Origin of the sequence: Sphaerisporangium dianthi, from assembly GCF_042654065.1 — a bacterium.
GTDB classification, from domain to species: Bacteria; Actinomycetota; Actinomycetes; order Streptosporangiales; family Streptosporangiaceae; genus Sphaerisporangium; species Sphaerisporangium dianthi.
This window is the reverse complement of the sequence record NZ_JBHSFP010000024.1, coordinates 1-57,671: the sequence shown is the minus strand read 5'-3', so window position 1 is coordinate 57,671 and position 57,671 is coordinate 1. Positions and strand designations below refer to the sequence as shown.

Annotated in this window: 48 protein-coding genes and 2 pseudogenes (1 of these 50 running past the window's edge); 28 read left to right on the top strand and 22 right to left on the bottom strand. The window is 67.7% G+C overall.

What is annotated here, in order from left to right:
- Positions 1-925: the 3' portion of a hypothetical protein gene (locus ACFO60_RS28115; RefSeq protein WP_380845687.1), read on the top strand. Its footprint begins 395 nt before the window's first position; only the last 925 of its 1,320 coding nucleotides appear in the window; its start codon lies off the left edge, out of view; it ends in the stop codon at positions 923-925.
- Between the two features lie 168 nt (positions 926-1,093).
- Positions 1,094-1,534: a cupin domain-containing protein gene (locus tag ACFO60_RS28110; RefSeq protein WP_380845684.1), complete on the top strand. Its 441-nt coding sequence runs from the start codon at positions 1,094-1,096 to the stop codon at positions 1,532-1,534.
- Positions 1,535-1,729: 195 nt separating this feature from the next.
- Here the strand turns inward: ACFO60_RS28110 and ACFO60_RS28105 are convergent, their stop codons facing one another.
- The 4 genes from ACFO60_RS28105 to ACFO60_RS28090 form a co-directional block, all read right to left on the bottom strand.
- The gene (locus tag ACFO60_RS28105) at positions 1,730-2,485 is read right to left on the bottom strand and encodes an SDR family oxidoreductase (RefSeq protein ID WP_380845681.1); all 756 of its coding nucleotides are present in this window, start codon (positions 2,483-2,485) and stop codon (positions 1,730-1,732) included.
- Positions 2,486-2,619: 134 nt separating this feature from the next.
- Positions 2,620-3,363 carry an SDR family oxidoreductase gene (locus ACFO60_RS28100; protein ID WP_380845678.1) on the bottom strand — a complete coding sequence of 248 codons (744 nt, stop codon included), beginning with the start codon at positions 3,361-3,363 and terminating at the stop codon, positions 2,620-2,622.
- Positions 3,364-3,557: 194 nt separating this feature from the next.
- A complete protein-coding gene (locus tag ACFO60_RS28095) occupies positions 3,558-4,406 on the bottom strand; it encodes an aldo/keto reductase (RefSeq protein WP_380845676.1) in 849 nt (282 codons plus the stop codon).
- Positions 4,407-4,650: 244 nt separating this feature from the next.
- Positions 4,651-5,136, bottom strand: a complete 486-nt coding sequence (locus tag ACFO60_RS28090) for a MarR family winged helix-turn-helix transcriptional regulator (protein ID WP_380845673.1) — start codon at positions 5,134-5,136, stop codon at positions 4,651-4,653.
- 568 nt (positions 5,137-5,704) lie between these two features.
- On the opposite strand from ACFO60_RS28090, the gene ACFO60_RS28085 reads away from it, so the two are divergent.
- From ACFO60_RS28085 to ACFO60_RS28070, 4 genes are all read left to right on the top strand, one after another.
- On the top strand, positions 5,705-6,583 hold the full coding sequence (locus ACFO60_RS28085; RefSeq protein WP_380845670.1) for a patatin-like phospholipase family protein: 879 nt from the start codon (positions 5,705-5,707) through the stop codon (positions 6,581-6,583).
- Positions 6,580-7,803, top strand: a complete 1,224-nt coding sequence (locus tag ACFO60_RS28080; protein WP_380845667.1) for a macrolide family glycosyltransferase — start codon at positions 6,580-6,582, stop codon at positions 7,801-7,803. Before ACFO60_RS28085 ends, ACFO60_RS28080 begins: the two co-directional genes overlap by 4 nt.
- Positions 7,804-7,806: 3 nt before the next feature.
- Positions 7,807-8,331: a hypothetical protein gene (locus ACFO60_RS28075; RefSeq protein ID WP_380845664.1), complete on the top strand. Its 525-nt coding sequence runs from the start codon at positions 7,807-7,809 to the stop codon at positions 8,329-8,331.
- A 280-nt stretch (positions 8,332-8,611) separates the two neighbouring features.
- Complete coding sequence (locus ACFO60_RS28070) at positions 8,612-9,595, top strand: hypothetical protein (RefSeq protein WP_380845661.1); 984 nt, start codon at positions 8,612-8,614, stop codon at positions 9,593-9,595.
- A gap of 186 nt (positions 9,596-9,781) precedes the next feature.
- On the opposite strand, the gene ACFO60_RS28065 is transcribed toward ACFO60_RS28070, so the two are convergent.
- Entirely contained in the window at positions 9,782-10,714 is a 933-nt protein-coding gene (locus tag ACFO60_RS28065) for a DUF2332 domain-containing protein (protein ID WP_380845658.1), read from the bottom strand.
- 151 nt (positions 10,715-10,865) lie between these two features.
- A complete protein-coding gene (locus tag ACFO60_RS28060; protein ID WP_380845655.1) occupies positions 10,866-11,744 on the bottom strand; it encodes an aldo/keto reductase in 879 nt (292 codons plus the stop codon).
- 95 nt (positions 11,745-11,839) lie between these two features.
- On the opposite strand from ACFO60_RS28060, the gene ACFO60_RS28055 reads away from it, so the two are divergent.
- Positions 11,840-12,451, top strand: coding sequence for a TetR/AcrR family transcriptional regulator (locus tag ACFO60_RS28055; RefSeq protein ID WP_380845652.1), 612 nt, complete (start codon positions 11,840-11,842; stop codon positions 12,449-12,451).
- Between the two features lie 146 nt (positions 12,452-12,597).
- Here the strand turns inward: ACFO60_RS28055 and ACFO60_RS28050 are convergent, their stop codons facing one another.
- Positions 12,598-13,812: an HNH endonuclease gene (locus ACFO60_RS28050; protein WP_380845649.1), complete on the bottom strand. Its 1,215-nt coding sequence runs from the start codon at positions 13,810-13,812 to the stop codon at positions 12,598-12,600.
- A gap of 530 nt (positions 13,813-14,342) precedes the next feature.
- Here ACFO60_RS28050 and ACFO60_RS28045 point away from each other — a divergent pair.
- Positions 14,343-14,771 carry an MEKHLA domain-containing protein gene (locus ACFO60_RS28045; protein ID WP_380845646.1) on the top strand — a complete coding sequence of 143 codons (429 nt, stop codon included), beginning with the start codon at positions 14,343-14,345 and terminating at the stop codon, positions 14,769-14,771.
- Positions 14,772-14,835: 64 nt separating this feature from the next.
- Here ACFO60_RS28045 and ACFO60_RS28040 read toward each other — a convergent pair whose 3' ends face one another.
- Positions 14,836-16,017, bottom strand: coding sequence for a hypothetical protein (locus ACFO60_RS28040; RefSeq protein WP_380845643.1), 1,182 nt, complete (start codon positions 16,015-16,017; stop codon positions 14,836-14,838).
- 3 nt (positions 16,018-16,020) lie between these two features.
- Positions 16,021-16,332, bottom strand: coding sequence for a calcium-binding protein (locus tag ACFO60_RS28035; RefSeq protein ID WP_380845640.1), 312 nt, complete (start codon positions 16,330-16,332; stop codon positions 16,021-16,023).
- Positions 16,333-16,747: 415 nt separating this feature from the next.
- Between ACFO60_RS28035 and ACFO60_RS28030 the strand changes: the two genes are divergently transcribed.
- The 3 genes from ACFO60_RS28030 to ACFO60_RS28020 all read left to right on the top strand — a co-directional run bounded on the left by ACFO60_RS28030 (position 16,748) and on the right by ACFO60_RS28020 (position 20,654).
- A complete protein-coding gene (locus ACFO60_RS28030) occupies positions 16,748-17,446 on the top strand; it encodes an NUDIX hydrolase (protein ID WP_380845637.1) in 699 nt (232 codons plus the stop codon).
- A gap of 62 nt (positions 17,447-17,508) precedes the next feature.
- On the top strand, positions 17,509-18,657 hold the full coding sequence (locus ACFO60_RS28025) for a 5'-methylthioadenosine/S-adenosylhomocysteine nucleosidase family protein (RefSeq protein WP_380845634.1): 1,149 nt from the start codon (positions 17,509-17,511) through the stop codon (positions 18,655-18,657).
- The gene (locus ACFO60_RS28020; protein WP_380845631.1) at positions 18,654-20,654 is read left to right on the top strand and encodes a hypothetical protein; all 2,001 of its coding nucleotides are present in this window, start codon (positions 18,654-18,656) and stop codon (positions 20,652-20,654) included. The genes ACFO60_RS28025 and ACFO60_RS28020 overlap by 4 nt, the downstream gene beginning before the upstream one ends.
- A 1,602-nt stretch (positions 20,655-22,256) precedes the next feature.
- Here the strand turns inward: ACFO60_RS28020 and ACFO60_RS28015 are convergent.
- Positions 22,257-22,676, bottom strand: a complete 420-nt coding sequence (locus tag ACFO60_RS28015) for a restriction system modified-DNA reader domain-containing protein (RefSeq protein WP_380845628.1) — start codon at positions 22,674-22,676, stop codon at positions 22,257-22,259.
- Between the two features lie 123 nt (positions 22,677-22,799).
- Between ACFO60_RS28015 and ACFO60_RS28010 the strand changes: the two genes are divergently transcribed.
- Together ACFO60_RS28010 and ACFO60_RS28005 are read left to right on the top strand one after the other, a co-directional pair.
- Positions 22,800-24,128 (top strand): SWIM zinc finger family protein, encoded by a 1,329-nt coding sequence (locus tag ACFO60_RS28010; RefSeq protein ID WP_380845625.1) that lies wholly within the window; start codon positions 22,800-22,802, stop codon positions 24,126-24,128.
- Positions 24,125-26,986 (top strand): hypothetical protein, encoded by a 2,862-nt coding sequence (locus tag ACFO60_RS28005; RefSeq protein ID WP_380845622.1) that lies wholly within the window; start codon positions 24,125-24,127, stop codon positions 26,984-26,986. Before ACFO60_RS28010 ends, ACFO60_RS28005 begins: the two co-directional genes overlap by 4 nt.
- 353 nt (positions 26,987-27,339) lie before the next feature.
- Here the strand turns inward: ACFO60_RS28005 and ACFO60_RS28000 are convergent, their stop codons facing one another.
- Together ACFO60_RS28000 and ACFO60_RS27995 are read right to left on the bottom strand one after the other, a co-directional pair.
- The gene (locus ACFO60_RS28000) at positions 27,340-27,765 is read right to left on the bottom strand and encodes a methyltransferase family protein (RefSeq protein WP_380845619.1); all 426 of its coding nucleotides are present in this window, start codon (positions 27,763-27,765) and stop codon (positions 27,340-27,342) included.
- A gap of 224 nt (positions 27,766-27,989) precedes the next feature.
- Positions 27,990-28,145, bottom strand: a complete 156-nt coding sequence (locus ACFO60_RS27995) for a hypothetical protein (RefSeq protein WP_380845616.1) — start codon at positions 28,143-28,145, stop codon at positions 27,990-27,992.
- A gap of 291 nt (positions 28,146-28,436) precedes the next feature.
- On the opposite strand from ACFO60_RS27995, the gene ACFO60_RS27990 reads away from it, so the two are divergent.
- From ACFO60_RS27990 to ACFO60_RS27965, 6 genes are all read left to right on the top strand, one after another.
- Positions 28,437-28,943 (top strand): hypothetical protein, encoded by a 507-nt coding sequence (locus tag ACFO60_RS27990; protein ID WP_380845614.1) that lies wholly within the window; start codon positions 28,437-28,439, stop codon positions 28,941-28,943.
- Positions 28,943-29,845 carry a DUF4097 family beta strand repeat-containing protein gene (locus ACFO60_RS27985; protein ID WP_380845611.1) on the top strand — a complete coding sequence of 301 codons (903 nt, stop codon included), beginning with the start codon at positions 28,943-28,945 and terminating at the stop codon, positions 29,843-29,845. Before ACFO60_RS27990 ends, ACFO60_RS27985 begins: the two co-directional genes overlap by 1 nt.
- An 18-nt stretch (positions 29,846-29,863) precedes the next feature.
- Positions 29,864-30,829 carry an ATP-binding cassette domain-containing protein gene (locus ACFO60_RS27980; protein ID WP_380845608.1) on the top strand — a complete coding sequence of 322 codons (966 nt, stop codon included), beginning with the start codon at positions 29,864-29,866 and terminating at the stop codon, positions 30,827-30,829.
- Positions 30,826-31,629 (top strand): ABC transporter permease, encoded by an 804-nt coding sequence (locus tag ACFO60_RS27975; RefSeq protein ID WP_380845605.1) that lies wholly within the window; start codon positions 30,826-30,828, stop codon positions 31,627-31,629. The genes ACFO60_RS27980 and ACFO60_RS27975 overlap by 4 nt, the downstream gene beginning before the upstream one ends.
- Positions 31,626-32,132: a DUF1707 SHOCT-like domain-containing protein gene (locus tag ACFO60_RS27970; RefSeq protein WP_380845602.1), complete on the top strand. Its 507-nt coding sequence runs from the start codon at positions 31,626-31,628 to the stop codon at positions 32,130-32,132. The genes ACFO60_RS27975 and ACFO60_RS27970 overlap by 4 nt, the downstream gene beginning before the upstream one ends.
- A 250-nt stretch (positions 32,133-32,382) precedes the next feature.
- On the top strand, positions 32,383-32,520 hold the full coding sequence (locus ACFO60_RS27965; protein ID WP_380845599.1) for a hypothetical protein: 138 nt from the start codon (positions 32,383-32,385) through the stop codon (positions 32,518-32,520).
- Between the two features lie 256 nt (positions 32,521-32,776).
- Here ACFO60_RS27965 and ACFO60_RS27960 read toward each other — a convergent pair whose 3' ends face one another.
- On the bottom strand, positions 32,777-35,575 hold the full coding sequence (locus ACFO60_RS27960; RefSeq protein WP_380845596.1) for an ATP-binding protein: 2,799 nt from the start codon (positions 35,573-35,575) through the stop codon (positions 32,777-32,779).
- Between the two features lie 183 nt (positions 35,576-35,758).
- Between ACFO60_RS27960 and ACFO60_RS27955 the strand changes: the two genes are divergently transcribed.
- Complete coding sequence (locus ACFO60_RS27955) at positions 35,759-36,115, top strand: VOC family protein (RefSeq protein ID WP_380845594.1); 357 nt, start codon at positions 35,759-35,761, stop codon at positions 36,113-36,115.
- A gap of 179 nt (positions 36,116-36,294) precedes the next feature.
- Positions 36,295-36,930 carry a VOC family protein gene (locus ACFO60_RS27950; protein WP_380845591.1) on the top strand — a complete coding sequence of 212 codons (636 nt, stop codon included), beginning with the start codon at positions 36,295-36,297 and terminating at the stop codon, positions 36,928-36,930.
- 222 nt (positions 36,931-37,152) lie between these two features.
- On the opposite strand, the gene ACFO60_RS27945 is transcribed toward ACFO60_RS27950, so the two are convergent.
- Positions 37,153-37,911 (bottom strand): ricin-type beta-trefoil lectin domain protein, encoded by a 759-nt coding sequence (locus ACFO60_RS27945; RefSeq protein WP_380845588.1) that lies wholly within the window; start codon positions 37,909-37,911, stop codon positions 37,153-37,155.
- 225 nt (positions 37,912-38,136) lie between these two features.
- Positions 38,137-38,691, bottom strand: coding sequence for a hypothetical protein (locus ACFO60_RS27940; RefSeq protein ID WP_380845585.1), 555 nt, complete (start codon positions 38,689-38,691; stop codon positions 38,137-38,139).
- Positions 38,692-39,274: 583 nt separating this feature from the next.
- Here ACFO60_RS27940 and ACFO60_RS27935 point away from each other — a divergent pair.
- Positions 39,275-42,298: an AfsR/SARP family transcriptional regulator gene (locus tag ACFO60_RS27935; RefSeq protein WP_380845582.1), complete on the top strand. Its 3,024-nt coding sequence runs from the start codon at positions 39,275-39,277 to the stop codon at positions 42,296-42,298.
- Positions 42,299-43,527: 1,229 nt separating this feature from the next.
- On the opposite strand, the gene ACFO60_RS27930 is transcribed toward ACFO60_RS27935, so the two are convergent.
- Positions 43,528-43,770 (bottom strand): DUF7662 domain-containing protein, encoded by a 243-nt coding sequence (locus tag ACFO60_RS27930; protein WP_380845579.1) that lies wholly within the window; start codon positions 43,768-43,770, stop codon positions 43,528-43,530.
- A 797-nt stretch (positions 43,771-44,567) separates the two neighbouring features.
- On the opposite strand from ACFO60_RS27930, the gene ACFO60_RS27925 reads away from it, so the two are divergent.
- From ACFO60_RS27925 to ACFO60_RS27910, 4 genes are all read left to right on the top strand, one after another.
- Positions 44,568-45,128, top strand: coding sequence for a DUF4365 domain-containing protein (locus ACFO60_RS27925; RefSeq protein WP_380845576.1), 561 nt, complete (start codon positions 44,568-44,570; stop codon positions 45,126-45,128).
- Positions 45,125-46,318 (top strand): hypothetical protein, encoded by a 1,194-nt coding sequence (locus ACFO60_RS27920; protein ID WP_380845573.1) that lies wholly within the window; start codon positions 45,125-45,127, stop codon positions 46,316-46,318. The genes ACFO60_RS27925 and ACFO60_RS27920 overlap by 4 nt, the downstream gene beginning before the upstream one ends.
- Positions 46,319-46,717: 399 nt before the next feature.
- Positions 46,718-48,220, top strand: coding sequence for an ATP-binding protein (locus tag ACFO60_RS27915; protein ID WP_380845570.1), 1,503 nt, complete (start codon positions 46,718-46,720; stop codon positions 48,218-48,220).
- Positions 48,221-48,431: 211 nt separating this feature from the next.
- Positions 48,432-48,623, top strand: coding sequence for a hypothetical protein (locus ACFO60_RS27910; protein ID WP_380845567.1), 192 nt, complete (start codon positions 48,432-48,434; stop codon positions 48,621-48,623).
- 153 nt (positions 48,624-48,776) lie between these two features.
- Here ACFO60_RS27910 and ACFO60_RS27905 read toward each other — a convergent pair.
- Positions 48,777-49,998: pseudogene (locus tag ACFO60_RS27905) on the bottom strand (IS256 family transposase).
- A gap of 61 nt (positions 49,999-50,059) precedes the next feature.
- Entirely contained in the window at positions 50,060-50,263 is a 204-nt protein-coding gene (locus ACFO60_RS27900) for a hypothetical protein (protein ID WP_465269890.1), read from the bottom strand.
- Positions 50,264-50,359: 96 nt separating this feature from the next.
- On the opposite strand from ACFO60_RS27900, the gene ACFO60_RS27895 reads away from it, so the two are divergent.
- Positions 50,360-51,736, top strand: coding sequence for an IS30 family transposase (locus ACFO60_RS27895; protein WP_380845564.1), 1,377 nt, complete (start codon positions 50,360-50,362; stop codon positions 51,734-51,736).
- Here ACFO60_RS27895 and ACFO60_RS27890 read toward each other — a convergent pair.
- Together ACFO60_RS27890 and ACFO60_RS27885 are read right to left on the bottom strand one after the other, a co-directional pair.
- Entirely contained in the window at positions 51,708-52,337 is a 630-nt protein-coding gene (locus ACFO60_RS27890) for an IS3 family transposase (protein ID WP_380845561.1), read from the bottom strand. The two genes, ACFO60_RS27895 and ACFO60_RS27890, sit on opposite strands and share 29 nt — an antisense overlap.
- A complete protein-coding gene (locus tag ACFO60_RS27885; RefSeq protein ID WP_380845875.1) occupies positions 52,334-52,624 on the bottom strand; it encodes a transposase in 291 nt (96 codons plus the stop codon). The genes ACFO60_RS27890 and ACFO60_RS27885 overlap by 4 nt, the downstream gene beginning before the upstream one ends.
- A 301-nt stretch (positions 52,625-52,925) precedes the next feature.
- Between ACFO60_RS27885 and ACFO60_RS27880 the strand changes: the two genes are divergently transcribed.
- Positions 52,926-55,769: a Z1 domain-containing protein gene (locus ACFO60_RS27880; RefSeq protein WP_380845558.1), complete on the top strand. Its 2,844-nt coding sequence runs from the start codon at positions 52,926-52,928 to the stop codon at positions 55,767-55,769.
- A 413-nt stretch (positions 55,770-56,182) separates the two neighbouring features.
- Here the strand turns inward: ACFO60_RS27880 and ACFO60_RS27875 are convergent.
- Positions 56,183-57,115, bottom strand: a pseudogene (locus ACFO60_RS27875) (IS3 family transposase); the annotation flags it as partial.
- A 22-nt stretch (positions 57,116-57,137) separates the two neighbouring features.
- Positions 57,138-57,374, bottom strand: a complete 237-nt coding sequence (locus ACFO60_RS27870; protein WP_380845555.1) for a hypothetical protein — start codon at positions 57,372-57,374, stop codon at positions 57,138-57,140.
- Between the last annotated feature and the right edge of the window lie 297 nt (positions 57,375-57,671).

Below are 57,671 nucleotides of genomic sequence, written 5' to 3'. Positions count from 1 at the left end.
GCTGGCCTGCGCCGCGCTCCGCCGTGACCCCCTTCGCGGGGTGCGGCCGCTGCCGGAAGGTCTGGGGTACTGGCCCGCCGCCGCCGGGCTGTTCGCGTTCACCTGGCTGGAACTGGTCGCCCCCGGACGCGCCACGCTGCCCGTCATCGGCGCCTGGCTCGCGGTGTACGCCGTGGCCATGCTGGCGGGGGCGGGGGTCTTCGGCTCCGGATGGTTCGACAAGGGCGACACGTTCGAGGCGTACAGCGGTCTCATGGGCAGGCTCGCCCCGGTGGGCCGGAATCCCGACGGCACCCTCACCTGGCGCAACCCGCTGCACGGCATGGCCGGGCAGGAGCCCGCCCCCGGCCTGGTGGCCCTGGTGATCGTGCTGCTGGGGTCCACCATGTACGACAGCGTCTCCAACGCCCCGTTCTGGGTGCGATACGTCCAGGAAAGTTCCGTGCCCGCCCCGGTGCTGGGCACGGCCGCCCTGGCCGCCGTGATCGCGGTGGTCCTCGCGGCCTACCTTGCGGCGACCGCGCTGGCCGGCGGCTGGGGCGGAGCCGCGCGCGGGACGATGGCGGGCGAGCTGGCACACTCGATCGTGCCGATCGCCGTGGGCTACCTGGTGGCCCACTACTTCACGCTGCTGCTCCTGGAAGGCCAGCGGACCATCGCCCTGCTGTCGGACCCGCTCGTCACCGGCGCCGACTGGCTCGGCACGGCCGGCTGGAAGGTCGGCGCCGCCGGCACCAGTCCCGCCGGAATCGCCATGCTCCAGGTGACGGTCATCGTCGTCGGCCACATCATGGGCACCGTCCTGGCCCACGACCGCGCCCTGACCCTCTTCCCCCACCGCACGGCCGTCCGGGGCCAGATCCCTCTGCTGGCCCTGATGGTCGTGTACACCGTCACCGGCCTGATACTCCTGTTCGCGGCCTAGCCAAGACGGCGCGCCCGGCCCCCACCGCGACGATGACCGTCGCAACCGCGCGGACGGGGACTCCGGCGGGCGCGCGGTCCGTGGCGTTGTCACAGATCAGAGCGTTGCCCGGTCTGAGCTGGTGCACGGCCGGATCGAGCCGGCCACCCGTTTCGCGAAGGAGGCCTGATGAGCACCGATCACGCCAGCGCTCACCACATCGACAACCCCGGCAAGAGCGGGCCGCCGCCGAGAATCGACACGGTCGCCACCGTGCCGGGGGCGCCGCCCGCGCCGGAGGGGGCCGAGGCCATGACGATCCTGGTGACGCTGCCGCCGGACAGCCCGGGCGCGCCGCCTCACCGGCACTCCGGGCCCGCGTACGGGTACGTGGTCAAGGGGGCCATCGACTTCGAGCTCGAAGGCGAGCCCGCGCGGGTCGTCCAGGCGGGCGAGGCGTTCTGGGAGCCCGGTGGGGACGTGATCCACTACCAGGACGGCAACCACCTCGCCGGCGAGGAGTCGGCGTTCGTGGTGACGATGTTCTGCGCGCCCGGGCAGCCGATGCTGACCGTGGTCGACCCGGAGGAGCTGGAAGCCCGGCGGGACCGCCGCGCGCCGCGGTCATGACGAACGGGCTGCCCGGGGACCTGCTGGTCATGCCAGGACGCCGCCACCGCGTGGAGGCCGTGCAGGATTGCGCGGTCCTGTTCACCACCGCGCGCTGACAGCGCGGAAGGCGGGAACCGCGTTCGCGGTTCCCGCCTTCCGTGTCGCGGCGCCGGGCCCTTGGGGAATCACCTCCGGCCGGCCACGGACGCCCGGTTACTTCCCGGTCGCGTTCCGCTCCAGCCAGTCGTGGTAGCGGATCTCGCCGAGGACGGCGCCCTCACCCGGAACCAGCGACCGCTCGCTCAGCTCGCTGCCGAAGTAGCGCGCGTGCGGGTCGGTGACCACCTCGCGTCCGTCGCCCCAGGCGGCCAGCGCCTGGCGGAAGAACTCGTCCATCCCGAACTGCTCGGGACCGGCGATCTCGACCCTGCCGTTCAACGGCGACCCCACCGCGGCCCGATAGACCGCCTGGGCGACGTCGTCGCCCGCCATGGGCTGGAAGAGCACCGGCGCGACGTGCACCTTGCCCTCGGCCGTGGCCTCGTCGGCGATGCCGCGGGCGAACTCGAAGAACTGGGTGGCGTGCACGAGCGAGAACGGGATCGACGACTCCTCGATCAGGCGCTCCTGGGCGATCTTCGCCGCGAAGTAGCCGTTCTCCGGCAGCCGCTCCGTTCCCACGATCGACACCGCGACGTGGTGACCGACGCCGGCCGCCGCCTCCGCGGCGAGCAGGTTGCGCGTGGAGGTCTCGAAGAACGAAAGCACCGCGGCCCTCTCGAACGACGGGGAGTTCGACACGTCGACGACCACCTGCGCGCCGGCCAGCGCCTCGGCCAGCCCTTCGCCGGTGAGGGTGTCGACGCCGGTTTTCGGAGACGCCGCCACGGCCTCGTGACCGTGCTCGGTCAGCCTCGCCACCACCTTCGAGCCGATGAGCCCGGTCCCGCCGATAACCACGATCTTCACGGATGACCCTCTTTCCTGTTTCGCCGGGGGCGTCTTGTCGCCGACCGGTCGCCAGCTAAGACCGGGCAGCCCGCCGCCTTGTGACAGCCGCCGGAGTCGCTTCGCGATCGACGAGCCCCTCGCGCCGGACGCCGTCAGGCCGTGGCGCGCGCGAGCCACTCCCGGTAGGTGGTCTCGGAGATGAAGGCGCCGTCGTCGGCGAGGAGGGCGCGGCCCGAGGCCGCGGAGTACATGCCGGCGTCCTCGTCGATGACGACGGCGCGGCGGTCGCCACGGGCGGCGAGGGTGATCCTGCCCAGCTCGTCGAGCGCGAGGACCTCGGGACCGGCGATGTCCCGGGTGCCTCGCAGCGGGACGCCCACGCTGACGTCGGCCACGACCCGGGCGACGTCGTCCGCCGCCATGGGCTGCATGAGGGTGGCGGGCAGGCGGACGGTGTGCTCGTCGGAGGTCCACGACAGCACCGTGTCGAGGAACTCGAAGAACTGCGTCGCACGCACGATCGAGTACGGCACGGGGCCGGCCTTGAGCAGGTCCTCCTCCAGCACCTTCGCGCGATAGTAGACCAGGTCGGGCACCCGGTCGGCGCCCACGATCGACAGGATGACCGCGTGGCCGACGCCGGCCGCCTCGGCGGCCGTCAGCAGGTTGTCCATGGTCGTCTGGAAGAAGGAGGGCGAGGCCTCGTCGAAGGTCCGCGGCTTCGTCAGGTTGACGACGACGCCGGCGCCCGTCAGCGCCTCGGCCAGGCCCCTGCCGCTGAGCAGGTCCACACCGGTGGACGTCGCGTGCGCCACCGCCGCGTGCCCGCGCGCGTTGAGGATCTTGACCACCCGGGACCCGATGAGACCGGTCCCGCCGATGACAGCGATCTTCATTTCCTGGCCTTCCTGGTTCCCGGGCGGTTTCCCGGACATGACGGCACGCGCCCGCTCGTCCTCGAGCTCGAACGCGCAGGGTCCGCCTGCCTTTCCGGCCCGGACGACCACGCGGGTCCGTGACAGGTCCCTTTCCCTCGATCCCGGTGTCACGAATCCGAAGGCCACCCGGTCTCGCGCGAGCCCTTGGGCGATCAGCCGAGGTCGGCGAGGTCCTCCGCGGTGAGGGCGATCGACCGGGCGGCCAGGTTCTCCTCCAGGTGAGCCACCGAACCGGTCCCCGGGATGGCCAGGGCGACCGGGGACAGGCTCAGCAGCCAGGCCAGCGCGATCTGGTGGACGGTGGCATCGTGCCGTCCGGCGACCTTGACCAGGCCCGGATCGTCGATGTCGGCCCCGCCGCCCCCGAGCGGGAAGAAGGGGACGAAGGCGATGCCGGCCTGTGCGCAGGCGTCCAGGACGGTCGTCTCGTCGCGATCGGCGACGTTGAAGTTGTTCTGGACGGCTGCGACAGGCGCGATCGCGCGGGCCTCGGCCAGATGGCCGGCATCGACGTTGCTGAGGCCCAAGTGGCGGATCAGGCCCTCCTCGCGCAGCGCGGCGAGCACCTCGAAGCGTTCGGCGAGCGACTCGCCGTGCGGGGGCCGCGTCGTGCCGACGCGCAGGTACACCAGGTCGAGGCGATCAAGGCCGAGGCTTTCGAGGTTGGCCTCGACCTGGGGGCGAAGGTCGGCAGGAGTGCCCTGACGGGGGCCGCCGGGGCCGAAGACCGGGCCGACCTTGGTGGCGATGACCAGGGCGTCCGGGTACGGGGACAAAGTCTCGCGGATCAAGGTGTTGGCGTGCACCGAGCCGTTCTCGCTGCGATAGAAGTGGGCGGTGTCGATGTGGTCGACGCCGAGCTCGACGGCGCGGCGCAGGACGGCGCGGCCGGTCTCGGGGTCGCGGGCGGGTCCGCCCGGGCGGTCCTGCGGCAGGCGCATGGCGCCGAAGCCGAGCCGGTCGATCGTGAGGTCGCCGCCGAGGCGGAACTGGTCGGACATGTCTCTCCTCCTGATGTGCCCAGCGCACCCGATTATGTCGCGATCGATACAGTATCATTTGATACCATCTGCCGACCGGCGACGCCCGTACCAGCGCGGCGCCGCCCGGGGGAGTGGTCCACGAGAGCGCGCCCGCACGAGCGCTGCCCGAACCGACGCCCAGGCCGAGCACGTCCCCGGCCGCCGGCCAATCGCACGCCCACGCCCATTCCCGTGCCGCCGGCGACCGGTGCGTCGGGCGCGATTACGCCGGACCGCTCTCGGAGCGGACGAGCCGGGTCAGCAGATCCGTCAGCTGTTCGGACTCGCCGGGCTCCAGGTCGGCGACCAGACGCTCGGTCAGCGACTCCGCCGCGACATGGGCCGCGTCGAAAAGCTCGAGGCCCTGAGGCGTGATCTCCACGGCCCGCACCCGCCGGTCTCCCGGAACGCTCTTGCGTACGGCAAGCCCCCAGCGCTCCAGATCGTCCACCACCCGCATGACCCCCGCCTTGTCCGACCCCGTCTCCGCCACCAGGTCCCGCTGCGCCGTGGGCCCGCGGTCGACCAGCACCAGCAGCACGGCGAAATGCCGCAACTCGATGTCGAGCGGCCGGAGTATCTCCGCGATCACCGCGGCGGCGCGCCAGTGCGCCCGGCGCAGCAGCAGGCCGAGAGCGAAAGGCGAGGTGTCCCCGGGGCGGCCGGTCGCACGCGAGGTCACGGTTCTGCGAGGTACGTCGGCGGTCATGAGAGCACACTACCGGCTATCCACTCATTCGATACGGTATCGTTCGATACGAATTACGACTCGAACCCACCGAGCCGGCTTTCGATCCACGCATCCACGCATCCCCGGATCCGCCGATCGCCCGGGCAGGCCATCGCCAGACCCCGGCCTCCGACGGCGACGATCACCACCTGCGCCGGCCACGCCACCGACGCACCAGCCGAGCCGAGCGCCCGAGCCCGCCGCCGTCAACGCCGACGGCATACGGCTCATCGCGTTCGCCGGCCCCTGACCAGGCCCGATCCGGGCTCGATCGGCCCGGCCGGCGGTGTCACAGATTTCGTGACGGCCCGGTCTTAGCCGGTGGAACGACTGAATCGGAGCCGAGAAGAGAGGGCGGACCATGAACGTGACATGTCGCCGAGATCGGCCTCCCCGGCTCTCCACGACGTCGGCAAGGGAGAACACGCCGGGCGATGGACACGAGCGGCGTCACGCCATCACGGACGACAAGGGGACGTGGTCCTCGTTGTCGAGCCGGCCCGGCGCAGACCCGGGTTCCCCGGGTCTGCGCGCCCTTCCCCGCCCCGTGGCAGTGGTGGTCGGCGGCGGGGGAGTGCTCGGGGCCGCGGAGGTCGGCATCGGGTACGCGCTGGAGCAGCGCGGATTCGTCCCAGATCTGATCGTCGGAACCTCGGTGGGCGCCCTCAACGGGGCGATCGCCGCCGCCCACCCCGGCACGGCCGCCCCCTGGCTCGCTCACGTGTGGACCCACGCGCGGCGCCGGGAGGTGTTCCCGCTCGGCTACCTGTCCTCGCGGGCCGGCGTCTTCGGCGATCGCGGCCTGCGCAGGCTGATCGCCCAGGCCGGGCTGCCGCCCCGCATCGAACAGCTGGAGGTGCCCTTCACCGCCGTGGCCATGGACCTGGCCACCGGCGCCGAGACGCTGCTCGACCACGGAGATCTCGCGTCCGCCCTGCTGGCCAGCGCGGCCATTCCGGGGGTACTGCCCCCGGTCGACCGGGACGGCCGGACGCTCGTCGACGGCGGAGTGATCGCCTTCGTCCCGGTACGGGCGGCCCTGCAGGCAGGGGCGGCCAGCGTGGTGGTGGTGTCGACCGGTCCGACGAGTCGGCCGCCGCGCCCGATCATCACGCCCATGCGGGCCGGCGCCGTCGCCGCCAGGGCGGCGCTGCTGCTGTTGCACCACCAGATCGAACGCGACCTGCGCGAGGTGTCCGAGCGGATTCCGACCGTCGTCGTGCCGACCGGCATCGAGGCCTGGCCGGCCCCGTGGGACTTCGGCCACGCCCAGCGGCTGATCGACACCGCCACCCTCGCGGCGGGCCGCTTCCTCGACGGCCTGCACGTCACCGGGCCCGGCCTGTACCGGGGCGACGCCCCTCCCGCGGTACCCGCCGGCCCGGGCCAGGCGCCGGCCGCCTCCATCGGGGGGGTCGGCCTGTGAGCACCATCGCGTTCCTCAACATCCCGATGCACGGGCACATCAATCCGACGCTGCCGGTCGTCGCCGAACTCGTCCGCCGCGGCCACTCCGTCACGTACCACACCTCGGCCGCGTTCTCGAAGGAGATCGAGGCCACCGGTGCGACCGTGCGCCTCTACCCCGGGGGTGACCGGCCGCTCCCCGACCCGCCGATACCGCTCACGATGCTGGACGGGCTCGCGCGCACCGCCACCGGACTGCTGCCCTCCGTGCTCTCCGATCTGCGCCGGTCCTGGCCCGACCTGATCGTCCACGGCGCAGCCTGCCCCTGGGGCGCGGTCGCCGCCCGCGAACTCGAGGTACCGGCGGCGTCGCTGTTCACCACCTTCGCGTTCAACCGGCAGGTGCCCAGCCCCACCCGCGCCTCGTGGGAACTGCTCGCCACGGCTGCGGCCCGGTCCCGCACCGCGCAGGGCTACCTGTGGTCGCGCTGGGGGTTGTCCCGCCGCTACGCCACCCACGGGTTGCCACTGCTCGACCTGCTGAACGTACGCCAGCCGCTCAACCTGGTCTTCACCTCACGCGCGTTCCAGCCCGGCGCCGACTCGTTCGACCAGTCGTACCGCTTCGTCGGCCCGAGCCTCGGCGCCCGCCCGAACGACCCGTCGTTCCCGGTCGACCGCCTGCGAGACCCTGTGCTGTACGCCTCACTGGGCACCGTGTTCAACGCCGGCCCGCGGCTGCTGCGCGAGTTCGCCGCCGCGCTCGCACCACTGGGCGGCACCGGGGTCATCTCCACCGGAGAGGTCGATCCGGCCGCGCTGGAGCCGCTGCCGGACAACGTGATCGCCCGCCGATCCGTGCCGCAACCCGAGGTGCTGGCCCGCGCCGCGCTGTTCGTCACCCACGGAGGGATGAACAGCGTCAACGAGGCCATGTACGCCGGGGTCCCGATGCTGCTGGTCCCGCAGGGCGCCGATCAGCCGCTCGTGGCCCGCCGGGTCGTCGAACTGGGCGCCGGCCTGTCGATCCGCACCGAGGACGCCACCGCCGACGCCCTGAACACCCTGGCCCGCCGCCTGCTCGACGAGCCGCGCTTCCAGGCCGCGGCGGCCACCTTGCGGATCGCCCAGCGCGAGGCCGGCGGCTACCTGCGCGCCGCCGACGAACTCGAGCGCTATCTGCGGCGGGTCGGCCGAGGCGGCCGGGCGGTCACGGCGGACTCCCCACGGGAGCGCTGACCGATGTCACCCGTCGTCGCCGTCCTGCTGCTGCTGGCGGGACTGTCGGAGGCCCTCGGGCGTCTCCTGCCCATGGTGGCGCGACGGCCCGGCACCTCGCGGTCCCGGACGATCGCGCTCCTGCTGACCGGGGCCTTGATCGAGGGCTCGGTGTTCGCGCTGTGGCCACTGACCGCGCGGACCCTCGCCGGGCTGACGCTCCCGTCCTGCTGCGCACAGCCGCCCGGCGACCCGTCCGCCCCCCTGACCGGTGCCGACGCGCTGACCTGGACACCCGGCCTGGCGGCCCCGCTGCTCTTGGCCGCCGTCCTGGCGTTCCCGCTGCTCGGGCCCCTGCTGCACCTGCTGCTTCTCGTCGGGGTCGGAGCAAGCCTCGCCGCCCCGCTCGCCACACTGACAGGGCTCGGCTGGTGGACCGCCGCGGGCTGCGTGGCCCTCGCCGGAATCGGCCTCGGCATCACCGTCGAAGCGGTCAGGTACGTCGTCATAAAGATCAACACGCCCACACCGCAAGAGCTCCCAACATGACCCCCACCCCGAAGAGCGGCGCTTCCCACATCACCGTCACCCCGGACGGCGAAGCTGCTCACCTCACCGTCACCCCCGGCGGCGGAGCTCCCATGTCCGTCACCTCGGACGGCGGGGCTGCTCCCATGTCCGTCACCTCGGACGGCGGCGCCGCTCACATGTCCGTCACTCCGGCTCCCGCCGAGTCTCTTCCTATAGCGGTGCCCGCGAAAAGGCGTCCCGTAGGCGTGCCTGCGAGAAAGCGTCCTATAACAGTGCCCGCGAGAAAGGTGGTGCACTGGTGACCGAGGTCCCGATCTTCGTCCTGGTGCTCGGCCCGATCCTGCTCGCCGAGGCGCTGCTCGCCCGCTACGAGGTGATGGCGTACACCGCCGGCTGGGGGACTCCCACCACCGAGCTCCCACATGGCATGCCCTACGCGCGCGGCGCGGACCCAGACCGTCCGCCGGACGCCTACCTGGTCTATCTCGACGGCATCGGCAAACGCCGCTTCCACGACACCCGCGACGGTGGCCAGCTAGTCCAGGCCGTGATCGCCGGAGCGCCGGAGCTGCGCGTGCTGGGCCAGGTGCAGCCCTACTCTCCGCTGGCCGCCCCGCTCGTCAACCGGCCCGTATGGGAGTGGATGCGCCACCACATCGGGCTCCTGCTGTTCCTGCACAACGTCATGCAGGTCTTCGTCGCCGCCGACCGCCGGTACCGTCCCCTGTACAACCGCGCCGTGGGCGCCCAGATAGCCGGTCACCTGCGGCTCGCCGGGTACCAGTCAGGCAGCGGCACACCCGTGGTGCTGCTCAGCTACAGCGGCGGCGCCCAGGTCGCCACCGGCGCGGTCGAACAACTGCACACCCGGCTACGCGCCCCGCTCCTGCTGATCACCCTCGGCGGATTCCACAACGGCGCCAACGACCTCACCCACGCCCAACGCCTGTACCAGCTCACCAGCGACAGCGACTGGATCGAACGGGTCGCCACCTGGATGTTCCCTCAACGCTGGCGCCTGTTCCGCCGCAGCGGATGGAACCGGGCAGCCCGCACGGGAAAGATCATCACGCACCGGCTCGACCCGGCCACCCACCTCGGCCGCCGCAGCTACATCAGCCCGGAGGCACGCCTCCCCGACGGCCGCACCTACCTTGCCCACACCACCGACACCGTGATCGCCCTCATCCGCACCCACTGCGCCGGCGCGCCCACTCCCACACACGATTCGTCGCCCGAAAGCCCACCAGAACCCACGATGACCCCGCGGGCACACAACTGAGCAGGACCCACGGCGGCCCGCCCATCTCACCAGCCGGTCCCGCCGGCCAATGGCCGCCTCCCGGCGACGCGGCCTGCGATTCAACCATGAAGGACCGTCGCCCGAAGCGTCTCGGACGGCCTGACATGCCTGCCGCACGGCGCCCTCCACGACCTGTCCAACAGAGCCATAAGAAGTCATGCGAAGTCATGCGAACCAGCTGATCGCCTGCCCGTGCGGCCGGGTCCAGGCGAGCGGCACCCCGTCCAGAGCAAGGACGTGCAGCGCCCCGCCGGGCGGCTCGGGCAGCGCGTCATAGGGCAGCAGGCCCGGCCTCTCGTTCGCGATCCAGTGCCCGGGCAGCCCGCGTACCACCTCGACGAACGCCTCCCGCCGCGGCGCGGGCACCTGGTACATCACCGAGGTGTGGAACACCACCAACGTCGCGCCCGCCGGCGCCTGCGCGGCCAGCGCCGGCAGGTCGTCCACCAGGTCGCCGCGCACGAGCAGCGGCGGCTCGGCCGCAGCGACGGCCGCCGCGGCCCGCAACCGGGCGCGGCGGTGCGCGTGCTCGGGCCAGATGAGGGCGTCGAGCCACGCGAGGTCCGCGGAGTCGGTCACATCGAGCGGGTTCAGATCCAGGCCGGCCCGCCACACCACATCGGGTACGCCCGGCGGCGGCGCCAGTCCGGTGGCCGCGCACTCCAGGACCGGTTCGCCGGACCCGACCACGTGGTCGCCGTAGCGGTAGGCGTACCGGTCGGGGTAGAGGCACAGCCCGGCGGACGCGCCGACCTCCAGCAGCGCCAGCGGCTGCGGCAGCTCGGCGAGCACCGGCAGCAGTACGGCACACCGCCCGGGCTCGTTCGTCTGCGTGGCCCGGGCGCGCATCTCCGCCTCGATCGCGGGCCAGTTCGCCACCGTGTAGTCATGGAACGCGCCCGGGTCCTCGACCGAGCCGCCGAGCAACCGCACGACGCCGAACAGCAGGTTCGGCTGCCGCTTGGCCTCCGGAAGCGTGCCCAGCAGCGCCAGCACCTCATCGTCGCGAGACACCGCGACCGACAAACGCTCATAGACCGGCGACACCTCGTGCGCCTCACGCGCGGCGAACTCCGCGTACTGCGCAGCAGTCGTCACACCCGAATCATCGCGCAGAGGGCCGCGACCCGACGCGTCGGCCCGGCGCTTTCACGGCGAGCTCTGCCGGTCGTGATCGTCTATACGAGAGAAGTGCCTTTGAGCTGGATCGTTCTGGGCTCTCTCGAGCCGCTCTGCGGGCGTATTCCGCTCACACGAGCGCGTTCTCGGCCAGTGCGTCGAAGGCCGTCATCGCTTCCTGGTCCAGTTCGATCCGGGTGACCGCGACGTTGTCGGTCAGGCGTGCGAGGTCGCGGGTGCCGGGGATCAGCAGCGTGGCCGAGCTGTGGCCGAGCAGCCATGCGAGCCCGGCCTGAGCAGGGGTGATGCCGAGGCGTCCGGCATGCGCGATGACCACCGGGTCGTCGGTGACGCTGGGCAGTTGGTCGAAGGCCGATCCGAGCGGGCAGTACGGCACCCAGGCGATGCCTTGCCCGGCACACTCGGTCAGCACGTCCTCGTGGTCACGGATGAGAACGTTGTACAGGTTCTGCACGCAGACGATGCCGGCCGGAAGAGCCTGCCGCAGTTGGGCGAGGCTGACGTGGCTCAAGCCGATGCCGCCGATCTTGCCCTCGTCGCGCAGCGCGATCAGCTCGGCCAGCTGTTCGTCCAGGTCGACCACCTGGTCGCCGCCGGCGGTGATCCCCGGCGGCACGTCGGCCCGACGAAGATTGACCACCGCGAGGCGTTCGACGCCGAGGGCGCGCAGGTTGTCCTCGACCGACGCCCGCAGTTCCGCCGGCTTCTGGGCGGCGACCAGCCGCTCGGTCGGATGGGCCACCGCGCCGACCTTGGTGACGATCCGCAAGTCGTCGGCGTACGGGTACAAAGCGGTCCTGATGAGGTCGTTGGCCGTGCCGTAGAACTGGGCCGTGTCGAGGTGGTCGACGCCGAGCTCGACCGCGCGGCGCAGGACCTTGACGGCCTCCGCGGGGTCCCCGTGTTCGAGCTGCATGGCCCCGAGGCCGACCCGCAGGACATGGTGATCGCCCAGCTTTCCGTACGCGTACGCACGCGGTGTGGTCATGGGTGTGGACCTCCGGATACGATGACCGTAAGCGGAACCGATTCCGCTTGGTTCGATTCGACCCTAGCAGAAGCGGAACCGATTCCGCTTGAGAGGTGATCGCGGTTTCCGAGTCCGAGCGACGTCCCGGCGCCCGCAGGGATGCCCAGCGCAACCGGCAGCGCATCATCGACGCGGCCACCCGCGCCCTCACCGCCGGCCCGGACCCCGTCAAGATCGAGACCATCGCCCACGAGGCGGGGGTCGGCGTCGGCACGCTCTACCGCAACTTCCCATCACGCGAAGCCCTGGTCGAAGAGGTCTACCGCAGCGAACTCACCCGCCTGTGCGCCATGGCCGCGCGACTGGTGACCGATCTGCCGCCGGCCGACGCCATGCGCGAATGGATGCGCCGCTACCAGGACTTCGTCGCCACCAAACACGGCATGGCCGAAGCCCTGCGCGCGGTGATCGCCAGCGGTGCGATCAGCTCCGGCAACACCCGCGAGCACCTCGAGGTCGCCATCGCCACCATCCTCGACGCCGGGCGGGCCGACGGCACCCTGCGCGCCGACGTCCACCCGGCCGACATCTCCGCCAGCATGGCCGGCATCATGCTGACCGCCGCCGACATCGCCCAGGCCACCCGAATGCTGCAACTCCTCGTCGACGGCCTCCTAACCCACGACCACCCCCAAAAGACCCACCCCACGACCCACCCCTCCTGAAAGCCAAGGACCTCCTGAAAGCGCGCCCGATCCACGCAGCCTGAGAACCGCCTCCAACCCGTACGGCGCCCAACCATCGCATGGCGGTCGTAAGTAAGGGGATGACACGAGCCCATGTAACTGTCGGTCACCAAGGCCCCGCACGCTCATCTCCCCAGCGGTGGCGGTTCCTCGCAGAGGTGCCGATGGTAGGCCAGATGCCGGATCTCCGGCCGGTGCCCCTCCACGAGCCTGAGCGGGCCGATCGGCCGGCCGGTCGAGACGTGGACGACTGCGAGATCGTCGGTGATCTTGATCGCCCCACCGTCGAGCAGGACATGGTGGTTGGGGCACAGGCAGAGCAGGTTGCCCGGCTCGTCGGGACCGTCGTGCGGCGAGCCGAGCGGCCGGATGTGGGCGCCTTCGGCGTAGCCGCCCCGCCTGGTCACCAGCCGGGTACCGCAGATCTGGCACTGGTGGTCATGGGCGAGCTTCACCTGCTCCGCGAGCGCGGTGTCCCGGATCACGCGGCTGGTCGAACCGCTGCGCCGGCCGGGCACCGAGGTGCCCTTCGGGAGAGGCGAGGCATCCTCCTGAAGCGGTGAATCGACGTCGGGCTCCGGAGCGAGCGAGGTGGCCGCGAGCAGCGCGTCGCGGTCGACGTCGCGGAAGTACTCCTCAAGGAGGCACAGGACGATCCGCGCGTGTACAGCGGGCTGTTCGGTGACGATCTCGTGCACCCATGAGCGCAAACCGCTGATCGGCTGAAGCTCCCGCATCCACCGCTGCGCCGCGCTGCCGCTCGCCCGTGGCACGTCCTCGTGACCAGGGAAGTCCCAGAGCCCTTGGTGATGCAGGTGGAGTACCGGAAACTCGGCATGCGCGCCGTCGCCTGGATGGCCGAACCTCCGCAGGAGCGCCGAGAGGGCGAAGGAGGTCTCGCTCCACGGCGCCAGACGTTCCTCGCCCCGGGACACCCGGCCAAGGGCCCAGAGCAGGGTCAACGGCTGATGCCGCTTCCGCTCGCCAGGGGTGGCCGACGCGGCCGTCTTGAGGGTGCGGACCTGGTGGATCAGGTCATCCACGTACTGCCCATCATCGAACTTGTCCGGCCTGGTGACCTCGAAGCCGAGATTCTCCAGCACGCGGGCGACGGTGGCGTTCCCACCGGAGAAGTCCCCGGCTCGCAACGGGTGCCCGTCCACGCCACGATGCGCCACTCCGGCGATGGCCTTGGAGTCGTACCGCCTGCCGTCGTACCGGACGAAGTAGCCGCGCGCCGGACCGTATCCGTGGGTCTCGAGAAAGACGTCCCTGCCCAAGGTGTCGTACTCCGTCATGGCCGCCAGCACCATTTCACGCCGAAGATCGGAAAGTGCCACCGGTGAATGATATGAGCAGCTATCGCATACGGTGCTACACCGAACGGACCTATAACGGGATTGAGCGCTTTGTCGTGATTAGGTGGTTTATCCGAGAATGAGGTGCGCGACGGCCGACCGCGACGCCTGGCAGGAACCGGCCCGGCTACCGGCTTGATCGACTCAGTAGCTTCGCCGGGCGGCCATCGATGACCAGTGAGCGCGGCGGGTCGTGCACGGTGAGCGGTCGGTGTACCGCTGAGGTGCCTCAGGGATTCCGGACATACCGCTCGAGGGTGGTGGTTGAGCGGAGCCGGCCGGGCGGTCGCGATGGGCCCGCCGTCCTTGGACCCGGCCGGCGGGGAGTCGATTACCGGACCGCGCCGCCCGGCGGGCCGATCCGGCGCCGTCCGCATCGGCTCGTCACGCTCCTTCCCGAGGACTCAAGCAGTCGGCACGCCATAGACCTGCTCCAGCGGTGAACGCCACGGACACATGTCGGGTTTCGTATGATTACGGGCGAAAAGTCCGAATCGGAGAACGGCTGTTCCGTGAACCCCGACCTGTTCGACCTGCTGGTGGGTTCTCACCTGCGTTTCGTCGGCACCCCGTTGGTGGGCCCTGGAGCCACGGCGCGCTGGCTGTACGAGGACGCGCCCTTCGGCGTGCTGGCGCACGACGGAGCGGACGACCCCCGCTTCACCTACGCGAACGTCACCGCTCAGCGATGCTTCGAGTACGACTGGGCGGAGTTCGTCGGCCTGCCCTCCCGGCTCTCCGCGGAGCCGGATCGGCGGGAGGACCGCCAGCGACTCCTGGACACCGTGCACCGTGACGGCTTCGCGACGGGCTACCGGGGACGGCGCATCGCCAAGTCCGGCCGCCGGTTCTGGATCGAGGACGTGACGATGTGGAACCTGATGGACGGAGACCAACTCGTAGGCCAGGCGGCGACCTTCCCACGCTGGCAAGACGCCTGACACCTTCGTCGGCGAGCATCTGATGTGAACGCCCGCGAACGATCACCGCAAAGAGCCGTCGTCGTCAGCCACGGGCACGGGCGCTGAGTGCCGCGCGGTCGAAACGCTCGATGAGGCTCGGCTTGCGCAGATGCTCCTGGCGGAGCAGGGCGAAGCGCCGGACGAACCCGTCGAGGCGGCCGGCGCGCTCGGCGACCGCTCGGAGATCCCTGAGCAGTTCGACGGCCGTGTCGTATTCCTTCGCCTTCTTGGTGGCGATCAGCGCTTGGGCCCGTGACCAGGCCGCGTCCTGGTCACGGGCCAGTTCGTCCAGCCGCTTCTCGCGTGCGAGCGCTCGTTCGCGCTCACAACGAGCCTCCTGCTCGGCGCGCTCGGCCGCCACGCGGCGTTCGCGTTCCCCGCGGCGGACTGCCGCGGCGTCCAGCAGCTCCGCGACCGTGCGCCGGGGAACCGCATCGGTGTCGCTCTTGGGCTCGCCGCGGAACCGGCGCAACAGCTCCATCCGCACCTGGACCGCCGCTTGGTTCTGGACGACCCGGAGCAGCAGGTCGTCCTTCTCGCTCGGCGAGAGGTGCTTGAGCCATCGCGCGAGTTCCCGAGGATCATCCCGGACGGTGGTCAGGGGAGTGCTCGCCTCGGCCGCGACCGCGAGCAGGTCGGGGTCCAGGCGAAGGAAGTCGGCCAGGGCCTGCTGGGGCGCGCTCAGCGTGCCGAGGCCGTGCGGCACGGACGGCTCGATCTCGTCCTGCTCGGCGTCGTCGAAGGCGTCCTCATCGCGTTCCCAGGTGCCGTAAGCGGCCAGCCAGGCCAGATACAGCGGTCGCGGGTCTCCTGCGGCGAGTTCGGCGCGGACGCCGACGATGGCCGACAGCGATCGCTCGACATCCTCTTCCCAGTACTCCTCTTCCGCGTCGCTGGTGAGGTCGAGGATGAGGTGCTCACCGGAGATCCAGGCGGTCACCTGGTCGCCGACGAGATAACGCTCGGCGACGTCCAGATCGAGCAGCGCGTGTGGTAGGCGGAGCATCACCCGGTGGGTGCCCCAGTCGGTCAGGTAGAGGTGGGCGTCGTAGTAATGCTCCATCATCCGCCTGGGATCACCGCTGAAGTCGCCCCAGTGGTATTCATTGCTGAAGCTGGTGGCGGTGATCCGCGCTCGGGTGGACAGCCCGCGGACCTCGGCCTGCTGCCGCGCGTCCAGCGGACGGTCGACGGCGAGGAACTCGTAGTACTGGTATTCGCTCACCGGTCACCCGACCCAGTGACTGTAGGCGTCGATCCACTCCGAGCCCTCCTGCGAAGGCGTGGGCAGCGGGAGATCGCAGATGCCGATCGCCTGCCGGTGGGGTCCGCGCGTGCAGATCGCGACAATTCCGCTGCCGGGGAGCAGGTCGATCTTCTTGACCGTCACCTCGACGCCCAGGACGATCGTCGTGAAGGGCACGGACAAGTGCTCCTCCAGCATGACGTGAAACCCGGAGAGTTGCTCGTGCTCGTCATAGGCGTCGACGATGGCCTCCGCGACCAGCGCGTCCAGTTCCGCCCTGGATCTTCTCGCCATAGCGATGAAGCGTAACCAGGATCGGCGTGCCGGAAGCACTCATCTCTTACTCCCCGCTGACCTCCCAGCGCGGGGCGAACACGGCGGCCAGTGGCCGGCATGCTGAACTCCGCAGCGCCTGGTCCAGACCAGGATCGACGGCGCGGCGCCATCCAACGCCAGGCTGACGTTGGTGAGAGTGAAACGCCGCTCCAGCGATTCGACCCCGGGCGTCGAGGGTGACAGGAGCCGTTTTGGCCACCCGTTCCTCCCACGCCCGAAATCCGGGGCGCCTGGTCTCGGATACCGGATGGCTGAGGATGTCCGAAGAGCGCATCAGGCCCCTGGCCACCCTATGGACCGATGGAGAAAGACGGCCCGGGTATCTGGGCATTCAGGGGTTCCTGTCAGATCGACAATAAGCTACGGTGGACCCATGACCAAGGGGCAGTGGGAGGCACCGAGCGTCCTGCTCGCGGTCGACTTGGTGATCTTGACTCTCCGGCATGCCCGCCTGCATGTCCTGCTGATCGAACGTGGCGTAGAGCCGTTCAAGGGCGCCCTTGCTCTGCCGGGAGGCTTTCTCCGTGACCAAGATGAGGCCATCGAAGCGGCGGCGCGTCGGGAGTTGTCAGAGGAAGCCGGTCTGGTTGACGTGCATCTCGAGATGATCGGGGTGTACGGCAAACCCGACCGGGACCCTCGCGGTCGTGTGGTGTCGGTCGCCTATCTGGCGATCGCCCCTCGTTTGCCGGAGCCCGTCGCCGGTACGGACGCAGCCGGTGCCTGCTGGACGCCGGTGGAACAGATCTTGTCCGCAGGTATGGAAGTGGCGTTCGACCATCGGCAGATCCTTGTGGACGGCGTCGAACGTGCCCGAGCCAAGCTCGAGCACACGACGTTGGCCACGGCGTTTTGCGGTGAGACCTTCACAATCTCCGAACTCCAGCAAGTTTATGAGGCAGTGTGGGGAGTCCAGCTCGATCCTCGGAACTTCTACCGCAAGGTCCAGAGCGCGCGCGGCTTTATCGTGACAGCCGGCCCCATGCGCCGAACGGAGAACGGCCGCCCTGCGCGGCTCTTCAAGGCGGGACCGGTCCAAGTGCTCTACCCCCCGATGGTCCGCACGGTTTGATCCGGACCCGGAATTCCTGACAGTCGGACAGCTCGGATCGCACCCAAAGGAGGCGTGCATTCATGGGCGAGCGTCCCATCGTGATCCTCACCGCGCTGGAACTGGAGTACCAGGCCGTCCGCAAGTACCTGACCGGAACGCGCGTGCATCGCCATCGCGCCGGCACTCGATTCGAGGTCGGCCGCCTCGTGGGCGGAGGTCACCAGGTAGCGTTGGGCCTGGTCGGCAAGGGAAACCATCCAGCGGCCGTGCTCACTGAGCGAGCGATCGCCGAGTTCGAGCCCTCCGCCTTGCTGTTCGTCGGTGTGGCTGGAGCACTGTGGCCCGACATCGGCCTGGGCGATGTGGTCGTGGCGACACACGTCTACGCCTATCACGGCGGGACGAGTGAGGACGATGGATTCAAAGCGCGCCCGCGCGCCTGGGAGATCTCGCACGAACTCGAGCAAGTGGCGCATCACGTCGAGCGCAACGGCGCCTGGAAACGGCATATCCCCGACGAAACGGTGATTCCGGTCGTGCGCTTCGGGCCGATCGCGGCTGGCGAGGTGGTGCAGGATTCGGCTGTCTCGGAACATGCCAAGTGGGTTCGGCAGACCTACAACGATGCGCTGGCGATCGAGATGGAAGCCGCCGGTGTAGCGCAGGCCGCCCATCACAACAGGGCGTTGCCGATGGTCGTGGTACGAGGTGTCAGCGACTGGGCCGACGGCACCAAGGTAGTCACCGATGGCGCGAACTGGCAGACGACGGCGGTGGCCAACGCTGCGGCGTTCGCCATCAGCCTCGTTGAGGAGCTCGCTGCGGAGCTCTCTCCTTCAACGGTGGGAAAGGCGGCACGGGAACCGATGGCCGAGAATGTGCGGAACGTCGCCCGTGACCACGCGCGCGTGGGCGTACAGGCGGGGAACATCTACGGCAATGTCTCGGTAGGACAGCCCATCGAGCCCGCCCCCGACTCGGCGGCACTCCTTGCTGAACTGCGTACGAAACTGGCACAGGCGCGAACGGCGGGGAAAGTAGATGAGGATACGTTCGCCGCGGCGGAAACGGAGATCATCATCATCGACGAGTCTCTGTCCGAAAGCACCGAACAGGGCAAGGGCAGAGCGTTGATCGCCCTCAAGAAGCTGCGCGGTCTGCTGATGGACGTGGCCGAACTGGCGTCAAAAGTGGCGTCGGTCATCGCGGTGGTCCGAGGCATCTCATGAGCGATCCGAACCTTGGCCGGGCCAACATCGCGGATGACTCCGCAACCGTCGGCGTGCAAGCGGAGGCCGTACACGGGGACGTCTACGTGTATCAGGTCCTATCTGATGCTCCGCCGGAGCGAAAGTTCGAGGTGGGTGTTCTCTACCTGACCGGTGGCATGCCGGCGAGGGCGAGGGAGTGCATCCGCGAGGCCGTGCTGAACGGCCAGGTGACGAGCCATTACTGCTACTACCTACTGCTGGCCGTGCTGAGTGGTCGGACGCTGCAGCAGGTACCGAAAGAGGATCTCTCCCTCCTACGCTTCGCGCAGGGAAAGCTCGTCGACAAGATGGACGATGAGTGGACCCAGGCCATCAAGGTGATCAATGCCCTGCTGGCATCGCTCCAGGCCCCAGATGTCGATCCCCTCGCCATCGAAGAACAGCTCGAGGAACTGATTGACGCTCGCCGAGACGAGATTCTGCGAAGCCTTGAGATGCTACTGAAGGGTCCCGTTCAGGACGGATTCTGGACCCGCAGCTTCGAATCGGCGAGGAGAGACCGATGCGATCATCAGCGTCTGCAACGAGTCTGGAAATTCTTCCAGCCCGAACCGGCCAAAGCACGAGTACGTCCGCCGCGTCCCCCTGACACCACGATCCGTGAATGGATCCTGTCGATCACGTCGGGCACCATTTTGCTGGCGTCCATCTACCACATCAGCCTCCAGTCATGGCAGCATTCCTGGTCGTCGACGGCGGTCGCACTCCTGCTCGTCGGCACCGGTTGCTACGCGTTCACGAAGAACGGTGTCGAATGGTGCTTCCGCGCCACACGCGTCAAGGCCAAGGATCTCATGTATCTGACAGCAGAACGACGGCTGTCCTCCACGCGCCAGGGCTTCGCCGATAAAATCGATCGGCAGTTCGACGAATATTTCGCGAGATACGTGCCGCGAGACGTGCGCAGGGCAGAATGGCTGACCCATATAGCCGGCATTCGTCGCGTACTGCGCGATGAGGTTGTCGAGATCTATCGAGAAAGCAGAACCGACGCCAAACAAGTCGCTTGGCTTACCAGGTACCTTGTCGCAAATGTCAAAGATCGATGGCAGAAGGGCGTCTTATGGGAGTACCGCGAGCAACTCCGGGTCTCCGCTTTCACGAAGGTGTCCTTCGCCATTGGCGCCATGGTGCTCACCACTGGCGGGACCGTGTTGACCTGGAACGGACTTCATGTAGCTCCGTTTAGCGTCACCGCCGCCGGAATAATCATGGGAGCAGTCGGTCGGAGTACCGTTCGTGGCTGGTTACGCATCATATTGGAGCATAAGCGATTCGCTGCCGATCAGGCAGAATCCACCCAACTGCTGGCCGAACGCAACGCGGCCTTTTACCGGTGGAAGCGTAAGCTCTCCGACAGGCCGGGCGATCCGGAGATGGCCCACTGGCTGGACTGTGACCGTAAGGCCTTGATGGAAGAAGCAATGCGGCACTACAAGCTACAGCCGCACGATCTCATCGCCCACGCCTTCATCGAGGCGCCGGCCGCGTCCTACAAACGGGCACGGGTTCGCAAAGGGCCCTGGCGCTACTCACGGTACACAATCCTCGTCTTCCTCCTTACGGAGGACGGCGTCCGGCAGATGACGGTCGACCTCGATTTCGAGAAGGCCACGCTCCACAACCGAGTCCGGATCAACTACCGATACGAGTCGGTCGCGGCGGTCCAGGCCACCGAGGCCGACGACGCCCACAGAACCTTCGAATTGACGCTGATGAACGGTGCCCCCATCAAGGTCGAGGTGACGGGACCGGCGCCCACTGTCGACCTGGAGACGGGGGAGGACATGCGCACCGTGTCGCAAGTGACGCTCGACAGCGCAGGACTCGCGAGCACATTGCACATCCTTGAGGGCGTCGCCGCTGAAGGAAAGGAATGGATCAGCCAGGAACGCAAGCGCGAGCAAGATGGACTGGCGGATCTCATGGACACCACCGATGGATTGCTTGGCTAGACCTGCACTCCTCGAAACGCCTGTCAAACACCTGGCCGACCTGCGAGCTTTGCCGTCACGCGGATGTGGCTGTCAACCCAAGCATGCCGGAACGACGGCCCGAACGATTGGAAGACATCTCGCGCGTTATGGGCACAAAGCGTAATCGTTGTCAACACCGGCCCGATCGTGGCCGTGACCTCTCGGGACGACAGTCGCGATCAGCTCGCCCTCGCCCGTGAGGCGGGCAGGGTCGCAGCGCCGCCACCGTGCACGCCGATCACGATCGTTCGGTGCGGCAGGCCACCATGGCATTACGGCAGGGCGGGCGCATCCACGGGCACGAGCATCAGGGGCACGGTGCATCTGCTGTACGGAGGGGGCGGTTGGTCGCCGGGCCCGCGAGCCACTCCCGGTAGGTGGTCGCGGGCGTACATGTCGGCTCGGTCGTCGGTGACAACGGCCCGACGCTCCCCGTCGGGCCAGCTGTACGCACGCGGACGTGAAGGGCTGGCTGGCCAAGACCAGACGATCACGTCGTCCGGACGGCTTCCCGGCACTTAGTATCGATCACTACCGTATTAAACGAGTAAATGCCAGGTAGTGTTCTTCCGTGGCCGCCGACCAGATCACCGTTCCCCCGCCTCGCGTGTCACAGGCCACCTCGGGAACACCTCGCCTTTCGCCCTCGGCCTGCTGCTGCGCCGGGCGCACTGGCGCGAGCCGCGGCGGCCACGGAGACGCTCCGGCCGCTCGGCATCGAGCTGCGGCATTTCGCCGTCCTGCTGGTGCTGGTCGACCACGGGCCCACCCTGCAACGAGACCTGGTGACGGCGACCGGCTCGGAGAAGGCGGGCATCATGTGCGTGGTGGACGACCTCCCGCCTGATCACCCCGTCTCTTACTCCATGGCCTTGTGGAGCCAGGTCGCTACGGCAAGGGCGATCCCGATACCTGCGGCCAGGCCGGCGCTCACCCCCCGGACCCCACCTACGGAGTAGACCGTGAGGCTACCAACTGCGAAGCCGACAATGCTGGACAGCCCAAGGATGGTGGCCCAACGGTGCGGTAGACGTGGGGGATCGATAGGAGGTTGGTTGCTACGTCGGTGGGATGGTTTCATAATGGGTACGTCCTACTCTGCTGACTGTGGACGGGGACGTGAGAGCGGCTTCCTGTTGGCGCAGGGGCCGCTCGCTTTTAGCGGTCAGATGCCGCCCTCACACTATGGAGGTATTTGACGCCTGTGCCTACCTTCTCGCTGGCGTCTTAACGGTGGAGCTGCTGGTATGCCCGGCTTGCGCACGTTTTAGCCGGATGATCTCCATCTCCCCGTGGACCTCAATTACGGGTCACGAAGCGGACAACGTCATTCCCATCGATTGGGCTGATCGGTTTGTCTCATCGGTAGCTTTGGATGACTCTCACTTTTAGGGTCGGCACGTTTCCGGTTCGGCGGTGCCACTCGGTGTGGCGGTGCCCTATACGGTGGGGCTTGGAGTCAGCCGGGACCGGCGCCGTCGCCCGCCCGCTCGCCGAGGGACAGTGTCGCCTGCTCCGCCTCGTTTGATTCGTCAGGCATCATTCGGCAATGCTCTTGTCCCGCTCGATATCGCTTCTCGACTAACCGAGCTCGCTTCGAAGATCCTTAAGGGACCGATTGTTGCTTTCCCGATGCCACGCTGACCAGCCGTCAGTCTCCTGACCGATGAGCTTCTTGCATGCAGGGGAGGGCTTCGTGAAGATCTCACCCGTGCTGATCTGGATGGAACCGCCCGCAAGCACGGTCGCGTGGTGAATCTCGCCGATTCGGGGACGGTTCCATACGAGCTTGTCGCCAGCTGCGAGAAGACCCTGGTCGATCAAGCGGCGAAGTACTCCAGGACGATTCTCGCCAAGATCTGCACTGTCTACCTCGGACTCCTTGCCGGGTGCGCGCAGCAGGATGCGTCGGAGAACCTCGTTGGGAGTGGTCTCCACAAAGGGCTCCGCTTCGTCCTGGAGCGCCTTGTAGACTTCGTCGTCAATCTCGATCTTCGGCATGGCAATCTCCTGATCCAAGTTTGGCTGCCAGTCGGCAAGTTTGCCAGTTTGGCAGCTTTCGGGCAAGAGGCATGTGACATCTGCCGCGCCGCTTTGTCGGTGGGAAGATCTACTGTCCCGGCCATGACTTCAGCGACGCAGGCGTACACCTATGCCGCGCCCTCCTCCCTGGTCGACGGCCGCCTCGGGCTGGCGACCTCCGGCGGGCGGGCCCTGTCCGGCCGGCCGTGGCGCCCCCGGTTCTTCCGCGGCGAGGTGACCCAGGCGGCCCCCGTCGCGGCGGCCTTGCTCGGCGTCGCCGATGTGGTGCTGGCCCGCGACCACCAGTCGCAGGCACGGCCCGGTTGGGTGCGCGACCTGGTGGTGACGTGCAACGGAGACCGGTTGCGGTTCGAGTCGTTCTCGGCCTGCGGCGGGGTGTACGCCCGGCTCGACCTGCTGAACGGCGCGCTCGACGGCGAGGTGTTCGACCGGGGCACCACTAACGTCAACGTGAACGCGCCGCTCCGCGAGGCGCTGGCGCGCATCGGCGCGCGCGACCCGCTGCACTTGGGCGTAGGCCTCGACGAGCTGGTCGTGACCACTATGGACGGCGCGGTGGTGGAGAAGAAGGTGCCGCTGCCCGAGCGCTGGCTACGCGGATTCGCCGAGGTGCAGGTCATCGCCTCGGGCATGGACCAGCGCGGTGAGCTGACCGGCATGGCGGCGGTGCGGTTCCTGCGCGGGCTGCCCAAGAAGGGCACGGTGTGGGTGACGCAGTCGGGGCGTGACCTGAAGGTCGCCGACCGTCGGCTTCCGGGCGCGGTCCAGTTTGCCGGCCCCCACCCGCTCGGCACCCTCCTGCCGCTGCTCCGCTTCGCGAAGTCCCTCCGGGTGTACGGCCCGGCCGACGCCGCGTCCAGCGCCTGGGAGCTGGAGCTTCCCGGCATGCGGTACACCCTCACGCTTTCGCCCGAGCGCTGGCGCGGCTTCTCCGACGGGGGTGCCGTGCTGGACGACCTGGCCACCGACGAGGCAGGGAACGACGCCGACGTCGTGGGCATACTGCTGAACTTCGAGCCCGAGGTCGAGATCGGCCTGCTGGCCGACCGAGCGGGCATCCCCGCCGACCGGGTACGGGCTGCGCTGACCCAGCTTGGCGTCGTCGGCAGGGCGGGCTACGACCTGGCCGAGGCCGCCCACTTCCACCGTGAGCTGCCCTACGACAAGGACAACGTCGTCCTGCTGAACCCGCGGCTGGCCAAGGCCCGCAGGCTCGTCGATGCGGGCGCCTTCCATCTCGAAGGCGAGTCGGCCACCGTCCACACCTCGGGCGGCGCGCGCCGGGTCTCGCTGGCCCACGGCTCCTGTACCTGCGAATGGTGGTGGGACCATCGCGGCTCCCACAGGCCGTGCGAACACGTACTCGCCGCCCGTATCGTCGCCCGTGCCGCCGTGGAGGTGTCCCGATGACCCTCTGGACGGAGATCTGTGATCTGGTCACGCGCAACCAGGTCACCCGCCTGGCCGAGCGCCTGGTCACGCTCAGCGAGGAGGAGCGCGCCGAGCTGGGCGGGCGGTTGCCGGGCCTGGTCAAGGAGCTGCGCCGGGTCCGCACCGAGCAGGTGCGCGCCGAGCATCCCGACGACTTCGAGGAGATGGCCTCCTGGGAGGTCGGCGACCTGCTCGACGAACTGGCCGGCGCGCTGCTGCTGACCGGTGTCGGCGTCATCACCGGCCCTGCGGCCGCGGTGACGTGGATGACCGGACGCGACGTCAACCGCCGCTGGGCCGAGGACCTCGATGTCGGCCAGGTATGCCGGGTGGCGGCCGCCCGCCCTTTGGAGTGGCGTCGTGATGTCGCGGTCCGGCTGGCCCAGCGGGTGCGCCGTCCCGCCGACCGCATCGCGCCGCTGGCCGTGGCGCTGCTCCGCGAGTCCGGCGCCGTGCCGCCCGACCACGATCCGCTGGTGGCCGCCTGGCTGTCCGCGCCGAGCGTGGCCGGTGACCCGCTGACCCCCGTGCTGCTGCCTCGTGTCTTCACCGCTGACGGCGCGGGCCGCGCCCTGCGTGACGAGCGGCTGGAGCCCCGGCCGACCCGCTGGCTGGCCGCCGCCGCCCGCGAGCTGCCCAGGGATCAGGTGCTCGACGGTTGCGTGAGTCGTTTCCTGCGTGGCGGCGAGGCGCAGGACCTGCGGTTCTTCGTCCGGCTCCACACGCTCCTCGACCCCACGCCCGCGGAGTCCGCTCCCCGCCTGCGCGACTACCTGCGGTTGCTGCCGTCGGCCCCGGGTACGGTCGCCGAGCTGGCAGCCGGGCAGGTGCGCGGGGCGATGCCGCTCGACCACGCCGACCTGGTCGAGGCGGTCGACGCGCTCACCTTCCGGGACGAGGCCAAGTTCGCCGCCACGGGCCTGCGCTGGCTCGACCAGGCGATCCGGGCCACACCCGAGGCGGCCGCCGACTTCGTGACCGCGCTGACCACGGCGTACGCGCACAAGTCCTTCGACGTGCGCAACCGCGCGGTCGAGCTGACCCTGAAATACGCCGACCTGTTCGCGGGCCACACCGAGGAGATCCTCGAGGGCGTCCGCCACCTCCCCGCTGACCTGGGCGCGAAGCTGGCCGAGCGGTTCGGCGGAGAGAGCCCGGTCGAGGAACCGCCGGCGCGCAAGGAGTTCCCGCCGCTGCCCGGTCTCCAAGAGGCGCGGAGGTTCCCCGAACCGTCGATCACCCCTGACTACCACGAACGCTGGGTCGGCCAGGAACGCTGGCTGGCGGCCTTCGTCGCCGGCATCGCCGAGGACCGGGCGAAACTGCGCCGCAAGCTCAGGTTCCATGTCGAGTACGACCAGGGCCACTGGCGGTCCAGGGACGTGCGCCTCGACCCCGGCGACTGGCAGGCGGCGCTGTCCGCCGAACTCGTCACCCCCGGCAGCGTGCCGGAGCCACCACCGATCGAGCCGGAGAAGTTCTGGGACGGCCCGGACCACTCCGTTATCGTGCGCGCCCCCACCCCCGGCGGGGACCCCGACCCGGACGAGCGCATGGCCGAGCTCGACGTGGATCCCGCGCGGAACGCGGCGATGGGAGCGGGGGAGCAGGTGCCCCCGCCGAATTCGGACGAGCCGCTCGTGCAGGTGACCGTCGTCTTCGCCCCGCCCTGGCTGCGTTCCTCCATGCCCGGGGAACTGTCCGAGCACGACGAGTGGCGGCGGCGCAACCACCTGCCGCACCCCGATCACGTCTCCCCGCCCCACGACTTCCTGCTGCACCGCTACGCCGAACTCGCCGAGGCCCTCCGCGACGGCACCCTGCCGCCGGTGCTGCTGGCCACGCCGACCTGGATGAGCGGCCACCTCGACCCCGACGTGCTGGCCGACCGGCTGGAGACCTGCGCCGCCGCCGGCGTGGAGCCACCCCCGGCCGACCTGGCGCAGGCGCTGCTGCGGTTGCCCCGGGGCCGCCACCCGGCCGCGGCCGACCGGGCCGCCAAGATCGACTCGGACGCGGCGCGCTCGGCGGCCCGCTGGCTCGCCGGCGACGGCATGGCCGACCCCGAGTGCGGCCACGTGTGGCGCCACATGGTCGGCGCGTCCATGGTCGACTTCGGCGACGGCGAACCGGAACACTTCACCGAGGTCGGACTGCAGCCCGTGTTGCGGGTGACGGCCCCGACCGGCCATCGGCTGATCGACGAGGTGCTGCTCCGCCGGCCGTCCGACTGGGCGGTCGACGAGTCCATAGGGACGCTCAGGGCATGGCCCGCCATGCTGCCCTCGCACCGCGAGGTCGTGGCCGTCAACTTCCTTCCCTTCCTGCTGCGCGACCACTGGGGCACGTGGACGGCTCCGGCGGAGCTGAGCGGCCTGGAGATCGCCCAGGGCCCGCTGGGCGAGTCCACCGCGGTGATCCTCGCCTTCCTCCTGTCCGGCGGCGTGCCCGGCATCATCCCGCTCATCCTTGGGATGGCTACCAGAGGCGACCTCCCCGCCGAGGCCATCGGCCGCCAACTCGCCCTGGTGCTACGCCGCACCTGGCGCGAGACCCGCCCCGCCATCGCCGCTCTGACCGAACTGGCCGAAGCCGGCGCCCACCACGAGGTCTGGCGCATCCTGCGCACTCTGCTCGCCGAGATGCTGCCGCGCGAGGGCCGGCGCATCACCGTGACCCACGCCGACCTCGTCGCCTTCGCCACCGACGTGGCCCGCTGGACCGGCGCCCGCGGAGAGATCCCCGTCATCGCCAGGTTCGCTCAGAGCCGCCGAACAATCCGCTTCATCCACGAATGCAAACGCCTCCACACCCACCTCACCCGTCCCACCCCATGACCCTCCGCCGGGACCAGGACGCTCATACTCGCCCACGACACCGAAGTGCTGGCCTCACGACGACCGAAGTTCACCGACCGCGAGCGGGACGCCGGCACCACCGAGTCTCCGGCACCACCGAGCCTCCGGCACCACCGAGCCTCCGGCAGAGGTCCGCGAGCCCTCGCCTCCGGCCGCCACCCATCCCGGCCACGTCGCGATGACCGGAGTCTCTGTCGCGATGACCGGAGTCTGTGAGGCAAGGCCGGTCCACGTCTTCGGGCTCACCCCGCTCTCGGAACAGGCGCATCCCAAGCAGGCGACCGGTCTGCGACCCGGTCTCGCCCGCATCCCGCAACGGTCCATCAGGTTGCTCACCCGCTGGATGTCCTGACCCATGGGCGCAGCCGGGGCCACCAGCCGGGTACGGCCGCGCGGTACTCCTCGTACTCGGTGCCGAAGCTCCTGCGCAGGGTCGGCTCCTCGTACACCCGCACGAAGCAGAAGACCGCGACGAACGCGATGGCGGCGTACCAGAGCAGCTCGGACCGGGCGAGCAGGAGCCCCTGGCCGACGATGGCCGCGAGCACTCCCACGTACATCGGATTGCGGACATACCGGTACAGCCCGCCGACCACCAGGTGCTCGGGAGGCGCGACGGGCGCAGGGGTCCCGAACCCTTCGGTCACGAAGCGGACGAAGGCGTCGACCAGTACGGCGCCCCCCGCCAGGACGAGCACCACCCCGGCCACCCGGAGCGGGACGGCAGCCCACGAGAGTCCGTCGGGCAGATCCGCCATCCGCCAGCGAGTGACCCACCACGGCCCGAATCCGGCCACACCGCCGGGCGCCACGGCAAAGAACACCGCACTCCCGACGGCCGCAGGCGTCCTGCGCATGTCTCACCATGCCCCTTCGCAGATAACTCATCGGATAATGAAATAATCATCCCGAGCTTAACCCGCGGATGATCGACGGGCGAGGGGGAGCCTTCTGCGGAGGGACGGCGACAGCGAGATGGGCATCACCGGTCCAGGGCGTCGGCCGGTTCTTCGCGTCGGCTGAGCGCGACGAGATGACCCCCGGGCAGTCTCTCGGGAGTGACACCGAGGCGCTGCTGGGCGACGCGGGTCTGGAACTCGACCGGGAACAGCCGGTCCGCACGGCCGCTTAGCACCACGGCCGACAGCACGCACGCAGCGAGGGTGGATGGCCGGGACCGCCGGATCAAGCGCCTTGGCTTCGTCGTACGCGGTTCACCTTTCGGAGTTCGGCGGACCACGCCACTTCGCGTGCCGTATCAGCCGGGTTCCGCCTCCGAGGCGTCCGCGAAAGGGAGAGGACGTGCGGGTGACTTTCACCGATTACCAGGCGCCGCCACCAGGCAAGATACAACCTGACGCCTAGGTGGCGTCATCAGGGTGACCTTCACTCGCTTGTTATGACGCCATGATGATGTCATAGTGACGTCATGGACCTTGCGCCGTATGTCGATCACCTTCGCCGGGAGCTCGCGATCGCCGCGGGTGCGGGCGGGGAGGAAGCGCGCGCGCTGGCGGAGCGGCTTGCCGCGACGTTGGAGTCGGCCGCCCGGCTCGCGCTGCTCGAAGCCCTGTCGGCCGCCGCCGATGAGATCACCCAAGAGCTCGCGCCAGGCTCGGTCGAAGTGCGCCTGCGTGGCCGCGACCCCGCGTTCGTCGTGACGTCACCGCCCACCACCCCTGCGTACGAGGAAGAACGGCCGTCCGTGCCGCCGCCTCCGGAGGCCGACGACGGCGGCACGTCCCGCATCTCCCTGCGCGTCCCCGAGCATCTCAAGCCGCGCATCGACGAGGCCGCTGCCCGCGACGGGCTGTCGGCCAACGCCTGGCTGGTGCGCGCCATCTCCACCGCGCTCGACCCCGGCGACGCCCGCCGGAGCGGAGGCCGGCGTCCACCCCAGCAGCCCGGCGACCGTTACCGCGGCTGGGTGCGCTGATGTCCAGGCCAACCCACGACCAGGGAAGCGGAATGCCGACCTTCGACACCCCCGAACCGATCTCCGTGATCTTCGAGACGCCACTCGCCACTGTCCGCGTCGAGGCGGGCGCCCGCGCCGACACCGTCGTCGAGATCCGCCCGACCGACGAGCACAACGACGCCGACGTACAGGCCGCCGAGCGCACCGAGGTCGAGTACGCCGACGGCAGGCTCGTGGTGCGCGGCGAGAGCGAGCAGCGCTCCGGCTCGGGGCTCGCGTCCTGGGCGCGTTCGCTGCTGGTAGGCCCGGGCTCGGTGGACGTGACGGTCAGCCTGCCGGCGGGTTCCCAAGTGGACGCCTTGGCGGTGGGGAGCCTGCGTTGCCGGGGTCCGCTCGGCGAGGTGGCGTGCACCACGTCCTACGGCGCCATCCGGGTCGAGCAGGCTCGCCTGCCGCGGCTGAAGAGCACCTACGGCGACATCTCGGTCACCGCCGCGTCCGGCCACGCCGAGGTGATCACGACGCATGGCGACATCCTCATCGGCCGCATCGACGGCACCGCGGCCGTCAGGACCGCCCACGGCAGCGTCCGCATCCGCGAGGTGACCGGAGAACTGCGGCTGAACAGCGGGCACGGCGACCTCACCGTTGACCGCGCCCTGGCCGGCGTCACCGCCAAGACCGCGTACGCCGGCCTGCAGATCGGCGAGGTGACCCGCGGCTCGGTCGTCCTGGAGACCAACGGCGGCGGGCTGGACCTCGGCATCCGCGAGGGCACCGCCGCCTGGTTGGACGTGAGCTCCACGTACGGCACCGTGGACGTCTCCCTCGACCCCAGCGACGCCCCCAGTGGGACAGACCGGTCCGTCGAGGTGCGGGCCCACACCACATACGGCGACATCCTCATCCACCGTTCCTGACCCGCAAGGAGAGTTCTGATGCCGGACGCGATCGTGGCCGAGGGCCTGGTCAAGAAGTACGGCGACGTCACCGCCCTCGACGGCATGGAGTTGCGCGTCCCCGAGGGGACGGTGCTGGGGCTGCTCGGCCCGAACGGCGCCGGCAAGACCACCACCGTGCGCATCCTCACCACGCTGCTCGTCCCGGACGCCGGACACGCCAGCGTCGCCGGGTTCGACGTCGTCCGCGACGCCGGCCGGCTGCGCGCCCACATCGGCGCCTCCGGCCAGTACGCCGCCGTGGACGACCACCTCACCGGCGCCGAGAACCTGGAGATGGTCGGCCGCCTCTACCATCTCGGCGCCAAGCGCAGCCGGGAGCGCGCACACGAGCTGCTTGAGCGCTTCGACCTCACCGACGCGGCCGACCGTCCCGTGCAGGGCTACTCCGGCGGCATGCGGCGCCGGCTCGACCTGGCCGGCGCGCTGGTCGCCGACCCGCCCGTGCTGTTCCTGGACGAGCCCACCACCGGACTGGACCCTCGGGCCCGCATCGGCCTGTGGGAGGTCATCGGCGAGCTCGTCGCGGCGGGTACGACCGTGCTACTGACCACCCAGTACCTGGAGGAGGCCGACCGGCTCGCCGACCGCATCGCCGTGGTCGACGGCGGGCGGGTGATCGCGCTCGGCACCGCCGACGAACTGAAGGGCCAGGTCGGCGGCGACCGCATCGAGCTGTCGGTCGCCACGGCGGCGGGCCTGGAGACCGCCGCGCGGACGCTGGCGCCGCTGGCCGCCGGTGACCTGCGGGTCGATGACACCGCGCTGCGAGTGACCATCCCGGTGACCGACGGCGCCGCCACGCTGACCAGCGCCCTCGGCCGGCTGGCCGCAGAGCGGATCACCGTACGCGACGTCGGTCTGCGCCGGCCGACCCTGGATGACGTGTTCCTCACCCTGACCGGACACCAGGCCGGCCACAAGACCAAGGAGACCAGCCGATGAACGCCGTGCAGCTGGCCGTCGCCGACGGCCTGACGATCGCCAAGCGCAACGCCCTGAAGATCCGCAGAGCGCCCGACCTGCTGGGCGGCGTGGTCATGCTCCCCATCGTGTTCGTCCTGCTGTTCACCTACGTCTTCGGCAGCATGATCAGTCTGCCCGGCATGTCGTACGGCGAGTACATGCTGCCGGGCATCTTCGTATTGACCATCGTCAGCAGCGCGCAGATCACCGGTTACACGCTCACCCAGGACCTGCGGAAGGGCATCTTCGACCGGTTCCGCACGCTGCCGATGTCGCCCTCTGCGGTGCTGACCGGCCAGACCATCAGTGACATCATCATGAACCTGACCAGCGTCGTCACCATGTCGCTCGTCGGCCTGCTCGTCGGCTGGCGCATCCGCACCTCGCCGCTGGAGGCGCTGCTCGGGTTCGCGATGCTGCTGCTGTTCGCTTATGCCTTCTCCTGGGTTACGGCGACCGTGGCGCTGGCGCTGCGCACGCCTGAGGTGTTCAACAACATCGTGACCATCGTGTCGTTCCCGCTGGTGTTCCTGTCCAACGCGTTCGCCGACAGCAGCCGCCTGCCCGGCCCGCTCGGGGTGATCGCCGAATGGAACCCGGTCTCCACGCTGATCCAGGCCGCACGCGAGCTGTTCGGCAACACCAGCCCGGCCATGCCCACGCCCGGCGCCTGGCCGCTGAGGCATGCGGTGCCGGTGTCGCTGCTGTGGTCGGTCGTGCTCCTGGTCGTGTTCGTGCCGCTGGCCACCCGGCTGTACAAGAAGGCCGTGGGCCGGTGAGCCGGGTCTGCGACCGCGATCGGGACCGGGCGGTGGATCTGGTCCAGCAGGCCTATGCGGACGGCCGGCTCAGCTCCACCGAGCTGGAACTCCGCCTGGAACGGGCGCTCACCGCCACCTTCGCGGACGAACTGCGGCCGATCGTCGCCGACCTGCCGGACGGGACGGTCCGGCTGTGGTCCGTCGGCGGGAACCTCACCCGGACGGGACACTGGTCGGTCCCACGCCGGCTGCGGGTCGAGTCCGAGTACGGCAGGGTGCGCCTCGACCTGTCCCGCGCCCACATCCCGCACCCGCGCCTCGACATCGAACTCTGCCTGACCTACGGCCACGCCACGATCATCCTGCCCCCGCGCGCCGGCGCGAACACCGACGGAGTCCACGCCGCCTGGGGCCGCGTGACCTGCAAGACCCCGGCCCGCCCACGCCCGGGCGGCCTCGACGTCCACGTCACCGGCGATCTCCCCTATGGCCGCCTGACCATCCGCGCCTCACGTAAGTGACAGGGCGGATCTCGCTGGGACCGCCATGTCGCTCAGGGACGCACGTTCGCAGGGCGCCGACCGAAGAGGCCGTGGTTCGCGTGTCGGTGCCGGCAGTACGGTCTCGGATGGAGCGCTTAGCTCGATTCATGCCACCGCAGGCCGCATACTGACACAAATGAGACGCAACCCAGCCGCGGTCCGGCGAGTCCTGCCTGGAAGTCCCTTCAACGTTCCCGTGGCCCCTGCGCCTCCTCTTGAGTGTTTCGTCGTGCAAGACCTCGTGAGCCACGACAGACACGGCCTCGGCCGGGTCGTCGGCGTCGATGACGATGTCGCCGTAGTCGTCAACTTCGGGGCGAAGACGTATCGCATCAACGCTCCCTACGCCAAGCTCGTCAAGCTCTGAAGCCCTTCCATCGGTTCCGCGGGGCTGTGCCGTGTTCCGCTCGCTCACACCACGACAGAGCCGCGGTCGTTTCCTGAAGGTCTCGACTCGGATGTAGGTCTTGACCGAGATGGCCGCCGTGATCGCGCGTCCGGAGACCGCCGGCCATCGGCCCCGCACAGAAGGTCTTCGCCACCGCCTCCCTCTCAGCCGGCTTGGCGCCCGGCCTCATGAGGCCGCCTGATCGGAAACCTGAGGTCGGGTAGCGGCCGAGGCGTCACAGCACCATGGGGGAGAGGCCGAGGGCGGACAGGGCGGCCGCGCCGCGGGTGGCGTGGTCGCCGCCGGCGAGCACCAGCGTTCGCGCGGACTGGTAGCGGCAGCCGGCGGTGTCGAACGCGTCCACGGTGGCGAGCAGCCGTTCCCGGTCATCGTCGAGCAGCGCCTGGGCCCGCTCCACCAGGGCATCGGCGACCGGGTTGCCGGCCACGACGGTCCGGGCCTCGGCCAGGCGGTCGCGCGCGTCGGGACTCCCGGCGAGCACGGCGGCCTCGGTGCGCAGCGCGACGTACCAGTGGTGCCAGATCCAGGTGACCCACTTCCACACCTGCCTGGGCTCGGGGGCCGTCCGCTCCAGCGCCTCCGGCGCCTGCCCGCGGTGCAGCAGGAGTATCGCGTCGAAGACCGCCCCGTAGCCGTAGGTGTGCTCGGGCGGGGTGTCGAGCTCCTCCAGGACCTCCAGCCATTCGCGCCGCGCGTCCCCATCGTCGCGCAGGCCGTGGATCATCGCGACGGCGGCCACCGCCGGGCGCAGGAGCGTCCGGGAGGGGCTGCCGGCCCGCCGCCACGCGTCGAGGAACCGGACGCTGCCGGTGAGCACCTCCTCGATGTCGCCCGCCAGCGCGTCGACCATCAGCAGCCGGCACGTGGCGCGGTGACCGACCTCCGCAAGCGACGGGTGGCCGGCCAGTTGGCGTGCCCATCGGCGCGCGGCCGGCACGTCGCCCGCGCCGAGGGCGGCCTCGCTGGCGATGGCGAGCGCGTCGATCAGCTCGTGGGTGCCGGCCGGAGAGATCGGCAGAGACGACAGGAGCGTGATGCGGCGCCGGGCCGTGGCAGCGGTGGCGAAGGTGTCGCCGGCCCAGCTCTGCGCGCCGGTGAGCGCGTCGAGTGCGGCCGACTCGGCGAGCGGGTCGCCGGTCCGGCGAGCGAGCTCGACCGCGTGCTCGGCGCGCGCGATCGTCTCGGGCACGGCGTTGCCGGGCGGCCCCTGGGCGGCGCCGAACGCGTCGGCGAGCACCGCCGCCTCGGCAAGTGCCACCGCCGCCCGCGCGGCCGGATCGTCGCCGGCCGGCTCGCGCGCCTCGCTGAGCAGCGCGAGCGCCTCCTCGTGGGAGGGAAGCCGGACGAACATGGTCGAGAACCGGAACGCGATGGTGGCGGCGCTCGCCAGGTCGGCGGCGGCGCCGGCGCCGTCACCGGTCGCGCGGGCGGCGTCGGCGGCGGCGCGGCGCAACCGGTACATGTCATCGCCGATCGTCCGGCAGCCGGCCACCGCCGCGGCCTGCCGAAGCATCGCCGCGCCGGCGACGGGGTCGGTCGCGAGCGCGGCCGCCTGCTCGTAGCGCCGCTGGGACTCACCGGTCAGGTTGCGGGTGAAGGTCAGCTCCGCCAGGCGCCGGGCGAGCTCATAGGCGTCCGCGCGCCGCTCCGGCCGGTCGGCCGCCCACGCCAGGGCCGCGCGGAGGTCGTCGGCCACCAGGTCGAACCGGGCCCGCCAGTCCTGCCCTGTCACGGCCAGGCCGACGGCCTTGGCCAGGCACCAGCGAAGATGCCCGAATCGGGCGTCGGCCAGTTCGCCCGCCTGCGCGAGCTGCTCGATACCGTACTGGCGGATGGTCTCCAGCGCCCGGTACTCGGTCCCGCCCGGCGACGCGGTCACCACCAGCAGGCTCTGCTCGGCGAGCCGGGCCAGTCCGTCGGCGACGATGCCGTCCCGGCCCCCGGCCGCCTCCGCGGCCGCGGCGGCGGAGAACGGCGCCACGAAGACCGACACCCGGCGCAGCAGCGCCCGGTCGGCCGGCTCCAGCAGGGCATGACTCCAGTCCAGCGCCGCTCGTACCGAACGGTGCCGCTCATCGGCACGGGAGCCGCCGGTGAGCATCCGAAGCGGGTGGGACAGGGCGGCGGTGATGCCGTCCAGCCCGAGCGTGGGACAGCGGGCGGCGGCCAGCTCGATCGCCAGCGCCATCCCGTCCAGCCGCTCGCAGATCGCGGCGATCTGGCCGCGCAGCGCGGGATCCGGCGGCCGCCCGACCGCCGCCGCCCGTTCCATGAACAACGCGACCGCGTCCGACTCGCCATCGGCCGGCAGCGACAGCGGCGGGACCGGATACACCCGTTCGAACGGCACCATCAGCCGGGCCCGGCTGGTCGCCAGCACCGTCACCCGGGGGCATGCCGCCAGCAGCCGCTCGAGGAACAGCGCAACGCCGTCCACCACCTGCTCGCAGTTGTCCAGGACCAGCAGCGCATGGCGGTCGGCCAGCGCGGCCACCACGGACCCGGTCATGTCGCGGCCGGGCTGCTCGCCGAGGCCGAGAGCCCCGGCGACCGCGGTCGCGATCATGCCCGCATCGGCGACCGGGACCAGATCGACGAACCACACCCCGTCGGAGTACGCACCGGCCGCCTCGGCGGCCACCGCCGACGCGAGCCGGGTCTTGCCCACTCCGCCGGGACCGACGGCGGTGACCTGGCGGCACGCCGTGATCAGCGCGATCAGCTCGGCCCGTTCGCTCACACGTCCGATGAACGAGGTCAGCGGGGCGGGCAGGACCGGAGCCGGACGCGACGGCCCGGCGCCCACCGGCCCGGCGCCCACCGGCTCGGGCGCGCGCCGGGCGAGCGCCCGCCGATCGGGCGCCTCCAGCTTGCGCAGCAGCGAGGAGACGTGACTCTCCACGGTGCGCACCGAGATGCAGAGCCGGGCCGCGATCTCGGCGTTGCTGAGATGGGCCCCGACGAGCTCCAGCACCTCGGCTTCCCGAGGCGAGATCTCCACTTCTGCCACCACCGCCCCAGTTTGCCGCATTCCCTCCTCGTCCTATCCGTGGCGTCGATCAGTGGCGTCGATCCGTGGTGCCTTTCCGTGTGCCTTCCGTGTGCGTTCCGTGGACGCCACGGATGTGGGCCGGCCGGGCCGCGAGAAAGGCTGTGACCACGCGAACAACGCGACTCACGACCACAGGAGTTGACCATGACCGGCGCTTCCACCCCGGAGATCAAGACCGTGCTGCACCCTGTGTCCGACCTGGCCAAGGCCAAGGCCGTGTACGCGGCTCTGCTCGGCATCCCGCCGCAGACCGACTCGCCCTACTACGTCGGCTTCGAGGCCGGGGGCCGGCACATCGGACTGGTGCCGGGCGGCGGACCGCAGGGCATGACCTCGCCGGTGGCCTACTGGCACGTACCGGACATCGAGGCGAAGCTGGCCGAGCTGACCGCCGCCGGGGCCACCGTGAAGGAGGCCGCGCACGACGTCGGCGGCGGCCGGCTGGTGGCTACCGTCGCCGACCTCGACGGCAACATCCTCGGCCTTCTGCAGGACCGGTAAGTACGGCCTGCCGCCTTTCCGTGGCCGCCGGCCGCACGAGCGACGGTGCCGCTTCCTGTGGCCGCCGGCCGCAGGACCGACTTTCCCGCCTTCCTGTGGCTGCCGGCCGCGGGACCGACCGCCGCGCTTTCTGTGGCCGTCATCCGCACGATCGATCCATCTCACGCAAAGGACCTGCCATGACCTCCTTCGAATCCGTCACCCTGGAAGTCTCCGACCCCACGGCCGCGGACGCCTTCTGCCAGGCCGTCGGCCTGGGCCCCTACGTGGACGTACGCGCCGCCTCCGACGCGCCGACGACGGGGTTCCGCGGGTTCGCGCTGTCCCTCGTGACCTCCCGGCCGGGTAACGTCGACGCCCTCATCGCCGCTGCCCTCGACGCCGGCGCCACGACGCTGAAGCCGGCCACGAAGAGCTTCTGGGGCTACGGCGGCGTCGTACGCGCCCCGGACGGGACGATCTGCAAGATCGCGTCCTCGGCGAAGAAGGACACCGGCCCCGTGACCCGGCACATCGACCAGGTCGCGCTCCTGCTCGGCGTGGCGGACGTCAAGGCGAGCAAGCGGTTCTACGTCGAGCGCGGCCTGGCCGTGGCCAAGAGCTTCGGCGGCAAGTACGTGGAGTTCGACACCCCGACGTCGGCCGTCACCCTGGCCCTCTACCCGCGCCGCGCCCTCGCCAAGGACACCGGCGTCCCCCAGGAGGGCACGGGATCCCACGGCATCGTGCTCGCCGGCGCCGTCGGCCCCTTCACCGACCCCGACGGCTTCACCTGGCACGCACGATCGGGCGTAGGGACCCAGATCGTTCAGTGACCACCCACTATTCGTCGCTCCCAGGCGTAGCAGCCAGCGGTTCCCGCCCAACCACCCCGAGTATTCGTATGTACGGGATAAAAGATCGCGTGTACATGCCTGCCGTGTTCGCACGACGGAGCGCGCCCTCGCCGTGACGATGCGAGCCTCGTGAGTGGCTTCGTCGGTGAGGGCGCGCCGCGGTCGGGCGCTTCTGATATCGCGGAAGAGGAGGTCGGCCGGCTACCAGTTGACGCGCTGGCTCGGCCCCCCGGTGCAGGGGACCGATATGACGGGTGTTCCGTTGGCGTAGCTGCTCACGTCCACGCACGCTCCGCTTGAGCTGACGGTCTCGCCGCTGAAATAGTGAAATTCGGATGCGAAGTTGCATGAGATGAGGAAGAGGTGACCGTCGTCTCCGAGACACTTTCCACTGGCGACATTGCGGATGGCGCCGCCAAGGTCCCAGCGGAAGCGCTGGCTCGGCTGGCCGGCGCAATCCCACAGGATGACCGGCGTGTAATCCGCGTAGGAGGACACGTCCCAGCACTTGTCTCCGGCGACATGACGGAAGTTCCAACTGAACTGCTGGCTGGGCTGCCCCAGGCAGTCCACGAGAATCAGTTGCGTTCCCGCGGCGTAGCTACGCACATCGAGACAGCGGGCACCGGCGGTGCTGCGGAGCACGCCATCCCACCACTCCCAGCGTTGGCTGGCCCGGCCGTGGCAATCCCACAAGATGGCCGGCGTACCTGCGGCGTAGCTGCTGACGTCGAGGCACCGGTTGCCGGCGATGGACCTGATCGTGCCGTCGCTCGCGCGACGAAATTGCTGGCTGTCCCGGCCGTGACAGTCCCACAGGATGACGGGCGTCCCGTTGGCGTAGGCGCTCACATCCAGGCATCGGCCGCCGCGCACGCTGTAGATCGCCTTGGGCGAGATCGTCGCCGCATGAGCAGGAGAGATGGGCACGGTCACCGAGAGCAGAGCGGCAACGGCCACTACAACTAGCAGAAGACGGCCTTTCCACATCGCTCCCCCTTTCGTAATAGACGCAGGTGTCGTCGGAATACAGGTGGTAGACGCATCGGGTGCCCCCCGGCTTTCCGAGTGGCACCCGGACGTAAGGGAATCCCGGTACGGCGGGAAGCGGGGCATAGGCATGGGCATCCCGAAAACCATTGACGCCACGCCGCTGGAGGTCCCGGAAAGCCGAGCGAGCCTGGATCAGGGGCGGTGGAAGACGAGGACCGTGATGTTCTCCTGGCCACCGTTGTCGTCCCGCTTCGGGTCGTTGACCTGGAATCGGAGACGACCCCTCGACGAACCCCGGTAGATGTAGCAAGGGCTGTTGGATCCGACAGGCCGCCACGCGGTCGTGCTGAGCTCGCCGTCGTCGAGCCGGATCGGCCGCTTTGTGACCTGTGAGAACGCCTTCACCATCAGCGTGTACGGTGCCAGCGTCGGCGCCGGCCAACCGGGCCCGGCGATCTGGCCCTCGTCGCCGTCCGGGTCCTTCGTGGTGCCCCACCAGTTGATGCGCAGGATCGAGAAGTCGTCGGTGCGCGCGGAGAAGACGTCGCCTGGCACGAGCGTGCCAACGCTCACCCCCCGCGCGTCCTCCCCGTCGAGAGTGGCGCGCAGGACGCGGTCGGGGGAGTCGCCGCCGTCGCAGTGGTCGAAGGGGGCGCGGACGGTCGCGCTCGCCGGCACCGTGGCGAACCCGGCCGCCAAGGGCAGCGCGAGGGCTACTGCGGCGGCGAGAAGTCGGTGTGCTTTCATGGTGATCTCCTTGTCTGCCATCGAGCAGTGGGTAAGTGGTACGGCCGGGACTCCGGAAAGGCCGCATGCCAGAACGGGTCCAAGCGGGTCGATCGGCGCATCATGCGTCAGCCGCCGACAGGGCGCAGGACGACATCGTCGCGCGGGGACACGCAGCGGCCCGAGACGTCGACCGGACCGTCGACCGGACCCTCGACTGGACCGAGACGTCGACCGGACCGAGACGAGTAGCGAGACCGGCGCCCGCCCCATGTCGACGGAGAACGTAGACCGGAACGGCACGCCCGTCCGGAGCTGTCCATCGGGTAGCCGTCGACGCGGCGGCCGGTGATAGAGCTGCGCCCGGTCCCGAGCCAGAGCCGGCTGGCCGGGCTCGAGTAGGCCTTTACCTGTACCTGCGCCCGCCCCTGCCCCTGTACCTGCGCCTGTGCCTCCGCAGGTACGGCAGGTGGAAGCACGCTCGATACGACGGCTGCTGCCACCATCTTCGTCATTTCCATGGTCCCCCTTACGGAGCGAGGTGATACGACGATGAGTGAGAGGCGGGCGAAAAACCTTGAGCAATCCTTGAATGGGAGAACGCGTGGAGTTCAGGCTGCTCGGCTGGGTCGGACTGGAGGACGGTGGCCGCGAGGTCGACACCGGGCACAGCCGTCAGCGCTGCGTTCTCGCCGCGCTGCTGATCGACGCGCGTGAGCCGGTGATGACCGCCGAACTGGTGTCCCGCGTGTGGGGCGGCGACCCGCCCGACTCGGCGCTCAACGTGCTCTACGGCTACGTCACCCGGTTGCGCAAGGTCCTCGCACCCTGCGGGGTCCGGGTCCTGCGCCGCGGCGGCGGCTACCTCATCGACGTCGAACCCGTCCTCGTCGACGCGCTGCGCTTCAAGCGCTTACAGGCGACGGACCCGGCCGCGGCGCTGGAGGCATGGCGGGGCAAGCCGCTACCCGGCATCGGAGGCGAGTGGGCGGATCAGGTTCGTGCCGATCTGATCGCGCTTTACCTGTCGGCGCAGGTCCGGCTCGCCGAGGAGGAGACGGCCCATGGCCGTCACACCGCCGCCGTGGACAGGCTGAACGGCGTGCTCGCCGAGCATCCACGTGAGGAGCGAGTCGTGGCGGTGCTGATGACCGCGCTGTTCCGCGCCGGGAACACGCCGCAGGCCCTGGACTGCTACCGGACCTTCCGCCGGCGTCTGTCCGACGAGCTCGGTATAGAGCCAGGACCGCGGTTGCGTCTGCTCCACCAGCGCATACTCGAAGGTGACAGCGCGCTGGACCGGCAGGAGGCCGCGCCCGTTCCGGCCGGCCTGCCCTACGACGTGCCGGGATTCGTCGGGCGCGCCACGGAGTTGGCGGCGATGAACCGGGTGCTGGGCAGCCGGGCGCCGCTGGTGATCTCCGCGATCGAGGGCATGGCGGGCGTCGGCAAGTCGGCGCTCGCCGTACGCTGGGCGCACCGGGTGCGCGAGCGCTTTCCCGACGGCAGCCTCTACGCCGACCTCGCTGGCCATGCACCGACCGGCCCCGCGGACCCGGCCCGCGTGCTCGGCGACTTCCTCGCCGCACTCGGCACCGCCCCGGCCCGCATCCCCGGCGGGCTCGAGGCCCGCTCGGCGCTGTTCCGCGCCTTGCTCGACCAGCGCAGGATTCTCGTCATCCTCGACAACGCCCGCTCCGAGCAGCAGGTGAGGCCGCTGCTCCCGACGGCGGACGGCTGCGCCACGGTGATCACCAGCCGCGTGCCGCTCCATGGCCTGGTCGTCCGCGAGCGCGCACAACGCATCATCATCGGTACGCTCACCCCGGCCGAGGCCGAGTCACTGCTGCGCACCTTCGTCCCGTACGGGGACGCCGCGTCGTTACGAGAGCTGGCGCGGCTGTGCGCCCACCTGCCGGTGGCGCTGTGCGTCGCGGGCGAGAAGGCGGCGCGTGGCGACCGCCCCCTGCCCGAACTGGTGGCCGAGCTCCGAACGGCCAGCAACAGGCTGGACCTGCTCGAGGTCGCCGGCGATCCGCTCAGCAGCGTGCGGGCCGTGTTCTCCTGGTCCTACCGCACGCTGCCAGAGCCGGTGGCCTCGATGTTCCGGCGACTGGGCGCGCACCCGGGTCCCGACATCGAGCCCGGCGCCGCGGCGGCACTGGCAGGCTGCTCGACCGGCGAGGCCGCCGACCTGCTCGGAGCGCTCGCCGAGGCGCGGCTGATCGAGCCGTACCGGCCCGGCCGCTGGCGCATGCACGATCTCCTGCGCGCCTACTCCGTCGAGTGCGGCGGCGAACAGGACAAGGCCGTGGCGCGGCTGCTCGACCACTACCTCGATCGCCTGTCCGCCGCCATCGGTCTCACCCTGCCCGGAGAGGTCGTCATCCGGCCCGACGCCGAACCGTTCCCCGACCCGGCGCAGGCGCAGGCGTGGATGGAGGCCGAGCGCTCCAACCTCGTGGCAGCCGCCGCCATGGCGCTCACCCGTTCACCCGCGCTCGGCAGGGACCTCGGCCGGATGCTGGTGCGGCACCTCGATATGGCCGGGCAGCAGGAGGAGGCTAGGCGCTTCTACCGCAGTGCGATCGGTGCCGCGCGCGCCGCGAGCGACCTGATGGGAGAAGCATCGGCACTCACCGCGCTCGGCGTGGCGCTGATCCGCAACGGGGAACTGGACGAGGCGTACGAGAGCTTCCGCCGCGCTGTGGAGCTCTGGGAAACCCTGGATGATCCACGCAGTCAGGGCGGCGCGCTGGGCAACATCGCGTTGGTCCAGGTGCTCCAGGGCCAGTACGCAGCCGCGCTGGCGGATTTGGAGCGCGCGGCCGCCCTGTTCGAGCGCAGCGGCCACCGGTCCGGCCAGGCCAACGTTCTCAACCACATCGGCGAGATCCACTGGCGCACCGGCGCCTACCGGTTGGCCGTCCCTCTGCACGAGAGGGCGTTGGAGATCACCACCGAGATCGGAGACCGGGCGGGCGTGGCGGTCTCTCGCGGTGACCTCGGCAACGCCCTGTTCAGGCTCGGCGAGTACAGCGAAGCCCTGGAACACCTGGAGGCCTCTCTCGAGCTCGCCAGGGGGATCTCCTACGTCTACTCCGAGCTGACCTCCATGGTCAACATCGGCCGCGTGCACGCCGCCAACGGCGACCTCCAGACGGCCTACGACCTCTACCAGAAGGTGCTCACCGCGCTACGCGAGACCGAGGACCGTGACATGGAGGCGGAGACGCTCGACTGTCTCGGCGAGATCTACCTGGCCTGGGGGGAACACGAGCGCGCACTCGACCACCATCGACGCGCCCTGGAGTTGTTCCGCGCGTCCAGCAGCCACACGTTCGAGGCCAGCGCCCTCAACGGGCTGGGCGAGGTACAGCGCGCGCTCGGACATCCGGAGGAAGCAGGTGCCCGGCACCAGGAGGCGCTGGAGCTCACGCTGACCATCGGCGACCGATTCCAACAGGCCCGCGCCCTGGCCGGCCTGGCCCGACTCCGAGCCGACCAGGGCCTACCGGCAAAGGAGTGGGCGGAAGCTCTGCAGCTCATGGACGACATGGAGCTCCCCGAAGCAGCCCGGCTACGAAGGGAGCAGAACACCGACTCTGAAGGACAGCAACCTGTGTGAGCCGATCGGAGACAGACACATGTGTGAGCCGATGGGAGAAAGCTGGTGTGAGCCGATAGGACAGAACGTCGAAGAGTTCGATCGCGCAACCGGCGCGCCCGGGGCGCGACGCAAGTGCGGTGCCAGTGCGGTGCCGTCGACGTCATCGTCTCGCGCACCGCCGCAGCCCGTCTCCCGCCCCCGTCTGCGGGGCTCTCGCCGCCTTCTTCGACCCGGCCCACTGAACCCGCAGCCTCAAGCGCGACCACAGGCCGCGGGTGCCAGAATCTCGGCCGCCCTACGCGGCCTGCGCATACTTGGATCAGCACGCCGAACCCATCGCGACGGACAACCTCGTATCGGCCCCGACCGCGTCGTGCCGGCCTTAACGAGGAGCAAACCTGTCCCTGGGATCGGTGCGGGCGGTGCTCGTTGCATTGGTTGTCCTACTCGGCCGACACTCGACGTGAATGTCGAACGACGATAATCGACAACCGGTCGAAGACTCCGGCGCGCCGAGAACCGTCGGATTAGAAGTGGAATGCCAACCACAACCCTCATCCCCCTCCCGACCTGCACCGCAACCCTTCGGCAACCGGCTGGCGGGCAGGACCATCCCGCGCATATCCCGCAACGGCGCCCAGCCCCGTCACCCGGTGGGCCGGGCTGAGGAACGAGGCTCGGCCCGTCGATCGCCCCCAACCCCGCACGGCGCACAACCACCGCATGGCGATCGTGAGTGGTGCATCGGCGCGGGGTAGAGATTTCGGAAGTATCCGTCAGGCGCTGGATCGGCTGCGTAGCATGAGAGTTCTTGGTGTTGCAGGGAGATGATATTGATTCGTCGCAGGCCTCCGGCTCGGCGCTCGTGGGTGGATGGTGCCCTCGCGGGCGTTGTGGGTGCGGCATCTGTTGCGACAGGATCCGTTACTCATCCGGTCTGGCAGGCCCTCCTCGCCGCAGCCGCTGGTGCATCGGCTGGTGTCTTGGCGGTTCGCAGCGCGAAGACCGCCACGCCCTCTTTTAAAAAAATCTTCCGACTTAAGCACCCATACATCGGGTGGCGCTCGGTAAGCGCGGGCGCTTACCCCTCTCGAACCGTCGCCCTCGTCTGTGGGGTGAACAGACGCTGGATGGCTTAGCCTTGCCGCTGGCAGACACGTGCAGAGTTCCACCGAAGCCGATATGGAGGTCCGCTTCCATCCGCAGCGATCTCTGAGTCGGTTTGCTCACACCGGGGACGGCATCGTTCAGGCCTGCACGAAGCTCACCAATCTTGTCCTAAGGTTCGGCCTCGCTACATAACCGACGTCAAGCCACACGGCCTGCGTGTGCTTCGGATCGCTCGCCCACCAGGCTGGATGCTTCAAGGCGCTGGGTGGTAGATCGTCTCCGACGATCTGCGCGATCTGGATGAAGGTCATGTCGATCTGCCCGCGCCCGTCTTCTTGGAGATGGCGGGCTAGCCGTTCGTATTGTTCTCGGGCGACCATGCCGTCAGTGTGATTGGCAATCCGGCGCGTGTCACGAGCGGTCCAAGCCGCCGCCGGCCGGGACCGGCCCCCAGGCCGCATGCCCGGCCGGCGAGCGAGCGCCGGACCGCGAGGCGGCGCGCAGCGCCGCCGCTTGATCATTTATGAGCACAATTCAGCAAGGCGTCAGTACAGTAGTTCCGCATTAGGAGAGCGCGGGCGGTTACTCTGGGAACCCCTCTGACGCATTGGCTGGACAGACCCGGTGCGTCCTGTGATGTCTCGGGACATCAGAAGCTCTTAGACCTACAGGTTCGTGGACTGTAGATCAAAGGGTGTTTCCGGTCTACTGAGCGTGGCGCCCAGTGGGGAAGGTGTCGTGAACCACGACACTTGTCGATGGGACCGCATGGAAGAAGTAGCTGGAGCTGGCGGCGGAGGCTGCGGCAGAGTTGGTGCGGCTGGCCAACAGAAAGGGTTTGTCGCTGACTGGGCCTGAGGGCTGCTGAAGTACTTGACGAAATCATGCTTGAGAGCGCGCTTGAGAAGATGACCGAGCAGATCGGTTATGAGAAGCGTGATCCGGTTGGTGCCGGGTTGGGCAATGTCCGCAACGGGGCCAGGCCGAAGATGGTGCTGGTCGGGCGAGCGGCCATGTAGAGACCTACGGTACCCTTATGTCCCGGTATGGGCTTCTTGCGTTGTGTTCGACCGAATCGTTCGCATCGCCACTAATGCCACAAGGCTGGCATTAGTGGCGTGTCGGTGCTCGTGCGGGTTAGATTGGCCGTTCTTACGCCATCTTGGGAGCCGCACGTATGACCCTTGAACGCAACGCAGCCGACGATGGCTCGCTCGTGGTGCGAGGGGACATCCCCAAGACGGAATGTATGCAGACGCTGCAGATCGGCTATCTCCATGCGGTCGCAGCTGCGGCCGGATGCTCTCTTCAGCCTCACCACCAGGATTATCGCGGAATTGACTGGGATGTGACACATGGTGCCTCCTTGCACCTCTCCGAGGAGAAGGAGGCCACAATCAAGGTTCAGCTGAAGGCCACCACCCAGTACCCGCTTCCGCCCGATGGAGAGGACTTCGCGTTGACGCTGAGCAACCGACACTTGAGGAAGCTCAACTACCAGAACCCCTCGATCCCTAGATTGCTGGTCGCGATGCTTACCCCCGCAGACATGGCAGAGTGGGTCAAGGCGGATCACGCCTTGACTGAACTGCGTCGTTGCTGTTACTGGGTGAACCTGGCTGGAGTTCAGTTGAGCGGGAAGGATCGCACCACTATTCGAATCCCCGCAGAGCAGATCTTTGACGACGTTGCCCTGTGTGAGATCATGATCCGCGTTGGGGCTGGAGGGACACCGTGACTCAAGCCGAAGACCCTGAAAGCAGCCTGGTATCGCTTGACTCCGCAGACTTGATCAGTCTTCTCGCCGTGGCAGGCTGGGACAAGCAGGGCGGGCGGTCCCACATCTACGAGCGATGGGCGGTACGGGAAGACGACGAGCTATTGTCGGTCCTCGTTCCTCTTGATCGCACGCGTGACGACTATATCGACCTTCTCGAAGAGGCGCTGTCGTCTCTTGAGCGATCACGACTTGCCGGTGCGCAGAGGGTGGTCTCTAGACTCCGCGCTCCCGGCGATGAGGTTCAGTGGCAAAAAGAACCACACGTAGTTCGCGGTTTGATTCCATGGCTCCATGGAGAAGCCATGATTGCTTCCGCGAAGCAGATACTCGTTGCGGCAGCTAAGGCTGCTCGACACCCTTCGGCCTACCACGGTCAAAGGGAGTGGAAGTTTGCCCGCGAATATCTTGAAAAAGTGCTAATGGGGCAGACTCAGGTCGGGAGCTACGTAGTCACGGCCTATACGCCAGTCGGGCAGATTCGAGAAACTGAAGGGGCTAGTAGAGAGATCGAATCAAGCCTTAGTGGGACAACGACCGGCAGAGACGTAATGGAGCGATTGACTTCGTCCCTAATCGCTACAAGAGAGAGTGTGGATCATTTTACGAGTACTGGATCACTTTCGGGATTCGACGCAGGGATAGTCCATGGAATTTCCTGCGAGCTAACACGTGCTCTGTCTGCTCTCGTCAAGGATTCTGACGGTGCACGAGTATCGGTGATCTGGTCTCCGGTTGGTCGGCCACCGGCATTGTCTGGCAGTACCTGGAAAATGGACTTCATTCCAGATGATCTACCTGCTTTAGAGAGGGCTAGTTCCCGACTCGCGACAACCGAGCCGCGCCGTACGGTCGTGATTGTGGGAACGGTCACCAATCTCAGCCGTCCCAGACTTGGACAGCATGGGACCATCATCCTCAACGTCATCTACGGTGTCGCTGTATCTCGAGTACGAGTTCGACTTTCCAGGGCAGATTATGAACACGCAATTTCTGCTCATAAAGAAGGTGATCTCTTGCGGATTACGGGCACTTTGGAGAAGGAGGGTAATAACTACTGGCTGTACGATCCGACAGAACTCGGCCCGGTTGAGGCAGGTGCCTTCAATGAAATGTTTGGATCGGTTGATACTGATCTTATGCCCGACTGATCTGTTTCCTAGAAGATCTTCAGCTGTTGAGCTGACGGAGTCAGGCACATAGCTGGCCGAAAGTTGCAAAGCGAGGGAGATTGGTACACTCCTCTGCAGAGCGGGTCAGGATAATGGCTCAGCTCGCGACCAGTAGCTTGCAAGTACGCGCTACCCTTGGGGCAAGCCGTTCGAGTGGGAATGGCACGGGTCTCGTCCAGGAGGCGGTGCATGGAGGCGGGCGTACAATCGCGTATCGAAGCGTCCAATTCCAGCACCACAGCATGTGTCACGTCTGATGGTCTTACGATTAGACGCCACCCGGACGCGTCCTATTGCGTAAGAATCGTTCCAGGTTTGGTCGTCTTATGAGCCCTTCTCACTACAGGACTCCGCGCGGGTGTACAGGGGGATTGCAGTATGTCGACGTGGCCTGAGCAGGTGCCGACGAGCGGTTCCATCGAGCTGCCTCCGGATCCGCGGGCGCTCGACGGCCTCGGGCGAAACCACTCCCTAGCCACCGCGCTTGCCGACATCGTGGACAACTCGATTGACGCAAACGCTTCGCATGTCTTAATTCGCTTCATTCGGCGAACTGGTCGATTGCATGGCCTGTACGTAGTGGACAACGGCCACGGAATGGGCACCTCTGCGATCGACACAGCAATGACGGTGGGAGGTCGACGCGTGTACGGAGCTAACGATCTTGGCCGATTCGGTATTGGCATGAAGGCTGCCTCGTTCAGTCAGGCACGCAGCCTAACTGTGATTTCTAAGACAAGTGCAGCTATGGCCGTGGGCCGCCGATGGGAACTCGACGGCGATCGCAGAGGATTCCATTGCGATATTGTGCCGACTGACTTCTGTGCGGATGAGTTCGACAGGGGATGGGGCATCCCGGACGCGGGTACGGGAACCGTGATTCGATGGGATAACATCACTGGCTTCCCCTTGACTGATGATCCGATACGTGTCGAGAAGTTCATCAGCCAGACAGTAAGTGAAACCCGCAATCACCTTGGCTTGGTCTTCCATCGCATTCTAGAAGCGGGCCGGGTCCACGTATCCATGGACGTGGAGGATGTCGACATCAACGTGCCGGGTCCGCGGTTCGATGTCGAAGCGCTGAATCCTTTCGGCTACCTCAGGTCAAGTAACAGCGCCTACCCCAAAGAGCTGGTTGCTGTGAGCTCGACTGGGGTTAAGATCAGTTTTGTGTGCCATCTCTGGCCCGGACGATCCAAGCTGCCGCAATTCACATTAAGCGGTGACCCTGCGGAGCGCCAGGGCCTGTACTTCTACAGGAACGATCGGCTGCTGCAGGCGGGGGGAGGTTGGGATGGCGTCCACACGCCTGACAAGACGCTTCAGCTAGCTCGGGTCGCTATCGATATTAACGACGACATCGTCGGACTATTCCGCATGAACCCCGAGAAGTCGCGAGTTTTGGTCGGACCTGAGTTCGGTGCTTTGGTCGAGCAAGCCAGGGCCGAGGATGCCAGCGATTTCACACAATACTTCACGGACGCCGAGCAGGCATATCGAGAATCGCGACAGCGAAACCGTAAACGGACTCCGATGTTCCCGCCCGGTAAGGGTTTCACTCCTATGCTTCGCGGTGCGATCGAAGGTGAAGTCCCCATCCTAGAGCGGGAAGAGCCTCTCAACATCAAGTGGCGTCGCTTCGACGATGACTCAATGTTTGAGGTCGATAAGCAAGCCCGGACGCTCTGGCTTAATCAGGCGTACCGGCCAAATTCCGTAGGTGAACGGCGAAGCGTCAACGATGCTCCGCTACTAAAAGCGCTGCTCTACCTACTGATGGAGAACCTATTTCATGGCGAGCGCACGGGGCCAGGTGATAAGGACAATATTCAGCTTTGGCAGGAGATCCTGACCGCTGCGGCACGAAGTGGGCAGTGAGCCCATATTACCGTGATGTCGCCAGTCGCAGAGTGAACCGCGCCGGGATTGATGGAGTGATGTTCCCCGGCTTTCGTGAAGTTACTTTGGTTGACCTGCATGCCTGCACTCTCAAGAGAGGTCAGCATGCCCAGGAGCTATCCCCCCGAGTTCCGACGTAAGGTATTGGACCTGCTCAAGGCTGGCCGGGCTGGTCAACCGGCGTGGGCGGGTGCGAAGCGATTCCACCCATGTGCTGGCCGCGGTCCGCCGGCTGAACCTGGTGCTGGTCGGTGAGACGCTGCGGGCCGCGCTGGAGGAGCTGGCCGCCGCCGATGGGGAGTGGCTGGCCGGGCTGATCACGCGGGAGTGGGCGAACAGGTATGGGCGTCCGATCCGCTATGACCGGCTGCCCCGCAGCTAAGAAGAGCTGGCCGCCTAGACGCTGGGTGTCGGCCAAGACGGGATGACGATCCTGCATGCGGTGTATGCCGCCGAGGCTCCTCCGGGATTAAGCCGAGGTCACGTCCAGCGAAGTGGTGTATGAGTCAGCCTTCGCGTAATCCGTTTCTGCAGGTTAAGCGGTGAGGGTCTCGGGGAGCTGGTTTGTGATCGGTGTGTCGTTGTCGATCAGTTTGAGGCGTGCTTTGGCCCAGGACCTCTACGCCCATGTAGCGGCGGCGCTCGCTCCACTCGTCGGTCTGTTCTGACAGCACGGCGCCCACCAGGCGGATGATCGCGGGTCGGTCGGGGAAGATGCCGACGACATCGGTGCGGCGGCGGATCTCCTTGTTCAGCCGTTCTTGGGGATTGTTGGACCAGATCTGCTTCCAGATTTCCCGGGGGAAGGCGGCGAAGGCCAGCAGGTCGGGTTGGGAGGCCTCCAGGTGATCGGCGGCGGCGGGGTATTTGCCGGCCAGCGCGTCGATGACCCACTGGTGTTGTGCGGCCACGGCTTCGGGGGTGTCTTGGTCGAAGATGGTGCGCACCAGGGTGGCGACCCAGGGCTGGGCGGATTTGGGGACGCAGGTGAGCAGGTTGCGCAGGTAGTGGGTGCGGCAGCGCTGCCAGGACGCGCCCGGCAGGCAGGCGCCGATGGCGTCCACCAGCCCGGCGTGGGCGTCGGACAGGCCGCGGGCGACCAGGCCGCGCAGGAAGGCCAGCCAGCCGGCGCCGTCTTCGCGCGAGGTGACCTCCAGCCCGAGGATCTCCCGTTGCCCATTGGTGTTGACGGCGGTGGCGACCAGGACGTGCACGTTGATGATCCGACCGCCCTCACGGACCTTCTGGGTCAGGGCGTCCAGCCACAGGAAGGTGTGGGGGCCGGCGTCCAGGGTGCGGGTGCGGAACGCCTCCACCTGGGCGTCCAGGGTCTTGGCCATCGCCGAGACCTGGCTTTTGGAGATCCCGGTGATACCGAGTTGCTCGACCAGCTTGTCCACCCGCCGGGTGGAGACGCCCAGCAGGTAGGAGGTCGCCACCACGCTGATCAATGCCTGCTCGGCCCGGCGGCGGCGTTCCAGCAGCCAGTCGGGGAAGTAGGAGCCCTGCCGTAGTTTGGGGATGGCCAGCTGGATGGTCCCGGCCCGGGTGTCCCAGTCCCGGCTGCGGTACCCGTTACGGGAGTTGGTGCGTTCCTCGCTGCGTTCGCCGTAGCCGGCACCGCGGCGGCTGTCGGCCTCAGCCGACATCAACGCTTCGGCCATGGTCTTCACCATGGATCGCAACAGATCCGGATCTTGCGTCTGGATCTGCTTCGCCAGCCAGGACTCGGGGTCCACACTGTCGTTCACGGCCATCGCTTTCTCCTTCGATCTTGATCTCGCAATCACGAAGGATCACGCGATGGCCGTCCTCATTTCACGACGCCACGCTGACTACCAGCGGAAACTCGTACACCACCTCCGTGGACGCAACCCGTTCGTACTCGGCGGGGCTGAGCATGCCCAGCGTCGAGTGACGGCGGCGGGGGTTGTAGAACCCTTCGATGAAGTCGAAGCAGGCGGCCTTGGCCTGGGCTCCGCGACCGTGCCGGTCGACGTGCGGATGCCTGCTGACCTGCACCGCTGGCTGAACGACAGCGACGTATATTGGGCGGATTCAACCGGTCGTCGCAATACCTTGATCCGGAGGTGTTGCATGGGCAGACCAGCGGGGTGGATGACAACGCGCACCGGGCGGCCGGCGATGCGGTCACCGGGACGGCCTCCGATCCATCGGGACGTGGAGCGAGCGTTCTGGAGGAAGATCGCAGAGGGCCTGACCAGCGAGGATGCCGCCCTGGCCTGCGGCGTGTCGGGGCCGGTCGGGTCTCGGTGGTTCCGCGAGGGTGGCGGCATGCCGTTGATCGAACTCAGTCCGCCATCAGGCAGGTACCTGTCGTTCACCGAGCGGGAGGAGATCGCCCTGCTCAAGGCTCAGCACAGAGGGGTTCGCGAGATCGCGCGATGCCTGGGCCGGTCGCCCTCGACCATCTCGCGGGAACTGCGGCGCAACGCCGCCACGCGAGGTGGCCGCCTGGATTACCGGGCATCGATCGCGCAGTGGAAGGCCGAGCTGATGGCGCGGCGCCCCAAGACGCCGAAACTGGTGGCCAATGCCCAGCTACGGGAGTACGTGCAGGCCCGGCTGGCCGGCCGGCTCCAGGGGCCGGCCGGTAGACCGGTAGCCGGTCCGCGGACCTCAGCCTGGAAGGGCCGGAACAAGCCCCGGCGTCAAGACCGCCGGTGGGCGCTGTCGTGGAGTCCTGAGCAGATATCCAACCGGCTCAAGGTGGACTTCCCCGATGATGAGTCCATGCGCATCTCGCACGAGGCGATCTACCAGGCCCTGTTCATCCAAGGCCGCGGAGCGCTCAAACGCGAGCTGGTCGCCTGCCTGCGCACCGGTCGTGCGCTGCGTGTCCCCCGCGCCCGCAGCCGGCGTAAGGCCGGCGGCCATGTCACCCCGGACGTGGTGATCAGTCAGCGGCCTGCTGAGGCAGAGGACCGCGCCGTCCCAGGCCATTGGGAAGGCGACCTCATCATCGGCACCAACCGCTCCGCGATCGGAACTCTGGTGGAGCGCACGACACGGTTCACCGTGTTGCTGCACCTGCCCCCGATGGAGGGCTACGGCGTTGCGGAACGATTGAAGAATGGCCCAGCATTGGCCGGCCGCGGCGCCGAAGCCGTGCGGGACGCGATCGCCAAGACGATCACCACGTTGCCCGGGCAGCTCCGCCGCTCGCTGACCTGGGATCGCGGCAAGGAGTTGGCCCAGCATGTGCAACTACGCATCGACACCGGCGTGCAGGTCTACTTCGCCGACCCCCACAGTCCCTGGCAGCGTGGCACCAACGAAAACACCAACGGCCTGCTGCGCCAGTACTTCCCCAAGGGCACCGACCTGTCACGATGGGACGCCGAACAGCTGGCGGCCGTCGCGCTCACACTCAACACCAGGCCCCGCAAGACCCTCGGATGGAAGACACCGGCAGAAGCCCTCGACGATCATCTAAACTCGCTGCTCAACAGCAGTGTTGCGACGACTCCTTGAACCCAAGTTGACTTCCCTGATTGCTGTGGTGAATGAGGCCGGGTGCGGGCCGGCGGTTCCAGATCGCCATTTCCAGGGCGTCGATGACCAACTCGGTGCGCATGTGGTCGGCCATCGCCCACCCGACGATCCGCCGGGAGAACACATCCAGCACCACCGCCAGATACAGCCACCCCTGGTCGGTCGGCACGTAGGTGATGTCGGCCGTCCACATCCGGTTCGGTGCCGCAGCGGTGAAGTCCCGCCTCACCAGATCCTCAGCCAAACTCGCCGTGGGGTCGCGGCGGGTCAGCCCACGCCGGCGGCGCCGATGCACCCCTTCAAGCCGGGTGGCGCGCATCAGCCGGGCCACCCGCTTGCGCCCGATAATCACCCCGAACTCCTGGCGCAGCTCGGCATGCACACGCGGGGATCCGTATGTTCCCCGGGATCCAGCGTGGATCTTGGTGATCGTCTCGGTCAGGGCTTCATCCTGCCGGGCCCGGTGAGAGGGGCCACGGTTCTTCCAGGCGTAGTAGCCCTGGCGCGACACACCCAGCACCCGGGCCAAAAGGGAGACGCCGTAGCGTGTCTTCTCCGCGTCGATCAGCCGGTACTTCATCTCGGCCGATCCGTCTCCCGGGCGAAGAAAACCGCGGCCTTTCTCAGGATCTCCCGCTCTTCCCGCAGCTGACGGACCTCCCGCCGCAGCCGGACCAGCTCCTGCTTCTCGGCGCTGGTCAGGCCATCGTCGCGGCGGCCCTCATCGAGGTCGGCCTGGACCACCCAGTTACGGATCGACTGCGCGGTCGGCTCGAACTCCTTGGCCAACTCCTCCGGCGTCCGGCCGGCGCGGACCAGCTCCACCATCTGCCGCCGGAACTCCGGTGGGTACGGCGGACGTGACATCGGCACTTGTGAACTCCTCTCGGGACACATCGTCCCAAGCGATCAGGTGTCCACAAGACCGGGGCAACATCATCCTACAATTGCATGAAACCCGCTGAAATCGGCACAGTCGTGCTCGCGCAGCGGGGTCCACGAGTCAAGGTCTTCGCCGTCGGAGATGTGCCTCCTTGTCTCTTCCGATACCATCCCGAGATGCCTGAGATCCGCGACCGGCTTGACCTTTTCCGTGCCACTGGTGGATCCTCTACCTACGAATTCTTCTTCGCAACCCTGCGCGCGGAGGCATGTCTTGGGATCTCTATTGGCTGACGCTTACCTTGCCGCACTAGACTCGATGCACCGTAGCGGGCCACGCGATCTGCACTCAGCCGCGCAGTTTCTCGCTGCGGATACCGGACTATCGGCCAGCGACGGGACGCTTCACGCCTATCTTCGCGACGCTGGGCCAAACGATCCACTTCGTATGGAACTTCGCACTCGGACTGCAACATGGGACAACGCCGTTGGCCCGGCTTGGGCAGAGGGAAGCCCTGCCAATACTGTGGCTCGCCGTAACGTCATCATTGGGCGTCTGAAGCTTAATGAGGAGACTGCTGCGCTTTTCGATGAACTCTTCCCCATCGCTGGCATCGATCTTCCGACCGTAATCGCGCCCGAGTGGACCCCGTGGTATACCAGCGAGATTCGCAACAAGCATGCCTATTACTGGAAGCACTACGCCGATTATCTTAAGGTAAAAGGTTGGACGCCCGAAGCAATCTCATCGCTCGATATCGCCAGCGACCGAGTTGTCGAGCGTCTTGCCGATCCAACGCAGCGGGAAGTGTACCAGGCCAAAGGGTTAGTGATTGGCTATGTACAGAGTGGTAAGACCGCAAATTTCACAGGAGTGCTAGCAAAGGCTATCGATGTCGGCTACCGGCTAGTTATTGTTCTCACAGGAACAACTGATCTTCTACGCGCGCAAACTCAGCGACGCCTCGACATGGAACTGGTCGGAGTGGAGAATATCCTCGGAGGTATCGATCCGGATGACGCTGAAGCGCTCGATGGGGTTGACTATCAGGGAGAGGCCGATTGGATTTCAGGTAAGTTCGTTCGCCACGGCTCTCGACCGCGGGAGGCGGGACGTCCCAACATCCATCGTCTGACGACACAGCGTGGCGACTACAAAAGTCTCCAGCAGGGAATAACCGCACTCGACTTTCCTCGGAAGGACGAAACTAGGCCGGTCTACGATCCAGTTAACTTGTTTAGTAGCGACGCTAGAGTAGCTGTCGTTAAAAAGAATGGCTCAGTCCTCACGAAACTGGTCCGCGACCTAAAGAAGAGCGCGGCGAGAATGGAGGATGTACCCGTCCTTATCGTGGATGACGAGTCTGACCAGGCATCAGTCAACACGAGTAACCCTAAGAACTGGAAGGCCGGCAGAAAGGAACGCTCGGCGATCAACCAACTGATCGCACAATTGCTGGGAATGCTCCCGCGTGCTCAATACGTGGGTTATACGGCAACGCCTTTTGCCAACGTTTTCGTCGATCCAAGTGATGCTGAAGATATATTCCCTAAGGATTTTTTGATCTCACTCCCTCGCGCGCTGGAGTACATGGGAGCGAAGAGCTTCCATGACATCGATTCGGACGTGCCAGAAGAGGAGCGGACTGTCGCCAACTCGAATCAAAAGGCTCATGTTCACCTGCTCAAGCCGGACGATCAAGAGGACGATTCCAAGCTGCTAGAGGCTATGGATACCTTTGTTCTTACCGGAGCGGTTAAGCTCTACCGCGAAGCCCATGGTGCGGGACCTTATCGCCACCACACCATGCTCGTCCATCACGCGATGAAGACATCAGCCCACGCAGAACAGGCTGAACGCGTACGCAGGATGTGGCACGGTGCTGGATACTTTTCAGGATCCGCCAGTGAACGTCTTCGCCGACTCTTCGAGACCAATATTCTTCCCGTTTCATGGGCTCGTGCGGAAGGCCTTCCATTCCCTGTCGACTACGCGACATTGGCACCCCATGTTGCTCACTCCATCGCTCGTATTGGTCAGACTGGGAACCCAGTTCTCGTTGTGAATTCCGACAAGATCGAAGGCGAGGACATCGATTTCGAACAGCAGTCAGTGTGGCGTATATTGCTCGGTGGGAACAAACTCGCTCGTGGCTTCACGGTTGAGGGGCTGACCGTTTCCTACTACCGTCGAATGACTAAGCAGGCGGACACGCTTATGCAGATGGGACGATGGTTCGGTTACAGGGCTGGTTACCGTGACCTCGTTCGCCTCTACATCACATCAGAACTATACGAAGGTTTCGAGGCGATTTGTCGGGACGAAGAGTACTTTCGTGATGAGTTGCGCCAGTATGCGGCATTTGTAAACGGAAAGCCTCAGGTGACACCCGCGCAGGTTCCACCTCTTGTTGCGTCTCACCTTGAAAAAATGAAGCCTACTGCGGCCAACAAGCGCTATAATGCGGTCCTTGCCGAACGGCGAACCCCGAACAAGGAGCCGACGGGCTATCCCAGCATCAATGACAGGAAGAGTTTGACCGCCAACACGGATGCGTTCCTTCCTATTCTTACGTCGGCCACGGCGGAGCCGTTAAAGGTCCTCAGTCATGCGGGTCGGTCGTTTAAGGCGTGGAGCTGCAATGTTACGCATGGTGAGGTGCTAGACGCGTTGGGCCGTCTGGTGTGGGACAACGAGGAGTGTTTCAGGGCTGATCTTGCCTGGCTGCGGTCTCTCGGCGCTCAACAGCTTGAGGGGTGGCTTGTGGTTGTCCCGCAGCTTAAGAACCTTGCCAGAGTCGCAAGCATCGCGGGCCTTGGCCCCTTTAGCTTGCATATTCGTGGCGTAGCAAACGATCATCTAGAGGTCAAGACCACAGTAGAGGATCGCGAAGCGGTTGAGTATATCGTTAGGCAGCCTGAATCAAAGCTGGGAGGGCTGTTGCTTTATCCGATGGTGCCCCGAGACGCGGTCCTTCCGAAGACAGGGGAGCCGATTGATCCAGGGAAGGTTGTGATGGCATTCCGCCTCATGCTGCCTCCATCGGCGGTTCCAGCAGATGGCAAGCTCGTCACCTTTGTGACCCGAGACAGAAGTCGGCCAGCTCAAGCGATTGTTGACGTGAGTTAGCAAGTACCGCCACAGTACCCACGGGCTCCGGCGAATAGGACTATCGACTTGAGTGTGACAAGCCCCTGAGCCGTGGAGACTCGGTTATGCGGCGATGGTCTCTGAAGCCTGGTCCTGGCTGCCATTCGAGCATTCATCATTTGCGTCTCGTAAAGGAGCGGTACTGTGTCGGCGGCCGAGGGTAATGGAAGTCGGCGATCCGGGTGACGATCTTTAGGCGGCCTTCGGCTGGGGCGCGGAAATCGGCGCCGATGGATATATGCGATCTTGAAAAATGGGGTTGACGCCTCGGTGGCGTCGTTGAGCGCAGCGGACCTGGCTATCCGGCGCCACCGTAGTGATCGCGAGCCGTACCAGGTCGGTCGCGGCTGCCTGTCTGCCCTGCCGGATAAGCGACCGGCGTTTCCTTCCGTGGTGCGCTGCTCGTACTCGGTAGGGCTGAGGTAGCCGAGCGCGGAGTGTCTCCTTCGGGTGTTGATCCATCGGAAGATGGCCAGGCGGGCGGCGTGAGCGGTGGGTCAGTGCCGGGCGCCCTGCAGGATCTCGCGTTGAGGGTTGGTGGCGTTGAACGCCTCGGCCGCGACATTGTCGGAGCTGCTGCCGACCGCACCCATCGACTGGCGCACCCCCAGTTGCCGGCACAGGATGGCGAACTCGGCGGAGCTGTATTGCTCCCCGTGATCGAAGTGAAAGATCGCCCCGGCCGCCGCAGGTGGCTTGGGCGGCTCGTAGCGCGTCGGCGACCAGTTCAGTGCGCATGTGATCAGCGGTCGAACAAGCCGCCAACCGGCGTGAGTACAAGTCCAACACGGTCGCCAGGTAGAGGAAACCACCGTCGGCCAGCGGCGGGTAGGTGATGTCGCCGATGTAGCGCCAGCCGGGGCAGGCGCGGTGAAGTCACGCTGGAGCAGGTCAGGCACCTTCTGGTGCGACGGCCAGGCACGCTGGTGCGTACCTGCCTGCGCAACCGCACCCCGGCGATGCCGAAGACACGCATCACCCGCGTCACCCGCTTGCGGTTGATCCGCCGCCCATTGGCGCGCAGCTCGACGGTGACGCGAGGGCTGTCGTAGGTACCGTCGAACTCGCCGTGGATCCGCTTGATCCGGCCAGCGCGGCATCGGCTGCGGCGCGCTCCGCTATGGCCAGCGCCGCCTTGAGCCACCGATAGAAGCCGGGAGCCACCGATAGAAGTCGGATCGCGACACCGCTAGCACCAGGCACAGCCGTTTCACCCCTAAGGTGTCCCGATGGTCGGAGACGAACTGGAAACGGCTCACCAGTTCATCTCCCCGGCACAGGATGTCGCGCTCCAGCTCGAGCTCCCGGATCTGGGCCTTGAGCTCACCGTGGCCCGCGACATAGCCATCAGCGCGCAGGCTGCGTGATGCCCACCACCGGCTCCAGCCGGGCGAGCGCCTCATCGATCACTTCTTGCGCGGCACGTCGGTCTCCGTGCGCTCTTTCCGTGATGTCCAGCGCGGCCTTGGCCCTGGCCAGTTCCCGTTCCAGCTTCGCGGCGCGCTCACGCAAGCGCTCGTTCTCCTTGTCGGTCTCGCTCTTGCGCGGCTTGGGACCGGACGGCCTAGCGGCCAGGGCGTTCAACGCTCCCGCGTCCCGGGCCTTGCGCCATCTGTAGTCGGTTCAAGATCTTCGAAGCAAGGTGTCACCTCACTCCCGGCCACCCGATACCCAAGATGCGACGGCGGAGAAGTTTGTTGGTGCTCGTCCCGGACATGGCGGATGCACCGGAGTCCGCGATTGCCACGGTGTGAGCTAGGGCGTGTCTGACAATTCGCGGTGGCGGAGCCAGAGCATCAGGCAGCCGATGGTGGCGCCGGCTAGGTAGCGGCTGGCGAGTTTGTCGAAGCGGGTGGCGATGGCTCGCCACTGCTTGAGCTT

Excerpts from the sequence above, each read along its gene's own strand:
- ACFO60_RS28110 (WP_380845684.1), top strand. The coding sequence starts at position 1,094 with ATGAGCACCGATCACGCCAGCGCTCACCACATCGACAACCCCGGCAAG.
- ACFO60_RS28100 (WP_380845678.1), bottom strand. The coding sequence starts at position 3,363 with ATGAAGATCGCTGTCATCGGCGGGACCGGTCTCATCGGGTCCCGGGTG.
- ACFO60_RS28095 (WP_380845676.1), bottom strand. The coding sequence starts at position 4,406 with ATGTCCGACCAGTTCCGCCTCGGCGGCGACCTCACGATCGACCGGCTC.
- ACFO60_RS28090 (WP_380845673.1), bottom strand. The coding sequence starts at position 5,136 with ATGACCGCCGACGTACCTCGCAGAACCGTGACCTCGCGTGCGACCGGC.
- ACFO60_RS28075 (WP_380845664.1), top strand. The coding sequence starts at position 7,807 with ATGTCACCCGTCGTCGCCGTCCTGCTGCTGCTGGCGGGACTGTCGGAG.
- ACFO60_RS28060 (WP_380845655.1), bottom strand. The coding sequence starts at position 11,744 with ATGACCACACCGCGTGCGTACGCGTACGGAAAGCTGGGCGATCACCAT.
- ACFO60_RS28035 (WP_380845640.1), bottom strand. The coding sequence starts at position 16,332 with ATGGCGAGAAGATCCAGGGCGGAACTGGACGCGCTGGTCGCGGAGGCC.
- ACFO60_RS28030 (WP_380845637.1), top strand. The coding sequence starts at position 16,748 with ATGACCAAGGGGCAGTGGGAGGCACCGAGCGTCCTGCTCGCGGTCGAC.
- ACFO60_RS28025 (WP_380845634.1), top strand. The coding sequence starts at position 17,509 with ATGGGCGAGCGTCCCATCGTGATCCTCACCGCGCTGGAACTGGAGTAC.
- ACFO60_RS28020 (WP_380845631.1), top strand. The coding sequence starts at position 18,654 with ATGAGCGATCCGAACCTTGGCCGGGCCAACATCGCGGATGACTCCGCA.
- ACFO60_RS28015 (WP_380845628.1), bottom strand. The coding sequence starts at position 22,676 with ATGCCGAAGATCGAGATTGACGACGAAGTCTACAAGGCGCTCCAGGAC.
- ACFO60_RS28010 (WP_380845625.1), top strand. The coding sequence starts at position 22,800 with ATGACTTCAGCGACGCAGGCGTACACCTATGCCGCGCCCTCCTCCCTG.
- ACFO60_RS28005 (WP_380845622.1), top strand. The coding sequence starts at position 24,125 with ATGACCCTCTGGACGGAGATCTGTGATCTGGTCACGCGCAACCAGGTC.
- ACFO60_RS28000 (WP_380845619.1), bottom strand. The coding sequence starts at position 27,765 with ATGGCGGATCTGCCCGACGGACTCTCGTGGGCTGCCGTCCCGCTCCGG.
- ACFO60_RS27990 (WP_380845614.1), top strand. The coding sequence starts at position 28,437 with ATGGACCTTGCGCCGTATGTCGATCACCTTCGCCGGGAGCTCGCGATC.
- ACFO60_RS27985 (WP_380845611.1), top strand. The coding sequence starts at position 28,943 with ATGTCCAGGCCAACCCACGACCAGGGAAGCGGAATGCCGACCTTCGAC.
- ACFO60_RS27980 (WP_380845608.1), top strand. The coding sequence starts at position 29,864 with ATGCCGGACGCGATCGTGGCCGAGGGCCTGGTCAAGAAGTACGGCGAC.
- ACFO60_RS27975 (WP_380845605.1), top strand. The coding sequence starts at position 30,826 with ATGAACGCCGTGCAGCTGGCCGTCGCCGACGGCCTGACGATCGCCAAG.
- ACFO60_RS27955 (WP_380845594.1), top strand. The coding sequence starts at position 35,759 with ATGACCGGCGCTTCCACCCCGGAGATCAAGACCGTGCTGCACCCTGTG.
- ACFO60_RS27950 (WP_380845591.1), top strand. The coding sequence starts at position 36,295 with ATGACCTCCTTCGAATCCGTCACCCTGGAAGTCTCCGACCCCACGGCC.
- ACFO60_RS27940 (WP_380845585.1), bottom strand. The coding sequence starts at position 38,691 with ATGAAAGCACACCGACTTCTCGCCGCCGCAGTAGCCCTCGCGCTGCCC.
- ACFO60_RS27930 (WP_380845579.1), bottom strand. The coding sequence starts at position 43,770 with ATGGTCGCCCGAGAACAATACGAACGGCTAGCCCGCCATCTCCAAGAA.
- ACFO60_RS27925 (WP_380845576.1), top strand. The coding sequence starts at position 44,568 with ATGACCCTTGAACGCAACGCAGCCGACGATGGCTCGCTCGTGGTGCGA.
- ACFO60_RS27915 (WP_380845570.1), top strand. The coding sequence starts at position 46,718 with ATGTCGACGTGGCCTGAGCAGGTGCCGACGAGCGGTTCCATCGAGCTG.
- ACFO60_RS27895 (WP_380845564.1), top strand. The coding sequence starts at position 50,360 with ATGACAACGCGCACCGGGCGGCCGGCGATGCGGTCACCGGGACGGCCT.
- ACFO60_RS27890 (WP_380845561.1), bottom strand. The coding sequence starts at position 52,337 with ATGAAGTACCGGCTGATCGACGCGGAGAAGACACGCTACGGCGTCTCC.
- ACFO60_RS27885 (WP_380845875.1), bottom strand. The coding sequence starts at position 52,624 with ATGTCACGTCCGCCGTACCCACCGGAGTTCCGGCGGCAGATGGTGGAG.